Raw genomic sequence first — 57,671 nt, 5'->3', positions numbered from 1 at the left:
TCGCGCTACGTGATGGACCTATCGCATACAGTGCCTTTGAGGTCAGCGCCCTAATCAAAACCGCAGAACACTTGCCACGCGCAAATGCTCAAATAGGTTTTACCCCAGTGTCTGTAGATCGCCACGGCACCTCAATCACCCCTGACAAAGAACCTGGGGTGTTAGCCTGCAGCTATACTCTCAAACCAAAAAGCCGTGGTTACTTACAAATTACTTCCAGCGACCCCGACGCACCAATGTATATCCAGCCTAATTATTTACAACATCCAGATGATCAAAAGGACTCTATTGATTTATTTAGATTAACCAGAAAGCTATTTAAAGCGCCGCCACTGCAGACCTACAACGTCACTGAAATGTCACCGGGGCGGCAAGTTGAAAGTGATGAAGAAATAATAAATTACTACCTAGAGATGGGCAATTCTGCATTACATGCAACCGGCACTTGCCAAATGGGTCGCGATGAAAAGTCTGTACTGAATGAAAAGCTACAGGTACGCGGAATACAAAATTTAAGAGTTGTAGACTTATCAGTTTTCCCCGAAATGACGTCCGGAAATACCAATGCGCCAGCTATGGCTATTGGATGGCGGGCGGCAGATCTAATTCTAAGTAAATAAAAATAAACTATTATATAAGCAAGGTGAATTACTATGACTAACAAATATACATTTCATCATCTCCATATGAGAAATAATACCGTCGCAAGATTGCTTCCTGCAGCTATGCTCGCCATTTTCTGTCAAACATCTGCAAACGCCCAAGAAAAAGCGCCAGCAGAACGGCAAAGTCGCAACCGGATGCTAGAAGAGGTGGTGGTCACGGCCACCAAACGCGCCGAAAATTTACAGGATGTGCCGATTTCAATGGCCGCGTTTAGCGGCGATATGCTGGCAGCAATGGGGGTTGACGACCCAACCGACCTGCAAGCCATCACCCCAGGCCTCACCTACAATTCCGCCACCGGCTTCTCTATAGTATATTTACGTGGTGTCGGCTCCGACGCATATCTTATGGCAGACCCCAGTGTCGCCACCTACATCGACGGCGTTTACTACCCTTTCTCCAGTGGTCTTGCGCAGTCATTCGGACGTGTAGAGCGAATCGAAGTCCTAAAAGGCCCCCAAGGTACGCTGTTTGGCCGCAACACCACCGGTGGTGCCATAAGCATAACCACAGAAAAGCCAAATATAGAGGAGTTCTACGGTTCGATCGAAGCCAGCTACGGCAGCTTCGACACCAAAAAAGCCAGCGGGATTATTAACATCCCCATAACTGATCACTGGGCGACTACCCTTGCTGTTTTTCATAATCTGTCTGACAACTACTACACTTTTGATTCAGACTCTATTCAACAGGGTATCCCTGAAGAAGTGGCCAAAGGCTATCGCCTAAAAACCATGTTGGCCTATGAAAACTTCGATGTACTTCTAGCTACTGTTCGTGTCGATCAGTCTGGATTTAACACCGCCTTGGCTCCAAATACCAACCCCTCCGCTCTCACAGCATCGCTGGGTGGCGAAAAGCAAGCACGCAACCACACCGCATCCGTAAACGCGCCAATTAATTTCGATATTGACAGCACAGTTTACTTTGCAGAGACTAACTTCCGTTTTAATAAGTTTGACAGCAAGCTAATACTGAGCAAGCAATCCTTGCTCAACCCTGAATGCCTTACCGACTTCGACGGCACCAACGCGCCAATCATATCCTTTGGCTCACCAACATTTTCAGACGTTAAAACTGCCGAATTGCAATTTATTTCTAATGAAGACAGTTGGGGATCAAGTTGGCTTGAGTGGATAGGTGGGTTCTACTACATCGATAGCGTAGCCGGCTTAGATCCGAAATTCTCACTATTCGGCGGAGAACATGGCGACGTACTCGGCATACCCATTAGTGACGTACTAGCTTTACTTCCGACGCCATTATCAAATTTACTTAATTCCGTACCCCTTACCGGCGGCGTCAACTTAGGTCTTCATGGCTTGCTCTCAACTGAATCAACAGCCGCCTTCCTACAAACCACATTTAAACTAACGGATTGGGCAGAGTTAACACTGGGGGGACGATATCAAGAAGAAGAGCGTATCGTGCTGAAATCAAGTACACAAATACTCAGTGGAAATGACTCAGAAACAACTTTGCTTGACTGGGCCAATGACGGCGTTGGAGACACATCGGTGGAGTCCACCAACTTCTCGCCCAAGGTCGCTTTGAACTTCTATCCCAACGATGCGCTCATGATCTATTTGAGCTGGCAAGAGGGCTACAAAAGCGGAACATTCAACACTATTAATGTCACCGACGACATCGACTATGCAGAACCCGAAGATGTTGTAGCCTACGAGCTAGGCGCGAAGTATTCCAACAGCAATGGATTTACTCTTAACGGCGCCATATTCCAAACTGAAATTGAGAATATCCAAGTACAATTTACATCGCTACTAAACGGTGGCGCAGTCACCTTTGAAAATGCCGGCGCAGGCCGCATTCGCGGCATTGATTTTGATTCAAAGATATTGGTTTTCCCCAGTCTAGTAGACGACTTGGTTTTCTCCCTAAGCGGCGCTTATCTAGACGCTATTTATACCGACTATAAAAACGGCTCCGGATTCGACGAAGAAACTGGCATATTCGTCGGTGGACAAGACTTTACCGGAAATCGCATGGTGCGCACTCCCGAATACACCGCCACGATGGCAATAAGCAAAACATTTATGTTCAAACCGGGGCCGCTTGAAGTGACAGTTGATGGCTATTATAACTCTGGCTATCCCTATCAGGCGCAAAACACCTTATTTTTTGAAGAGGAATACTACTTAATTAATGCCCGCGCCAGCTTCTTGATCGAGGAATGGGATCTACGGATAACCGCCTCAGGAAAGAACCTAAATGACGCCGTTTACGCCTACTCACAATTCCCCAACGATTTTGGCCGCCTAGAAGCACTGGCACCACCGACTAACTACAGCCTTGCGCTGCAATGGAATTTCTAATTGAGTAGATAACTCGTTGGCAAACGTGACTACGTCCGTTTGCCAAAATAAGGACAAAAATAAATGTCTACCAGCAATTTTGAACTCTTTTGGATTACTGCGGCGCTACTCTTACTTAGCTACAGCATTTACGATTCACACCGCAGCGCTAAACTAAGTCGCCACTTATTATTTTTCATCTGTGGCGGCAGCTTATTTTGGCAAGAATTTTACGCCGATTGGGGGGTATTTTTAATCTGGAACACTGACTTCCACATGATGCCCTGGGGGAAAACCCTGTGGACTATCGAAAACAAACCCTGGTTCAACATTGCTGCCTACCCAGTCTTTATGTGGGCGGCGTTCACCTGTATTTCAGCATTTCTGAGCAGAGTAAAATGCGCTGATCGCCCCCTGCAATTACTTATTGTTTGCGCAATGGTCGCCGGGCCAACGCTATATGGTTTCAATGTCGTTACCGAGTACCTCGCCGTCGCTAAGGCTGGACTTTGGACTTACACCGACACCATCGGTCCAGCGCTGCGTACCGAAGCCGGTACTATGCCGCTACTTTACCCCGGTATTCCCTTTGCCATGTTTGCAGTTTTACTGGCTTTTTTACAGCACTACCGCAACGCCAAAGGTCAACTCCATATTGAGGAAGTTTTCAGCAAAAAGAATCTAAATGACCGGCCAATAGCAAAAATATTTTTCTGGATTCTAGTATGGAACAGCTGCTACTGGCTTGCCCTATGCACACCACTTATTTTGATTAGGAATTTCTCGTAAATTGTTAAGAATCGATTTTATGTAAAGCATATCTAATTAAGCAAAACAGGTAGCGGCCGTATTCGGCCGCTACCTCTTCCAGTTACCATATTTAACTGTCTTTACTTTTCGACCGGCGCAAGCGCATTAGGTCTTTTAAACCGCTAAATTTATCTCCCGCTTTTCTGCTATAAACAGTGCGAATAGCCGCACTAGCGGTTTCATAACTATTTGGGTTATTGGGTAGCATACTAAATGCAAACGGAAGCCGAATCCGTTCATCTAATACTGCCTTAGCGTGACACAGCGAGCGCAATCCATCGCGCCCACCGATGCGACCAAAGCCGGACTGCTTTACTCCGCCAAAAGGTAAGTCGCCAACGAAATAGGTCATTCCACCCAATTCATTTATAGAGCACATACCCGATTCTACGCGACGTGCAATCGAATTAGCCCGCGCCTTGCTACCGGAAAACACACTGTTTGAAAGTCCAAAAGGCGTGCTATTGGCAATTTCCACTGCTTCATCATCGCTATGAAAACGACATAACACCAAGACTGGCCCGAAAGTTTCTTCCTGCATTATTGGCATCGAGGGATCAACATCGGCAAGAATCGTTGGCGCATAATACTCACCCTGCTCGGTCAAAACACGCTTACCGCCAGTAACCAATCGCGCGCCTGCAGCTATCGAATCATTCACCAATTTTTCAACGAGCGCTAACTGAATAGGTGTATTCATAGCCCCCATATCCGGCCGAGCACCACCGAGCGGATTACTCTGCTGAAACGCGTTTACGGTCTCAGTCGCCAAGGATTCAAATTGTTTATAAATTTTGTCGTGAACCAATATACGCTCAGAAGCGATACAGTTTTGACCGCTGTTAAGAAAGGTTCCGGTAATAGCCGCATATAGCGCCTGATCGATATTGGCATCCTCACAGACAATAAACGCATCCTTGCCACCAAGTTCCATCGTTACTGGAATTATGCGCTCCGCACTCGCCTCTATGACTCGGCGCCCATTACCACACGAACCGATAAAAATAATGCCATCGACCGAGCGCACCAAGGCGTTGCCGGTTGCACCAAAACCTTGGACAATCTGAATAAGATCAATCGGCGCACCTGCCGCCTTCAAGGCATCGTGAAAAATCTTTACAAATTGCTGGCTAGACCAAGCCACCCACTCGCTTGGTTTCAACACGACAGCATTACCAGCGAACAATGCGGGAACCACGGGCATCATCATATTCTGAAAGGGATAATTCCACGGAATGATTCCGCCGATAACGCCTCTGGGATGGTATTCAATGCGGGCATTTTTATGCAGCATAAATCCAGATGAGACTTTCTCGTCACGAAGATAGCGCTCGCCATTTTTGACAGTCCAGCGAATTTTTTCACAGGCGGGTAGCACTTCACCCAGCAAGGCATTTTCACGAGTCTTGCCAGCATCCCTAGCCACCATCTCACAAATTTCATCGCTGTGTTCAAGAATATAATCTAGGATATTTTCAAGAACTTTGCGCCGCTGAGCAAAACTAGAGTGCTTCCATTCACTCTGCGCCTTGCGCGCCCGTGCCACGACCTCTTTAACATCATTCTCAGAATCTACTCGGACTTGACCTAGAACGGCACGCGTTGCTGGTTCAAAACAATCGATAACATCACTATTCGGATTTGGCCCAGTAATAGCGCTTAATTGAACTTCCATATTATTTCTCTTTAAATTTGAATGCCTTATTTACAAACCGGACTGCCTACTAAGCCTCAATCTTTATTACCTAAAATATAACTGATTAACCGTCATTTCTCAATCAATTACACAGTGATTTATAGATTAGAATAGGCTCGATTATCATCGTATACTCGTTGTATTTTCTTCATATAAAAACATGAAATCAGCAAACTCACCCCACAACAAGAAGAAAACATTTCTAACTTCACTTATTATATTAATAACGAATAAAAATCATTTTATATATATTCAAACATTCCGACATGCCGCGCTACAATTCTATAATCCGCCAATACAGCTCAAGATAACTGAATTCAGTTAAACTCAAATAACTTCCCAGCGCGCGCCACATCACAATTTACAAACAAGGCATTCTGGGCCTATTGATACATAATACAAAAACTGATAGTTTATTATTTATAAGTAGTTGACACCTACTCTAATAACATCTCAACTAATAATGGATAAAATAATATGAGCATTAAAAAGTTCGGCCTTGTCAGCACTACCCTGCTCGCTATTTCTATAAGCTCACATGCTCAGGTTCCTGTAATTGGCAACCTTCTGGCTGGCTTCGAAAATGGCACCCTATCTCTTGATTCGTTAGTGCTTAATACCTTTCCAGTTCAATTCCTTAGTAGCTCACCGCTCAGCTCTCTAAGCGCGCTTACAAGTTTGGGTAGCTCAGTATTGACCAACCCACAAACCTTATTAAACTTAGGCACCACAACTGGACTTCCTATACTTCAGGACCTTATCCCTCCGGTTGACATCCTCACCACAGATCCCACGGCGCTGCCAAACTATTTGTTAAGCGGCGGCACAATATTAGCGCCGGCTTTAGGCGCAACCTTACCCATTCCCGTACTTGTTATTCCGTTATAAATTCATCTGTGGGTAGTTTGCTACATAGCAAGCCACCCACAAATTTAAGACAACTCTTACATGGACACCGCGTCCAACAACTCCTGATAGGACTCTCGAATACATTCAGAGTAAAACGCCGGATCCGGCATAATTTTCCGACACGCAGTAACATTAACGGCCATCTCGCCGCAATAACTGCTGATGACATGAGTTAAGGATATATTCAGTAAAATCGGCCCACCGCCAAACATTTTCACCGCTTTTGCACCGGTAAAATACAAGGGAACTTGCGCACCTGGAACATTGGTAACAATGGTATTACACAGTAAATCGCGCCCCATTTTTTGAGATACCGACAACGCCGTTTTCGCCATATACGCCAGAATTTGCCCTGGCATCACTGTCGACAAACTGGCCAACTCTTTGGCACCAACTGCATTCAAATAGGCCTTGTTATCAAACATCGCGCTACAAATTGCCTGAAGCCGCTGTTGCGGGTTCTCAAGCTCAGTAAATAATTTTGTCGTCTGCGCGCTTATTTCATTCCCACCAGCGCTGCCAGCACTGCGAGTAGATACCGGCACACCGGCAACCAAGGAGCCATCGGGCAATTCATTTTTTGCAAGTAAATAGCGCCGCAGTCCTCCAGAAACAATAGCCAACGCGACGTCATTGACCGTGGCACCTTCAACCAGAGACCGAATTTTTTTAATATCACTCAATGGAAAAAAGCAGGCATCAAATACCCGATACGGTGATGGCGTTTGATTAAAGCGCGTGTGCGGCACCCGCAGCCCCGAACTACTGCGCTTTTCGATCGACTTGCCGGCACGCAGCGCGGGAAAAATTTTGCGCAACACCTCAAAAGTATGTGTTGGGCGAGTAAGCATTTTCTTGCCCGCACGATAAAGCAATGAATATTGACCTGGCGCAGACTCAGCCTGCCATGGCGGCGCAAGCCGACCACCTGTCGATTCTGGGCTTAAATCTTGCAATACCGACAATAATTCAGCACCAGAAACACCATCCATACAGGCGTGGTGAATTTTGTAAAGTACAGCAAAAGAACCTGGCGGAAGGCCTTCGATGTTATCCAAACCTTCAATAACAATTATTTCCCACGGCGGGCGGCTCAGATCTACTCGCTGGGCGATCAAGCGTGAGATTAATATACAGAACTGGCGCCAATCTCCCGGCTTGGGTAATGCGATGTGACGCACGTGAAACTCTAAATCGAAATGCTCATCATCGACCCAATATGGATCATCCAAACTCAACGGCGGAAATATTAGTTTGCGACGAAAACTCGGCGCCAAATGCAGTCGCGACTCTATATTGTCGAGAATAGCTTTAAATCGAACTACGCCGGTTTCCGTCGAGGAAGGCTCATAAATAATCAATGGGTTTAGTTGATTTGGCGCATTAGGCGATTCGATATATAACATCAAAGCGTCAATAGGGCTTAATTGCTGCATAGAAACTCCCTCATACAATATTTGAACGATAAGGCCCAACGTTGAATCGCGTTTAGTGCACCATTACAGCATTACCTTCATTTACAAATTCGGGCTCTTTAAATAATAGACACAGCGGAGTGATAATAAAAAAGCCAAGTGCCCCCAACCAACAAACATCGCCATGGGCAATCCCCCCAGACTGGATTTTTACCATTCCAGACAGCACTTCACTTGACACGCACGACATACAGAATTCAGCAATCTGTGTAGCGCTTGCACCTAGGTTTTCAAGACTTTGGTTATTCAGCCGATCCGCCAAGAAGAAATTATGCATATCACTACGATGGGTCCACACAGTGGCCGTAATCGCAGCGCCGGCGCTTATCCCAAAAACACGAAAAAAGCCCGACACACTGGTTCCCGATGTTAGCTGATCTGGCCTTACCGATTTGGTAACCACATCAAACAGCAATAAATAAAATAAGGTATTTACCACCCCAAATACAGCACGCGGCCAAAACTGCTGATCAAAAGAAGCCGTATAAGGAATGCTCCCAATCCAAACTAACACCACCCCATTAAGCAATGAAAATATTGCCATGGAGCTTCGAAGGGGCATTCGATGTAAAAATGCCCCCAGCACCAACGCAGCCAGTCCACCACCTATTCCGTATCCTGCGGAAGCCAAACCCGCTTGAGTCGCACTGTAAGAAGCTACCTGTTGTAGCCACAGTGGCGTCAGAATTACCACCACACAGGTAATTACAGTGCCAATGAAAATCATCGCAACCGCTAAGCTGTAATTTCTTTCTTTAAATAGCGAAAAATCGATAATTCGATGTCGCTCAAAGCGCTCCCAAAGTAAAAAGCAAACAGCGGCAACAACACCGCCCATAGCCAAATTTCGAATAAGTGCAGACTGAAACCAATCATGTTGCTGACCGTGATCCAGCATGAACTGCAGACAAGCAATCCCCACAGCTAAGAACAGTAAACCAACATAGTCCACCGGCACTTTTAAAACCCGAGATTCTCGGTCCTTTAATGCGAACCAGCTCGTACCAATTGAAATTAATCCTAGCGGGACATTAATAAAAAATATCCAACGCCATGAAAAATTATCGCTAATCCACCCTCCTAAGATGGGCCCAATAACCGGCGCGCCTAATACCGTCATTGACCAAACACCAAGGGCAATACCGCGAAGTCGTTCAGGGCAATTACTCAATAATAAGGACTGCGATAAGCCGAGCAAAGGCCCGGACACCAAGCCCTGCAAGAATCGAAATACGACCAACCCCATTAACGAACCAGCAAAGCCACACAGTGCCGACATCGTCGTAAAAAGCATGGTGGAGACAAGAAACACCCGCACCTCGCCAAAGCGACGAGTCAACCAGCCAGTTAACGGTTGCACCACGGCCGAACCCAATGCGTAAGCACTAATAACTAATAAACCTTCGTTAATACTAACGCCTAAACTTCCCGACACCGCCGGCACCGAGGTATTCACTATCGTGATATCTAGTACCTCCATAAACACGGCCAGCGTCACACCGATGCTCATTAGTAGTAAGGGCATACCCTCTAAGGGCGGGTAAGTAGGCTCTTCAGTCATTGGCGAACTCACCGCGCCAACTCTTCTGAAATAATTTTGTCCGCTTCCGCCTGCCCCTCTAGCAATGACCAGCGCGAAGTTTCTCGCAGCTCTGGCCCATGCAATGCACTGCCGAGGGGGCTACCACTGCGGTTTGAGGTATCTACTTTTACCGCTGCAGATAAACCAATCTTTAAGGGGTAAGCTTGTAATTGCTCGGGATCTAAATCGATTCTAACTGGTAGGCGCTGCACTACTTTCACCCAATTGCCCACTGCGTTTTGGGGCGGAAGCAAGGAAAATACCGCGCCTGTGCCGGCGCTAAAACCACTGATACGACCGGTATAAATGTGCTCATCACCATAAATATCAGTTATTACTTCAACTGGCTGATTTACTCTTAGTGTCGCCAACTGACTCTCTTTGAAGTTCGCCTCGATCCACATTGTATTTTGCGGAATAATCTGCAGCAGTGGTGTATTTGCAATCACACCCTGGCCAGGTTGGGCCGACATCATTACCACATCACCCGCAATAGGCGCGTAAATTTTAGTGCGCTGGTGCGCCAGCCATGCCTCAATGACCTTTGCACGCGCGGCGAGAACCGCTGGCGAAGCTTTAATATCTTCATGCCCCGCATACACTTGACTTGACAATGACCTTAGTTTGGCAGCGCGATGCTCCGCCTCCGCCAATTCTAAATCGACCCGAGATTGGTCAATCTGCTCCTGGGTCACTGACTTACCTAGCAATGGCTCTCGGCGCGTTAAATTCAATTCAGCCAACTTGCGACGCAACTTACTAATTTCGACCTGAACCTGATCGTAACTGGCATTGAAATTCTGCTGCTTGCTATTGCGCACCGCCTCGCGCAATGCAGCTTCCGCCAAAGCCAGAGCGATTTCAATATCAGCATCATCTAAACTCAGCAATAACTGTCCCGCCTCCACGCGCTGCATTTCTAAAATATTTAGCGAGGCGATTCTGCCGTGAATTTCAGAGGTAATTGCAACATGATAGCCTTCTACATATGCGTTTTTTGTCGATTCCGAAAGACTACCCACCTTAGTCCACCATATTGACCAAGCCAAATAGATGACAATTAATAACGCGGCGAAAACGCCGATAGACAACATTTGCTTGTAACGATCAGACAAACCATTTTTTTCCACAGCGTGGTTATTTTTATCTAAATTCACACCTAGCCATCCTATGCAAACTAATTCAATCTAAAATTAAACCGCGGACACATTCCGCAAGACGTTCAGGGCACTCCAACATCAGGTGATGATGGGCATCTTCAAAAACAATCAACGAGCGACAGCGCGATAACTGGGCAGTGGCTTGCGCGCGCTCAAGACTCACCACGCCACCCAAGCCAGCCAAAATAAAATCGCAAGGAATTGACAAATCCCTGAGTAATTCTTCATCGTCATCACTTGGATCTAATAGCGGCAATTTAGGATCGTAGGCCCACGACCACCCACCTTCAACCTTGCAAAGCGATGCCGCCGCCAGCGCTGCGCGCCGACGCTCAGGAATAGGCTGACGCGGGGAAGTCCGAAAACGTAAGATTGCCTCATCTTTGTTAACATAAACTCGCGTATTACCAATAGCAGCGCCAGCTGGAATATCGTAATCAGGGCCAACCATAAAAAAACTGTCAACTAAAACAAGCTGTCGAATACGCTCGGGGTATTCGCGGCATAAGCCAACTGTTTGATGACCACCCCAGCTATGGGCCACAGCAACATCTACCACTAAATCGAGCGCCTGTATAACCGCAATTAAATCGCGGATCCCCTGACGCTGATCGTAGCTATCTCGCCACGTACTCTGCCCCATTCCAGAAAACTCAGGCACAATAATACGATAATTCCCCGCAAAAGCAGTGACGACTTCGTCCCACCAATGGGCATTGGCTCGATAACCGTGCACAAATAACATAACGGGGCTATTCGGCTGCGCGGGTAACTCAAACACATTTAAAACCGCACCGTCGGCGGGGATGCGATGTCGCACCATATTACTGTCGATCACACGCATAATCCTTTACTGCGACCATGCTCACAAAACAAGTAGTGGCGCTTGGTTTGCCAGATGATCATTGTTAAGCGACTTAGACACATTAAAGACCGCGAAACACCGGTTTACGTCGCTCAAAAAATGCCTCAATCGCCTCACTAAAATCCTCACCCGTGGCGGTTGTGGCAAACGCCTCCGCCTCTGCATCTAGTTGCTGCGAGAGATTATTGTCATAACTTTGACGCATTAATTTCTTTATATTTGTCATCGCAGCAGGAGAGCTAGCGACAATACGCTCAGCCAATTTTTTAGCCTCGATCTCGTGCTGCCCTTTGTCGACATGACGATTAATTAAGCCCAGGCTCATGGCTTGTTCTGCACTAACATCATCAGATAACAACGCAATTTCCAAGGCTCTGCGCACACCAACAATTCTCGGCAAAGACCACGAGCCAGAGCAATCTGGACTATTGCCAACCTTGGCGTAGGCCATATTAAAGACCGTGCCCTGCTCTGCTACGGCCAGGTCGGCCGCCATTGCCAAGCTCATACCTGCGCCTGCTACAGCACCATGTAAACAGGCAATCACTATTTGCGGCAGGCCTGCCATTAAACTCACCGCGTCATGAATGGGGCCTATCAACGCTTCAGCGGCGGCGTGCTTATCACTCGCTTCTCGGAAATAATTTAGATCGCCGCCAGCCATAAACACCCGACCTTCGCCCCGCAAAATAACGGCGCGAACCTCGGTATTTTGAGCGAGCTCAGCAAAGATATCTCGCAGCGCAATCGCCATCTCTACATTGATGGCATTCAGCGCCTTGGGGCGATTCAAACAGACCTCGGCGATGGCGCCGTTAATCGTCAGCAGGGCCGTTGGAGCAACGTAATTCATATTCTTAGACCTCAGGAAAAGACTTCAAACAAGCCTGCCGCGCCCATGCCGCCGCCAATACACATTGACACCACCACATACTTCACACCGCGACGACGGCCTTCAATTAGGGCGTGACCGACCATGCGCGCACCACTCATGCCGTAAGGGTGGCCCATTGCAATCGCGCCGCCATTAACATTGAAGCGTGCGGGGTCAATGCCCAGCGCATCCCGGCAGTACAAACACTGCACAGCAAACGCTTCGTTCAATTCCCACAGCCCGATATCGTCTACGCTAAAACCATGACGCTCAAGCAATTTAGGAATCGCATAAATTGGACCAATACCCATTTCTTCTGGAGCATTGCCCATTACCGCCATACCCACGTAACGCCCCAGCGGCGCCAAACCGCGCCGATTGGCTTCAGCGGCTTCCATCACCACGCAGGCGGCGGCGCCGTCGGATAATTGGCTGGCATTGCCCGCCGTAACGCAACCGCCGTCAACAACCGGCTGCAATGATGCTAAGCCCGCCAAGGTGGTGCCGGGTCGGCAACCTTCATCGCGTTCGACAGTCACATCGCTATAGCTCACTTCACCGCTGCCTTTGTCTTTGAAGGCTTGATTCACCGTGACAGGAATAATCTCCTGATCAAAACGACCATCAAGCTGTGCCTGAGCCATGCGCAATTGCGAGTCCAGCGCGTAAGCATCTTGCACCTCGCGACTGACCTTATATTTTTTAGCGACAAACTCCGCAGTTTCGAGCATCGGCATATATGCGTGCTCATGAAATTTGAGAACCGCCGGGTCACGCTCGTCCCGCGCCCACTTAAAATAAGGGGCATTCATTGCGGTAATATTCTCTACGCCACCGGCAACTACCACGTCCATGCCATCGACGATGATTTGTCGCGACGCAATAGCAATCGCCATTAAACCCGATGAACACTGGCGATCAATGGTCTGCGAAGCTACCGTCACCGGCAGACCCGCTGCCAAGGTCGAGGCTCTGGCAACGTTTAAACCTTGGGTACCCGCAGTAAGCACACAGCCCAAGATTAAATCTTCTACCTCATCGCCAGCCAAACCCGCGCGAGCAACTGCCCCACGGATTGCCGCTGCGGCAATACTGGGCGACTTGGTGTTATTAAAAGCCCCTTTATAGGCTTTAGTAATGGGGGTTCGGGCTGTTGCCACTATCACCGCTTCGCGCACACTGCCTCCATAGCATTGACTGTATAGCTAAATATGAATAGCATAAACTAACATATAGTCATTTATTGTAGCAATAAATATTGGAGCGCAAGATCGAATATATCTGCAATTTAAACGCTTAATATAGCCGCGAAACCTACTACTACTACTCGGCTTATCATCTTTTTATAAATGAGATATCGTCCTTTTTACAAAGAGATTACACACCAAATAACACCGAGACCCATAATAACAATGACCAATGCCTCTAACATCACACCCAAACACCTAACGCTTCTAGGGAAAAACCAAATCAAGCTAAAGGCAGACAGCTTTGGTACAGATGACGCACCCACCATCCTCCTTTTGCATGGCGGTGGACAAACTCGGCAGTCGTGGCAGGACACAGCGCAAACCCTTGCCACACACGGATATCACGCTATTAGCATAGACCTGCGTGGTCACGGCGAATCCGACTGGGCAAGCGACGGTAACTACCAATTTGAGTCAATGCTCGACGACATTGCTGCCTGCTGTAAACAGCTTGCAGGCCCAGCAATTTTAGTTGGCGCCTCAATTGGCGGCGCATTATCGCTATTACTTGCAGCTCACACCCCAGAGCTGTGCCGCGCATTAGTATTAGTCGATGTCAGCCCAAGCATCGACATTAGTGGCGCGCAGGGTATTGTCGACTTTATGCGCGCCCATCCTGACGGCTTTGCAAACCTCGAAGAGGCCGAAATAAGTATTGCCAAATACAACCCAAACCGCGCTCAGCAAGCCAGTCAAGCGGGCCTCCGCCGAGTACTTCGCCAACGCACTGACGGCCGTTGGATATGGCATTGGGACCCACAATTTATAAGTGGTGACTGGCAAGGCAAAGTCGCCGAACTCAGCGCATTGATGCAGTCGGCCGCCCCAAAAATCAGCCAGCCCAGCTTATTAATTCGCGGCCAATTAAGCACCATTGTCAGTATGGCCAGCGTCGACGAACTTAAGCGCGACATCCCCCACCTCAAATTTGTCGATATCGCCGGCGCCGGCCATATGGTCGCGGGTCATCGCAACGACATAGCTAGCCAAGCACTACTTACATTTCTCGAGGAGATACCAAGCCAATGAAAGCAGATGCCATAGTGTTTATTCACGGTGGACAGCACGATGCGCGCTGCTGGGACCCAACACTGCTCGCGCTTAGAGAGCTGACCTCAACCCCCCTGCTCGCGGTTAATCTGCCGGGGCGCAATGGTGAACCTGGTAACTTAAGCTCGCTAACTATTGCTGAATGCGTTCACAGCGTACTCAAACAAATTCGCGAGGCAAGACTGCAGGGCAAGCTCATGTTAGTAGGCCACTCTATGGCAGGGATTAGTATGCCCGCGTTAGCCGCAGAGCTAACTGAGGCAAACCTGCACAGCATGGTGTTTATTAGCTGCTGCATACCTAAAGAGGGCTACAGCGTAGTTGAATCGCTAGATCCCCCGATGGCACCGATTGCGAAATTCGCGGCCAAATACCTGAAAACCTTCCCGCCGCTGCCAAAAGCATTTGCCAGCTGGGTATTTGGCAATGGCATGACTCGGCAACAAAAGCAGTTCTTAGTAACCACCCTGTGCCGAGAAACAACCACCATCACCCGCGAAAAGGTAAGCCGCATCAACATGCCACAATGCCCGCGACACTGGATATTGCTTGAGCGAGATCGCGCCATAAGCCCAAGCCGTCAGCGCGAATTCATCAACAATTTAGGGGGAGTCAGCAGCATTGAAAGCGTGGACGGCTGCCACGACATCATGATCGCTGAACCAAAACTACTCGCCGAGAGGCTAACACGTATTAGCAAGACCTGAAGAAGCAATAACCAACACACAATCAGTCAAAATGTAGAAAAAGAAAATCAATGAAATTCAGCTTATTGCTTTGCTATATAAGAATAAATAACCAATTATTAGTTTTAAAACTTACACATTATAAGTTATTATTGGCATCATACTGACAGTTCTGCGCTGCGACATTCCGCCGTGAATTATCCCGCGCCTCCAATCGAGACATGACACTATGAGCTCAGCAAGTAAACAGAGCACAGCCCAGCAACTCAATTACGAGGCCGTCATGAACTGGCCTTTCGAATCGCTAACTGAGGCCTACAACAAAGATGACTGTATTGCCTATGCACTAGGCATTGCCGCCGGTACCACCGCCAGCATTGAGGCCAATGAGCAGGTGTACATTGGCGGTGACCAGTTCAAAGCCTTACCAATGATGGCAATTGTGCTAAATGAAGGCAGCATGTGGACCATGAACCCCGAGACTGGCATAGATTGGCGCAAAACCCTGCACGCCGAGGAGTCCATCACCATCCACAAACCAATTACTACTGCCGCCACCCTCACCGCCAACTACCACGTAGAGGAAGTGTATGATCGCGGCCCAGGCAAAGGCGCTTTTATGTATGAACAAAGAGTGCTCAGCGACAAAGACAATAGCCCAGTTGCCACCATACGCATTGGCACATTCTTAACAGGTAACGGCGGCTTTGGTGGCGACGCCACCCACACTCCCGCGCCGGTTAAAGTCCCCACCGACCGCAAGCCAGACCAACAACTAGACTTGCTAACCCCCAGTCGCGACAACACTCGCTACCACCTTGGTGAGCAATTTGTTGGCGCGCTAAAAAATATTCCCGGCGCCGAGGGCAAACCACCTCTACGCGGTGTTTGCGCCTTTGGTGTTGCGGGTCGCGCACTGCTGCATATGGCCTGCGCAGACCAGGCAGAGCGCCTTAAGCATATGGGGCTGCGCTACAAGGCGCCGATATTTGCAGAAGAAACGCTACGCACCGAAATTTGGTATGACGAATCGCCGGGTAAAGCCTACTTCCGAGTTATTTGTATAGAACGCGACACCGTAGTAATGGACAATGGCATATTGGAATTTGAGGTGATTTAGAGAAACTCTGATTCTACCTGAAACAAAGCTAGCCCAGTCACTGGGCGCACGCTGCAGCGCCACACTAGGGAAGCTCTGGACAACCCGGCGATATTCCAGGCTTTGCCTTGGCATGCCTAGCAAGGCGAAGCTGTGAAGGAAGGCTGGTTGCCTTTCAATCAGTTTCAACGCAGCTAGGTGTGCTAAGGCAAAGCCCCTACGGGCGGGTCTTTGGGGCGCACTGGACGGTGTCGCCGACCTCGCCAAGGACAACCAGCCTTGGCCTTCGCTCGGCTCCTTGCCAGTACGCCCCAAAGACTCCGCTGGGCTATTACCGGGTTGTGCAGAGCTTCCCTAGATACTTACCGGAACAAAAGTTTATCAAACCCTGCATTGCAGAAACGAACCACTCTCAATGTAGCTTTACGCTCGCTGGCTAATGCACCTTAAGCTAAATGCAAGCCATGGGCTAAATCACAGGACAAGGCCATCTCTGGATTGGCATTGTCGACCGCTAGACTGGAGGAAAAGATGACCTCCAGCACAAACAATAAGTACTAAAAAGCCCTAATTACGAGCGCCTTGCAACAAGCCCTGCAAGTTCTCGCTCATCACCTTGCGTACATCCGATTTCGGTAACACCGCAAACTCACTAACATAATCCAGCGGCTGCGCCAGCCCCTCGGGATGCGGAAAGTCGCTACCAAACAAAATCCGCTCTACCGGAATCAATTCCGCCAGTTCACGAATATTGTCTTCGTAAAAGGGCACTACAAAAACGTGCTTGTGAAATTGCGCCACCGGATTCTGCTTAAAATATTTCGGCATTTGCCCGTACACCACCTGCAAACGGTGCAATAGCGCTGGTAACCAGTGGGCACCATTTTCAACTGACGCCACCCGAACATTCGGAAATCGCTCAAACACACCATGACAAATTAGGGCCGACAAGGTGTCACTAATAGCCCGACCCAAGGCATCCAGGCAAGCTTTAAAGGGGGTAGGCTCAAAGGGAATCCACTCTTTGCCACCACCCTCCCAGCGTCGGCTCATATCGTCGTAGCCAGAATCTGAGGCGTGCAGGCATACAAAAATACCCGCCTCGTTTACCCGCGCCCAGAATGGGTCGAATTCGCGATCACCCGGTGAACGGCCACCTAACTGCCCCGGCACCGGTGCAGGGCGAATACCGACAACCCTTGCCCCGCGCTGTAGCGCAACGTCTAACTCCTTCACAGCCAGATCGACATCTGACAAATTGATCATGGCCACAGGATACAGGCGCTCGCTGCGCGCAAAACCCCACTCATCCTCCACCCAGCTATTAAGCGACGAAAATAATGCGGCGATGGATTCTGGCTTGTGGCCCAGTCGCGCCTCAACGACCGATGCCAAGGTTGGAAACACTATCGAGGCATGAATGCCCTGCTGATCTAACTCTGCTAATTTACCTTTTCCTGTGCGCCACAACTCTGGCGGCGCTAAAGGCTTGCCACTGAGCTCACGCATACTTAAACCATCATGATTCTGACCACGATACCATTTCTCGTGGGCACCCGGCGCGGCGACTACCGCAAAATCAGGATTGGGTATATAGTCCGTAATCACTCCGGCAATCGCCAATTTCTTGCGGCCATTAATGTCAATAAACTGAAAATCTTTAGCAAATTTTTTCGGCAAGTGGCGAAGAAATGCCTCTTCACTTTCGTAGAGATGGCTGTCGGCATCCCACACCGGAAAGTCGAGATTATCGGCGGTCATTTTGGCCGCCGCGCTGTCGCTGCTATCTTTTATATCAAACTCACTATCGTATTATTTTCAAAGCGAAGAAATTCAGCTGGCCGCCCGCACTTCCATAAACCCATTGTCGATGGCCCGTACCTCGCGCCCTGCAACCGACACTCTAAAATAAATGCCCTCTGCTTCTCGCCACACTTCAGTACGCAGGGTTTCGCCGGGATAGACCGGCGCGCTAAAGCGGCAATCCATACTTAGCATTCGTGATGGCTCATTGTCGCAGCACAGTGTAATCAAGCTCGCGCAAGCAACCCCAAAGCTGGCAAGACCTTGCAGGATTGGCCGCTCAAACCCTGCTTTTTCCGCGATTTCTGGGTCGGCGTGCAAAGGATTCATATCGCCGTTTAAGCGGTACAACAAAGCCATCTGCGCCGAGGTCTGCTGCACGAGGGCGGCATCCGCAGGCCGTTCAGGGATTTGATGAGTAACTGGCTTGAGTTCTTGATTGCCGCCCATGCCACCATCGCCACGGCAAAATACCGTCTGCACCATGGTGCAATACAAGGTATCGTTATCTTGGTCCAGCAGTTGGCGCTCGAAGTAAACCAGTGCGCCTTTGCCCTCGCCCTTGTCGATCACATCGACAATACGGCTGCGGGCCACAATATTGGCCTCACTTGGCAAGGCTTGATGCATCGTCATCGACTGGCCAGCGTGAAGAATTTTCACCCAGTCTAAGCCGCTGTCCAGATCCCGCGCCCAAAAGCCGGGATGAGCGAGGGTCATCGATAAGCTCGGCAGCACTTTTAAGTTTTTCTCGTAAACAAAATCCAGCTCGGCCAGATTCATAGGGTCGCTTCCCAAACCCAAGCTCAGCGCATACAGCTGGCAGTCTTTCGCCGTGTAGTGCACGGTCTTTTCCGGCACCTTTAGGGCCAGTAATTTTTCATAGCTGGTCGCCATGTTATTTAGTTTCCTGTCAGTGAAGCTTGGCTCAGAAATTATTTGCCCTTAAAGCTCGGTTTGCGTTTTTCAAAAAACGCCTTAACCCCTTCCTGGTGATCTTCGCTAAGATACAGTGCGGGCTGGTAGTCCACCTCGGCGCGCAGGGCATCTTCCAGCGATCCAAAGCCCTTAGCATACGCAGCTTTAATCAGCGCGATGGGCATGGGCGCTGCACTGCAAAATGCCTCGGCGCGCTCAAAGGCCACCGCCAGCGCGCAAGTTTTGGCGGCGCCATGGTCAATTAGACCTAGGGTTTGCGCAGTCGATTGATCTAATACCTCAGCACTAAAAAATAATTGCTTGGCTTTAGGCACACCCACGCGCTGAGCCAAGGTCCACATAATCCCCATATCGGGAACCAGACCCACCTTATTGAACACTGCGCACATGGAGCTGCCTTCGGCGGCCACCACCACATCGCAGGCCAGCGCAAGTGACATACCCAAACCAAAGGCCACACCCTCAACAGCACACACCACTGGCTTGGGGCCAGCCGCAAGCAAACGCACAATATGGTGGGCGTGCTCGATACGCAGGCGGGAACCCAGAATGGGCCTATCGGCCTGCATGGCCGACACATCGCCGCCGGCACAAAAATGCTCACCACGGCCACTTAAGACAATGGCTCGGCAATCTTCGTCGGCATGGGCTTCGCGCAGCGCATCGGCCAATAGCGTGGTCATTTCACGACTAAGAGCATTGCGACGCTTGGGATTATTCAGCTCAATATGCGTAATGACACCCTGCTTGCGCAGAATAATGGGGCTGTCTGATGACGTGGATTCGCTCATGATCTTTCCCGATGTGAATTCTCATGCAAAAAAACGGCGAAACCATTGCCCAAGGCTAGACATGGTTCGCCGTTTTTAAGGCTTATTTATTTACCTTGAAAAACAGGCTTGCGACGCTCGCGGAAGGCGTTAATCGCCTCCTGATGATCTTCGGTCTGACCGGCAATATGCTCGTAGGCCATGCCCGCATCCATCATGCTATGGGCCAATTGCTTTAGGGGAATATTCACCACTTGCTTGGTCCAGCGAATCGATTGCATTGGCATGGCCAACAGGCGATCACAGTAGGCATCTACTGCTGCATCCAATTCTTCAGGCGCAACTGCCTTGTGAATCAAACCCATCTCTTGGGCTTCTTTACCCTTGATGACTTCGCCGGTAAACAGATAGTGCTTGGCGCGGGCATAGCCCATCAGCTGTGGCCAAATTACGCTGCCACCGTCACCGGCAATCAAGGCGACGTTATTGTGCGGGTCGCCAAACTTAGCCGCTTCTGTTGAGAAGGTGATGTCGGCCAAGAAAGACAAGGTGGTGCCCAAGCCAATCGCGTCGCCGTTAACCTTACAAATTACCGGCTTTTCGCAATCCAGCAAGGTGTACACAAAGCGCTTGGCCTCGCGAATGGTGCGGTGCATTAATTCAGGGTTGTCACGCAGCTTTTGCATATACTCCAAATCACCACCGGCAGTGAAGGCGCGACCCGCACCGGTCACCACAATAATTTCACTCTCCAAATCCTCGGCGGCGTCAAAGAACACCCGCGACAATTCTTTATGGCCAGTTTCGCTGAAGGCATTCAACTTCTCTGGGTTGTTCAAAATAATATTAAGCACCTTGCCGCGACGCTCAAACTTGAAGAATTCATAACGATCAAAAAAAGACATATTGCTCACTCCGTTGCGAGATTTTTATAGTGTTGACTCAGTGCCTAAGACCAATGTTGCTTCACTGGACAAGGTGCCACCATTGCCATGAGAGACGGCGAGATTGGCGTTGGCGACTTGCCGCAGCCCTGCTTCACCACGTAATTGCATGCAGTTTTCTATTATCGTGAACAAGCCGTACATACCCGGATGACAGCAGGACAAGCCGCCGCCATTGGTGTTGACTGGTAAACTCCCCCCCGGCGCAATAGCACCACCAGCAACAAAATTGCCACCCTCGCCCTTGGGACAAAAGCCTAAGTCTTCGAGGAATAAAATGGTGTTGATCGAAAACGCATCGTAAACATTGACCACGTCCATATCGACGGGTTTATAGCCCGACAATGCGAAGGCGCGCTGACCCGACTCTGCCGCGGGGGTCACCGTGAGGTTTTCCATTTGGTCAACATTGGAGTGCCACACTGCGGCCGCGCCGCCCAATAAATACACCGGCTTTTTCACTAAATCTTTAGCGCGGTCGGCGCGGGTCATGACAATGGCCGCACCGCCGTCGGTAATCAGGCAGCAATCAGTTTTACGCAGCGGATCAGACACCATTCGTGAGCTGATGCAATCTTCAATCGTCAACTCACCCTTGCCAAACATAAAGGCATCGGGGTTTAAGTTTGCCCAAGCCCGAGCGGCCACCGCGACCTCGGCCAAATGGGTTTCGGTGGTGCCAAATTCATACATATGCCGCGCCGCTGCCAGCGCATAAGACGACAGCGGATTCATTGGCCGGTAGGGCTTTTCATAGGGCGAGGCTTGACGCATCGACACCAGACCGCCCGCACCAGTGCGTTGATTACTGCCGTAGCAAATCAAGGCAGTATCGATATAACCCATCTCCAGCAAGATCGCGGCATTAATGGCGTGGGAGAAAAACGCCGAGCCACCCGTGCGATTATTGTCGGTAAAGCGCGGGCGAATGCCGAGGTATTCCGCCGCCGCCAAGCCCGACAAGGCGTCGTCACCAGTGCACACAAACAAACCGTCAACATCACTTAATTTTAAATTGGCATCAGCCAGTGCCAAGTGGGCAGAGCGCGCCACCAAGTCCATGGCTTTATAGCCGTGGGCCTCGCCCATGCCAAAGGTGGCAGCACCGACAATCGCGGATTTCCCTCGGGGAAATTTTTCCATACTACTTCTCCTAAAACTTTTTTATCCGCGTGAACGCGCCAGACCCAAGGCTTGCTCGGCGACCAGGCTGCGCTGAACTTCGCTGGTGCCGCCGTAAATGGTGGTGCCAATAGACTGCCGATAACCAACTTCAAGATGACCAAGGCCGTCGCGCTGCTGAACCACACTGTAAGGCGCGCACATATCCATTAAATCGTCGGCGTCGCGCTGATAGTATTCGGTGGCAAACAACTTCGCCATCGGCCCCCAGTAGCGATTGTGAATACGTTCTGACATACACCATATGGCGCGATAACACAGCAAGGTAGAGACTTCTAAATGCACTTTAGCGCGCGCCAAGCGGCTGGCCGTTTGATTATCTGCCAATAGAGGCTGACCATCACGCTCGGCGGCAAGCGCCCACTTCTCGGCGGCGTGGAATGCGGTGACATGACCGTGGCGATATTGATCTGCGGAGCCGTGCTCCATCTCTAAGGTAGAGGCCATGACTTTAAGGCCGCCATCCACCTCGCCAACCAAATATTTGGCGGGCAACTTCACATCACTAAAATACACAATATTTGTGCGTTCATCTTGCAGCGTGTGCACGGCATGGACTTCAATACCGGGTAAATCCATCGGCACCAAAAACACACTCAAGCCCTTGTGCTTGGGTTTATCGGTATTGGTTCTGGCCAATAAAAAGCAGTAGTCGGCGAGATTGGCGGCGGTGGTAAAAATCTTCTGGCCGTTAATCAACCAATCGCCATTTTCCTGGGCTTCAGCGACAGTTTTTGCGGCAAACACATCACAGCCGCAGGACGGCTCAGTAAAGCCCATGCAGGCCAATGATTCACCGGAGCCGAAGCGTCCCAAGGACTCAGCCTTGGCCTCCTCGGTGCCAAATAGCATAACGATCTGCGCCACCTGATTGGTAATGGGGGCAGTCACATGCTCCCAACCCTCGGCCTCGATCACTGCGACCATCGCCGCTTGCTCATAAGCACTTTTACCAAGACCACCGTATTCCGCAGGCCAATGGGGAAACAACATACCTTCTTTGGCGGCGAGTTTATTAAACTCAGGGTGAAACCCATCCACCGAATGGTGGGCGTGGGCGCGCAACTCCGGGGTCATATGCTTGGCAAAAAACGCGCGGGTTTGTTCGGCAAAGGCGTCGGCGTCGGCGCCCAAGCTGTAATCCTGATGATTTTCACCGGCATCGACAAGTTTGGTCACTGGCGCAGCGGCGCGCTGCGCTGGCCACAAGCGGTCGGCAACAGCTATTAACACACGCTGCGCGTCTCCAGCACAGGCTGGCCAGGCTTTGGCGCGACGATAATACATTTGAATATCGTATTCCAAAGACACACCGTAGCCACCAAAGGTGCGCAGCGCCTTGGCCATGGCCTTAGAGCTGATTTCTGCCGCCCACCAAAAGGCCATAGCCACACTTGCAGCGGCATCACCGCGCCCTGTTGCCAGCGCCCACACGGCTTTGCGGGTCAGCAGTTGTGCGCCCTCAGCTTGCGAAATAGCATCAGCCAAGGGATGTGAAATACCCTGAAAGCTGGAAATCGGCACACCAAATGCCTTGCGCTCATTGGCGTACTCCGCCGCAAGGCGTAAACCTTGCTCGGCCAAACCACTGAGCGCGGCGGCGCATAACACCCGCCACTCATCGCAGGCGGCGGTAAATTCGGCCATTGCCTCGGCACCTTCGGCCACGATGTAATCACTTAAGTTTACCGCTTCATTTAACAATGCCAGCGCGCCACTACCTAAATTGGCAACAGGGCTAAATTGCGCTTTGCCCAGCAAATACACCGCATTGCTATCGGCGAGCAGAACATAATCGGCCACAGCGGCGCCATTAATCGGCATTTGGCGATTACAAAACGATTGGGGCAAAAAGGTGATCAATGCGCCTTCGGCAAGTTCTGTTAGCGCTGCTGAAACGACATCACCGCCAAATTGCGCCAGTAAACGCGACGCAGCCATGTGTTCAAACAAGGGCACTGAGGCGAGGTGTCGCCCCGCCTGCTCGGCGACCAGCACTGCGTCTAACAAACTGCTGCCTAAGCCACCAGCCTCTTCCGGCAAACGCATTAAATTTAAACCCATATCTTGTAACTGCTGCCATAGGCTGGGATCGAAACCAGTGGTTTCGGCGGCACGCACGCGCTCACCACTAGACTCAGCGGCAAACAAGCGGGCCACTGATTCCTGCAACATGTTTTGTTCATCAGTTAAATACAAGTTCATTGGTTTTATCGGTCTCTATGCAAGCATTGCAATAGATAATAAACTAACATATATTCAGTTTTCAAGTGGCAGTTTTACGCAGCTGCAATAAAAACCCAACACCAGACAGATAACAAAGAGAGATAATTGTGAGAAACCACGTGCCTTTTACACTTGCTGACACGCTGGAAGACAATGCTCAGCGCTTTTCCGATCAAGCCGCCTACTTAATGGGCGGCAATAGCATTACGCACCGTCAGCTTCTAGAGCGCGCCAAGCGCATTGCCTCTGCCGCCGAAAACAGCGGCCTGCAACGCCAAGACCGCGTTGGTGTATTGTCGATGAACAATCTCGCTTACGGCGAGCTGATGGCCGCCTGCCAGTGGAGCGGATTGATCTTATCCACGGTTAACTTCCGCCTTGCCGGGCCTGAAATTGCCCACATCATCAATGATAGCACCCCTAGCATACTGTTCTTTGAAGCCCAGTACAGCGAGCTGCTTGCTGGTCTTCGCGAACAATTACCCAGCATAAAAACCTATGTCTGCATCGACGGCCACGTTGACTGGGCCAGTGACTACGAAGCCTTTATCGCCACCGGCCAACCCGAAGGTTCAAGCTTTCGCGCCCGCGAAGAAGATATCGCGGCACTGATCTACACCAGTGGCACCACCGGCAAACCCAAGGGTTGCATACTCGGCCAGCGGGAAATGCGCCTCGGCGCGCAGACCATGTCGGTGGAAACCCGCTCGGGGCCAAACGACCGTATTTTATTGGTCATGCCGCTGTTCCACATCGGCGCCATGGCGATGGGCATGGGCATTCACTTTCGCGGCGGCACAGTGGTACTCCACCGCCAATTTGACCCCGCAACGCTACTTAAAGCAGTCAATGACGACGGCGTTAGCATCCTTCATTTGGCACCAACATTAGTGCAGATGGTGCTCGACCACCCTAACTTACAAGATTGCGATTTCAGCAAGCTCCACACCATTGTCTATTCCGCAGCCGCCATGCCCCTGCCCCTGCTCAAGCGCGGCATGGACTTACTCGGCCCCATCTTTATTAATCTCTACGGCCAAACCGAGGTCTTTAGCTCGGGACTGCTGCGCGAGCAACACCGCCCTGACGGCAGTGAGCAGGAAAAGCGCTGGCTGACCTCAGTAGGCCAACCCTTTCCCGGCACCCGGGTTCGCATAGAAGATGACAATGGCAATATTTGCCCGCCCGAAGTCGCCGGTGAAATTGTGGTGCAATCCACCGCCATGGCGCGGGGCTACTGGAATAATCACAAGGCCACTCTGGAGACCTTCCGAGATGGCTGGTGCTATACCGGCGACGTTGGTTTATTTGACGAAGACGGCATGCTGTATCTGGTTGACCGCAAAAAGGATGTGATTATCTCCGGCGGTGAAAACATCTACTCCCGCGAAGTGGAAGACGCCATTCTCAGCCATAAGGCCATTAGCGAGTGTGCGGTTATCGGTTTGGCAGACGAAAAATGGGGCGAGTCGGTTTGCGCCGTTGTCGTAATGCGCGAGGGTGAGCGCCTGACCGAGGCCGACGTCATAAGCCATTGCCAAACCATGATCGCCAGCTACAAAAAGCCGCGCACGGTGATTTTTGCCGACAGCATTCCCAAAATGCCCACGGGCAAAATCGACAAAGTAAGCCTGCGTAAACTCTACTGCTAGGAACAGCGAGGCGATGAAAGCACTCGATTTATTAGGGCAAAGCGCGCTGCTCATCAATGAGTGTCAACGCGGCCTGCTCGAGGCGGAGCACAGTGTGCTTCCCGCCATTACCGAGCACGCCACGGCGCGGCAAATAGTGCCCAAAATCGCCGCACTCGCTGCAGCATTTCGGGAGCGTGGCCTACCGGTAATTTACATTAACGTAGAACACCGCGCCGACTTCGCTGGGGTCAGTATCAATAATCCCGCCGTGGCCTATATTCGCCACAAAAAGGGGCTTGTTGAGGGTAGCCCGCAAGTGGAAGTCGTCGCCGACCTTACCCCCCACGCAAGCGATCATATTGTGCGCCGATATTCTGGCATGACCGCTTTTTACGGCAATCAGCTGGAGTCTTTACTTCACAATTTAAATTGCAAATGTTTGGTGCTAGCTGGGGTATCAACTAATGCGGCTATACCAGGTATGTTGCTCGGCGGCCTTGATCGTGGCTATCAGGTCGTCATTCCTGAAGACGCTATCGCTGGCTCCAGTCAAGAAGCCCATGACGCTATTCTTCATCACATGCTGGCGCCACTGGCTACCGTTACCAATAGCACTGAACTTACCCACTTGCTATAAGTAACAAAACATTAAAGTTTAGACACCCAATTGACATATCGTCAGTTTTTTAAAAGAATATATCTACAGCGTTGAATTAATACCTACACAAGTACCATTACCCTAATAACAGGATCAACTCATGAGCGCCAAACAACTAATTGAACAACTCCCCGCCGCCTTCCTCCCTGAGGTAGCTGGCAATGCCGACGCTGTTTTTCAATTTGATATTAGCGAGCCCTGCTATCTCAGTATTAAAAACGGTGCCTGTAAATTCAGTGCTGGGCATGCCACCAACCCCAGTCTGACCTTAAGCGCTGACGACGACGTCATGAAAAAAGTACTGACCGGAGAAACCAACGGCATGGTCGCGGTCATGACCGGTAAAATGAAAACCCGCGGCAACTTAAAGCTCGGTCAAAGTATGACCACCTTTTTTGATATGGACGCCTTAACGGGTGGAGGTAGCGAGACAAAACCGAGCTGGCTGAAACGGACCTTAGGTAAACTGCTATCCGGTACCGCCGTCAAGCCAAGTACACCATCAGCCTCTAATACTAACGTTAAACACGCTGCAGATTCTGGTTGCCCCTTCCATCAGAACGCTAGCGAAAAAGATGGCTTCGTTGACCGGCTACTCTATATGGAGACGCCAGTTGATCCGCCAGGTGATGCCCGTAATCCTTACCCAGAGTGGGCTGCTCGCCGCAAGAAAAACCGAGTTGAAATTGAAACAGACCGCTATGGCGAAAATGCTGGCACCCTTGTATACCTTTATGGCCACGCCGAAGTAGCTGAGTGCTTACGCAACAATGAGGATTTCTCAAACGCCATCATGCAGAACATGTTTGGTAGCGTGATGGGAGATCATATTCTGGTTGGTATGGACGAACCCGCCCACGCCACCTACCGTAATCTAGTGGCGCCAGCACTGCGCCCCAAACTCCTCACCAAATGGGAGGAAAGTTTAATTCAGGTAGTTGTAGATGAACTTATCATCAATCTGAAAGCAAAAGGCAATAAAGCCGATTTAGTCGCAGACTTTACCTTTGCTTACCCTGCTCGTGTCGTCGGTCAAGTTATTGGCCTGCCACAAGAGAACTTTGAACAATTTCAACAATGGGCGGTAGGCATTTTAGAGGGCGCTGCAGACCCAGACAAAGCCGCAGAATGCGCGAAAGAAGTCCGTGTCTATTTGGCACCATTTATCGAAGCACGGCGCAGCGACCCACGTGAAGATATGATTAGCGAGCTGGTTCACGCTGAGATCGATGGCAAAAAATTAAATGACGAAGAAATTTATTCCTTTTTACTGCTGCTCTTACCAGCCGGTATCGAAACCACCTATCGCGCGCTAGGTAGCACTCTCTTCCACTTACTGTCCAACCCCGAGCAACTCAATGCTGTTCGCAATGATCGCAGCTTAGTCAACAAAGCATTAGAAGAAACCTTGCGTGTAGATTCACCTGTCCAGCTTACACCACGTATTGCGCTGCGTGAAAGTAAAATAGGTAGCACCATTATTCCAGCCAATGCAGTGGTACTGCCCCTGCTAGGCGCTGCCAACCACGACCCAGAATTCATTGACGATAGTGATCGCTTCAACATCCACCGCTCACCACTTCGCCACATTACATTTGGCAATGGCGTACACACCTGTATTGGCTTGCATTTAGCACGCTTAGAAATCAAAATTGCGCTAAACAAGCTGTTCGATGCTTTACCAGGCCTGCGTTTTGACGATGATGAACTTGTTAAGCAAGATGCTCATATTCGCGGTAAAAGTTTTCGTAGCCCCACTGCACTACCGGTAATCTGGGACACAACTGATGCCAAAACAACCGGCCAAGATTAACGCCGCCAACAATACACCTACTCCTCCAAAAAGAGGCCGTCGACGTAAGGATGATACCCCCACACCCAACCGCGCCGATTTAATTAGCGCAGTTTTGACCATAGAAAAGCGTGATGGTCCTGGCAGCTTGTCTATGCGCAAGCTCGCCAGTGAAGTGGGTGTTTCCGCACGCCTCCTGTACACCATGGTAAAAAATAAAGAAGAGCTTTACGATCTGGCAGTTAACTCCACACTCGCCAACTGGCAAGTGCCGTCGCCCTCGCTATCTTGGCAGAAGCGTTTCTCTACGCTCACGAAGACCGGGTTAGAACTCTGCATGACCTACCCTGAGCTAGCCCGTCATGCCTTGCGCTTTAGCCTAGAAAATAAATATCCAGAAAATGCCTACCGCCTAATAGATGAAATTAGCGCCTACTTTAAAGAGGCGGGATTAAGCAATAGCGAAGCTCGACAAGTACAAATGCTATTCAATGCGCTGCTGCTTGGCGCACTGGATTTGACGCGGAATTATCAGAGTGACCAGCAAGCCAAGCTAATTAAAGAATTTTACAAAGCACTGGACATTGCGCTCTCTCATATTCTGAAGGGAATACGCCTAAAGTGAAGATAATTACTACAATTACGTAATAGCGGAATAACGGAATAACGGAATAACGGAATAACGAACTAGTGCAACTGAAAACGCCGTACTTAACACCGTTACATGCAAAATAATCGCTATACTGTCCATCCACCATCTACATTCAGCACCTGGCCTGTAATAAATTTAGCCCGCTTTGAAGCGAGAAATAAAACGGCTTCGGCTATATCATCTGCTTCACCCAGCCTACCTAATGGCGTAGTTTGAATGGCACCGGATACAAAATTTTGCGGCACGTCACCTGATTCCAAGCCGGCCTGTGTAATACCTGCATCAATAACACCGGTACCAATTACGTTCGCCCGCACACCGTAGCGTCCCTCTTCCCTTGCGAGCCCCTTTACCAGTGCCGCAATACCTGCCTTAGGGACTACCGATAAAGCATCTTTAATCGGCCATTTCTCAAGACCACAGCTGCAACATGCAACGTATGAACCTTGCAACTCACGAATATAAGGCAAGCTACTTTGTACAAGATTAAAAAATCCCATAACATCGCTTTGCAAATGAAAATTCATCCTATCCGATTCAATAGCTCCGATATAACGAAGATAAAGAGGCGCACCTGCCGAATAGACAAGTGTATGAATTCCGCCTCCGGCCGCAGCTACCGATTCAACGACGTGACTGATGCTTGCACTGTCCATCAAATCCATTTGATAAGCAGAGACAGCGACGCCGCTATCATTGTGTTCCGCTAGCAATGAGTCAGCGGCAGCAGTATTACTATGATAGGTAAATGCAACCGCAGAACCATTCGCGATCAACCTACTAACAATGGCACGCCCCAAGCCACCGGTTCCACCAACAACTAACGCTGTTCCCGACGCTGGAAACTGACTTTCCTGATTATTTAACATGTAAATTTCCTAACTCACTGCACGGAGATACCGCAAAAATACTGCCGAGGTATTAGGCGCTTAGACTCCAACATCACCACGCCCTTATCAGCAATGGCTTAATCACGCGCTCCTGCCAATAAGCCTCGTAGATTTGACGACATTATTTTTTCGACCGCTGCCGAATCGAGTTTAGAAAATTCCTTGTAGTAATCGAGGGGATGCTGCAAACCTTCGGGATGTGGAAAATCACTGCCGAACAAAATACGCTCCACTGGTAACAGCGATGCCAGTTCGCTCATATTGTCTTCATAGAAAGGTACTACATAGACGTGCTTATGAAATTGCTCTACCGGATGCTTGGCGAAATAGCCTGGCATTTGCCCGTAAACCATCTCTAAGCGATGTAATAAGGTGCGCACCCAATGCGCGCCATTTTCCACCGACGCAACCCTCACGTTTGGAAAACGTTCAAACACGCCGTGACAAATTAGCGCCGACAAACTATCGCTAATTGCCCGTCCCAAGGCGTCTAAACACGCTTTGAATGGGGTGGGTTCAAATGGTATCCACTCCTTACCACCGCCTTCCCAGCGCCGGCTCAAATCGTCATAGCCAGAATCTGAGGCATGTAAGCACACGAAAATGCCAGCTTCATTCACCCGTGCCCAGAATGGGTCAAACTCGCGGTCTCCTGGCGAACGGCCTCCCAGTATTCCAGGTACAGGCGCGGGACGGATACCTACCACTCTCGCCCCACGCTCCAACGCGACTTCCAATTCTTTAACGGCAAGCGTTACATCTGACAGATTAATCATGGCGACTGGGTATAAACGGTCACTTCTTGAAAAGCCCCACTCATCTTCTATCCAACTGTTCAATGACGAAAACAAGCTCGCAATTGCCTCTGGCTTGTGCCCTAGTCTAGCCTCTACAACCGATGCCAAGGTTGGAAAAACCATAGATGCATGGACACCCTGTTCATCTAATTCAAGCAATTTTCCTCGTCCGGTACGCCACTGTTCTGGTGGTGAAAGAGGCTTACCGCTTAACTCGCGCATTGATAAACCCTCTGTATTCTGACCGCGATACCACTTTTCATGCGCACCAGGCGACGCAACTACGGCAAAATCGGGATTAGGAATATAGTCAGTAATCACACCAGAAATTGCTAACTTCTTGCGACCATTGATATCGATAAACTGAAACTCTTTAGCAAATTTTTTCGGTAAATGTCTAAGAAATGCATCCTCCGGCTCGTAGAGGTGACTGTCGGCATCGTATACGGGAAAATTAATAGTTGCGTTTATTATACTCATTACTGCGATCTCCTGATCTCGCTTAATCTATAGTGAAATAATCGTTATAACTTGATAGGTGTCTTAAGTGTTCAGAGGGCGTACCTAAAATATGGGAACACACGGTAAGCGCTCTAAAGTAATGACCAATTACAAACTCCTCGGTCAAACCAATAGCTCCATGCAGTTGCACGCCTTGCGCAGCCACAAAAGCAGCATTTTTGCTTACTAAATACTTCGCCTCAGATACGGCAATAACGCTATCGTCGTCACCACACTTAGTCATAGCAATGCCGCGATGAATAATTGCCCTAGACTCCTCTATCGCTATTTTCATATCAGCAATTCGATGTTGCAGACTCTGAAACTTACCGATAGCCGTATTGAATTGCTTACGCAGTTTTAAATACTCTACGGTTTTATCAATCACTGCGGCCATCATTCCAATGGCCGACGAACACAAACCGAGTACCGCCACGCGCTCAGCGTACTGTGTTGCTGCAATCAACTCTGATCCAGTGGCGATCAGACTCTCTGCCGGCACCAGCACTTCACTCAAGGCAAATTTTGCAGCCTTCGACTCATCCAGTAATGTCAGGGGCTTTAAGTTCAGGCCCGCTGAGTCAATTGGGACAAGAAACATAGCCCGCTCAGCGGAATTCCCATCGATGATATTCGCCGTCACCAATAGATGAGATAACGCATTAAGACCATAAACATGACCACCACTACCAGTGATCGAAAATTCTGTAGCGCTAACTTTTTTTGCGGATGCCGTTTCATTTTGCTTAACTACGCCACTCAATATAGGCGATGCCACGACGCTTCCGTCAAGAATATCTCCCAATAACGCAGATGCGGAGGATGTACACAATGACGATAGCAAGGCGGTTGGCGCCATCGCCAAAGCCCAATAAGGTTCTAGCGGCATTGCTCGACCAAGCTCTTCTGCGATCAAGCAGCTTTCGATGATGCCACCACCAAATCCGCCGCAGCTTTCTTCTAAGCCAGCGGCCATCCACCCCTGACTGACCATGTATTCCAGCGCTTGCCGATTGACTTCACCACTAGCGGCGTAATTAAGGCGATTTGCAAAGCTGTATTCTTTTTCTACATAGCGACGCACGCTATCGCGCAATAACGTTTGTTCTTCATTTAATAAAAAATTCATTCACGCCTCCACGCTAGCACGTCAAAATTTTCCCAACATGGCACTAGCGATAATGTTTCTTTGAATTTCATTACTCCCACCGTATATGGTAGTTGCACGTCTATACAAATAATCCGCCGCCACACCGTGAGCTAACTCAGGCTCCTGAGGATAGCCGTCCTCTAGTTTTGTCGTATATTTAGGGAAATATACCGCGCCGTAGCTGCCTAGAGCCTCTAATGTCAACGCACCCATTTCCTGCTGCATCTCTGAGCCTTTAACATGTAAAATTGATCCTGCCTCCCAAGCCGATATACTTTCCCCGGCACTCGCCTCATGCTCACTCATGGCCCTTAAGGTCATATATTCAAGGGCATTCAAGCGCGCACTGAGATCGCAAATTTTTTCCTTAAAGGAATAACTATCTAGCAGCGGAGGCTGGCCATCAACAGACTGTGATGCAACTTTAATTAAGCGTCTCAGCAACGCTTTATTTCTTGGAATTTCGGCGCTCCATGAACGCTCGTTCTCAAGAAGAAATTTTGCGTAGCTCCAACCCTTTCCAAGCTCACCAACTAAGCCACTGGCGGGAACCACAACATCCTCAAAGAAAAATTCATTTAAAGTATGGCCTTTTTCAATAGAGTAAATTGGGCGCATAGTAATACCAGGTGAATCTGCTTTAACAAGAAAAAATGAGATCCCCGTCTGCGGCTTTACCGTCTTATCCGTTACCGCTAACAAAAACAGCCAATCAGCAAACTGGCCTAGTGTTGTCCAAATCTTATGGCCATTAATAATATAATTGCTGCCGTCAAACTCAGCGCTGGTTTTAAGCGACGCTAAATCCGAACCAGCATTCGGCTCAGAAAAGCATTGCCCCCACCAGCTTTCAGCATTTTTTATTTTCGGCAAATGCATCTGCTTTTGTTCTGACGAGCCATAGGTATAAATAACCGGTGCCACCAGTGACAGACCAACAATAGGCTTTTGCGGCGCTCCGGCGCGCATACATTCCTCTTCAAAAACCAACTGTTTTGCCGCCCCCCAGCCCGTGCCGCCGTACTCTACCGGCCAGTTGATAGCTGACCAGCCTTTTTTCTCAAGAATTTGCATCCATAAAATTACGTCTGCTTTTTCTTCATGGTAGGCACGTAAGCCGCGCTGAGCCACCTCGACTGGAAGATTATCAGCAATAAACTGACGCACCTCTTGCCGAAACTCTACGATGGATTGATCGCTAGTTAAGTTCATGACACCCTCGAAATAAAACGTCCTTAAAATAATTCTTTAACATCTGACAGTATAACTTTTAAGGTCGGCGTACGCGGCAGGCTATCAACAATCTTCCATTTCGCCGGTATTTGATAAGATAACAAGCGGTCTCTCGCATGCTTTTCAAGCGCTACAATTGTTAATTCAAACCCCTTAGCCAACTCGACGGCTGCGGCGGGAATTTGTCCTAATTTTTCGTCTTCAATGCCGACTACCGCAGCGTCCAGTACGGCTGGGTGTTCACGCAATGATTCAACAATCTGCTCTGGCAAAATTTTGAATCCGCCACGAATAATTGCGCCATCCCCCCGACCTTTTATGAATACAAAGCCATCCTCGTCTAATAGGGCGAGATCGGTGGTTCTTATCCACGCTTCGCCCAAACTATCTACTTGCGCTTCTAGCCAACCAGTCTCTCCTGCTGGTAACACTACGTCGCTATCCACATCTATGATGCGAACTTGTACACCCGCAATGGGTTTACCGGCACTACCCAATTTTGTAAGCCCGAAGTCTTTACGCAGCTGGAATGTCCAACTAATAATAGTGCCGCAGAACTCCGTTGCGCCGTAGGCCCACAATAGTGGAATACCATAGCGCTCTTCAAAGCGGGTCTGCAATTCTGGCTCCAGTGGCCCTGCCCCGCCCGACACCACCTGAATGCTTTTCAATTTCTCTTTTGGCACATCAGCATCAAGCAGCGTTCTCAAGATAGTTGGCTGAACAAATAATATTTTTGGCTGGTATTGCTCAACTGCTGCCAGCCAGTCATCCAGTTTAAATTTTTCTAAGAGGGCGATGGGACGCTGCAACGCGCTCGCCGTGACCAATTGGCATAATCCACCTATGGTGCCAAATGGCCAACTCACAATATCGGCGGATTTTGCCACTTCAGGGCCAACCGCTAAGATACTGTCTAACGCACGCTGAATAACCGAAAATGGCATGACGGTACGTTTAGGCGCGCCAGTAGTACCGCTGCTCAGCACTTCAAACCCCAAACTTTCTGGCGAACGACGGTGGGCAACATTTTTGCAATACACACCAACTGCTCGACAAGACTCGTCTCGATTCACTGGCAGCACAATACCAAGAGCGCCACTGTTCTTTACTACTGCAGTGATGTGATCACTCCAATCCTGCTGATCTCCAATCACAACCCCTAAATTTAATTGCTCGATGTCTTTGGCCATGGCAACAGCAGATTGGTAGGCATGAACCATTGTTACCGCTCGATTTTGAGCGATCATGCCCAGAATAACCGCAGCCTGTTGTGGCCGATTACGCGCGATAAGGCCAATACTTATGTCGCCGCCAACATTGTGCTGAGCGAGAAATCGTTCAAGCTCGTCGACAATGACAGCAAAGTCTGACCAACACCACGCCTGCCCCTTGTAGCTAAGCAGAGGTGCTGTATTGTCGGCCCTCAGTAAAGTCGTTAACTTATTTTTAACATCGCTCATATAATTCTCTAACTCTTCGTGATGTGCTCAAACAGAGACTCTGAAGTTAACTGACGCTGATACTCTGCAAGAAACCTTCCTGCATCTGCACCATTGATAACGCGATGGTCGTAACTGAGGGATAGCGGCAACATATACCTGATACTTGCCTGCTTATCTGCAGAAAAACATTGTTTGTACTCCGCCCGTGACACACCAATAATCGCAACTTCTGGCGCATTAATAATCGGTGTAAAGCCAGTACCACCCAGATCGCCCAGCGAGCTTAGGGTAATGCCGCCACCAGACATTTCTTCCATCGTCAGACCTCGACTGCGAGCCTTAATCGACAATCTCGAAATTTCCTCAGAAATGTCGACAATGCTCGACGAATCGCACTGCCTAACAACACCGACCACCAAGCCCTTTTCCGTATCAATGGCGATACCAATATTGTAATAGTGCTTTAAAATAACGTTCTTTCCAGAGTCATCCAGAGACGAATTAAATATTGGGTACACCTTTAAGGTAGCGACCAAGGCTTTTATAAGCAGCGGCAACATAGTTACTTTCTGCTCTGGAAATACGCTATTCCACTCCCTTCTTTTTTCATCCAGTGTAGAAATGTCAACACAGTCGTGGTGACAAACATGAGGAATAAGTAAGGCATTTCTGCTTAAAAATTTTCCACCTATAACTTGGTTCGCGGACAGGGATTTTAGAGACACCTCTCCATACTGGGAGTAATCAATACTGGGGAGTGATGGCAATGCGACAAAATGGTCGTTCATCAAACCAGCTCTCCGAGCACGGCACCAACCTCATACATCTCGTCTGCTGGCGCAATTATTTTTAAAACGCCAGCGCCTGGCGACGGAATATCCTGAACCGATTTATCGCTTTCGAGGGCAAACAGTAAATCCCCCTCAGCGACACTCTCACCATCGTCAACAAGCCACTGCGCGAGTTTTCCTTCGCTCATAGAAAAGCCAATTTTTGGCATGAGGATTTTCATCGCCATATTATTCTCCTTGAAACCGTCTATATTTACTTGAGAGCCAGTCTAATTTCGTTCTCTAGATCCGCTTCGCTAGTCATAAAGGCCAACTCTAAGGGTCTTGAATAAGGTACCGGACACGATGGTGCACCCACCCTTCTTACGGGCGCAACAAGATCTCCCCAAAGCTCTTGCTGCACCACTGCTGCGATTTCAGCACCAACGCCAAACGCTTTAACTGCCTCGTGATTTATGACTAAACGCCCAGTGCGCTTAACTGACTCTAATACCGTTGCTTTGTCCCAAGGGCTGATGGTACGCAGGTCAACGACTTCCAGTTCGATACCTTCCGCGCTAAACTTTTCTGCTACCGCTAACGCAACCCCGACCTGCGGGCCATAACAAACCACCGTCACATGCTTGCCCGCCCTAACAATATTTGCCTTGCCTAAGGGTATTCTCGAATTTTTCTCCGGCGCAGCACCTTTTTGCGCGTAGGCGATAAAATTCTCAATAAATATGCAGGGATCATTATCAAAGATACATGACTGTAATAAGCCATAGGCCTCGGCCGGACTTGAATAAGTAACCACCTTTATTCCAGCGGTGTGAGCAAACCACGCCTCTAAATAATCTGCATGCTGGCCGGCAGTTGACAATCCCGCCCCTGTCGCCATTCTTATCGTCAAAGGCACTTGGGTCTGTCCACCCGACATGAACCTCAGTTTGGCGGCATGATTGACGATCATATCCATCGCGACCGTCGCAAAATTCATCATCATTATTTCAACAACAGGCCGCATGCCTGCCATTGCAGCGCCAATGCCCGCGCCGACAATAGCTTGTTCAGAAATCGGGGTGGAACGCACTCGGCTATCACCAAAGCGAGTCGACAGGCCTCGGGTAACACCCGCAACGCCACCCTCTTCTGGATCAGCGACATCCTCCCCCAATAAAATGATGCCATCTTCGATAGTCATGGCGTCCGCCAGCGCCGAGTTGATCGCTTCTACGGTGGTAATTTGAGTATTTAACGATTCCATTATTTTATTCCTCAGTGTTGAGCTGCCGCGAGCACGTCTATGTCTAATTCGTCCAGTTCCGGCCACGGTGCCGATAAGGCGCTCGCAATCGCCTCTTTTACTTGCTTGTCAAAACCCTCCTCTAAATCCGTCAATGATTTCTCAGAGGCATAAGCCTGTTCAATAAGCCAAGCTCTAAACCTGGGAATCGGGTCATCGGCCATAGCCTTAGACTTCTCCTCCTTGTCCATATAGCCGTCCTGATCACCGAAGACATGACCGTAAAACCGAAAAGTCATTGCTTCGATTAACGTAGGCCCCTCACCATTTCGGGCTCTATCAATTGCTGTTTTAGCGGCGTTATACATTGCAATAGGGTCATTGCCGTCAACATGAATACCCGGCATGCCGTAAGCAGAAGCTCGGTCTGAAATCTTCGCCACCGAGGTCGCTTTTTCAAATTTAGTATGTTCTCCATAACGATTGTTCTGGCACACAAAGACAACCGGAAGCTTCCAGATTGAGGCCATATTTAATGCTTCGTGAAAAGCGCCAATATTCGAGGCAGCGTCACCAAAATAGGCGACACACACTTTCTTTTCATTCTTGATTTGATAAGACAGCGCCAAGCCATTGGCAATGGGAAGACTGGAACCAACAATTCCTGTGGTTAGCATACAGCCCGTCTCTGGATGGGTAATATGCATGGGGCCGCCTTTGCCCTTGCAGGTTCCTGTAGATTTGCCGGCGTACTCCCCCCATAATTTTTCTAGGGGAATACCTTTGCAAACCATATCGTGCATACCACGATAGATAGTGCATATTGAATCGGTATCATTGAGATTAACTGATATCGCCGCAGGAATGATTTCTTGCCCGCGAGGCGAATAATAGATCATCGGCAAACTGCCATTCATGATCACGCGGCGGGCATTCTCGTCATTTATTTTTGCAAGCGCACTTTTCTTATACATCTCAAGCAGTATTTCTTGATTCGGAATATCTCGATTTGCCATGATATAATGCCTCTTTTTTTCATTTATTTACTTGGAACTCGATACTTTCTATGCCCACAGAGCCGGAACTATCAGACACTCAGAAAAACATTATTAACGAAGCTGAGAAACTATTTGCCAACCGAGGCTATTACGGAGTCTCGTTACGAGACATTTCTGGTAGCTGCGGTATTTCTCTCAATCTTATTCGTTATCACTTTGGCTCTAAAGACGATTTATTTCGTTTTGCAATACTGCGCAGAACAAAAACAATGAATCGTATAATGCTGGCCTCGCTAAACAAAAAAATACATGACTTGCAAAGCGCCCCGTCTATTTACTCCGTTGTATCTGCCTACGTCACCGCCTTTGATGTTTTAAATTCAAAAAAACATAAATGGCGAAATTATTTAAAACTACTTGTTCACTGCGACAGCCTTACCGACAAACCCGAATTAATTAAAGGGCTGCGAGAGGCGTACCAGACAGTTTTTGAAAGTTATGTCTCCGCCTTTGAAAGTTGTGGGCTGAACAAAAAAAATGCAAATTTGGCTGTGTATTTTATGCATACCGTTGTCGGCCAATCCGCAGTTGAAGTTTATTCAATATCCCACCTTTCAAATAACGTATGCGACCCCAACAACGACCCTACACACACTGAACAAAAAATTCGTTTTATCGCCAATGGTCTATTAACACTTACCAATTAAATCACCCGCCACATGCGTGCTTGGCGGCCCGTCTTCCGGAATAAATACAATCCGCAATCGATGTGCCGCTGATGTAAAATCCGGCAGGGATGCCTACAGCACAACGCCCAACGGCGTATAAACCCGCAATACGCTCACCACTATTTTGTAAAACGCCACCCGATTGCTCGTCAACTTTTAATCCCCCCATAGGAATAGATGGACAGGGGAACAACTTATTTTTTGTGGATAAGTTCAAGGCGTAATACGGTCCAGCTCCAAACTTTTGCAAATACGCACTCGATTTTTCAAACGGATCGACACCATTAGTCACAATCTCATTGTAGGTCGCTACGGTATTACCAAGACCGACCTCGTCAATATCGCACTTTAGGGCCAAACCGCTTAAGGTCGCAGACTTCTTTAAGTTAACGAGCAAATTCAACAGTAAGGGCGCACCAAAACTCAGCCAATTGTCATTCAATTTCGGCATTGCCTCGCGGTAGGCATTTTTGATCGCAGATTTATCGACGATAAGCCACGCGCAGTCATTCTCTTGCTCCACCAACAATCTGCCGAGGTGCCCTAAATACACATCTTCCGCTACAAATCTCTGCCCTGCCTTGTTTACAACAATGCCGCTTACAAAGCTTAGCGGTGGCGATAACGAACGCCATGCGGAGACTTTATCCATGTGCGACACAATACCGCCGACACTTTGCCCAAGGCGTATACCACTACCGTCACAGCCGACCGTGCCAATGGGAATGGCATCAATATAATGTGCTGCATATTGATTCACCATCGCTCTGTTAAACGCAAAACTACCAGTAGCAAGAATAACGCCGCGCTGCGCACTGATGCGGCATACAACACCTTCAGTGGCCTCTAACTCGGCTATGCGCCGTAAAGTTCCGAAGGCCAGCGCTGGTATAAATCGTTGGTAGCGATTGATCTTGGCAATCAGCTTTTGATGGGTACGAGCCGCTTTACTCCCCGCCGGTATAGCCAAAGCCTCAACGCCAACAACCGCACCGCTCTTATCGACAATTAAACGTGTCACCCTCACCTGGCGCTTAATAACTACACCACGCTCTGTTGCACTCTTTATTAATTTTTCAGCGAGTACTGATCCGGTAAAACCCTTGCCGCTCACCCGGTGCCCCCTCGGCGCCGGCGTCGAAAGCACTGCATTGCTTTTGGCGCGCTCATTACCAGAGTAGTACAAGTCGCAACCAGCACGAGGGTAGGATCTTTTGCAGGTATCTACGCGGCTTCCAAACTCCACTCCGTGAGATTCTAGCCATTGCAGATTTTCTGCGCTGCGAGCGCAAAAATCGCGTAAAGTTGTATCGCTTACTGCTCCCGATATTTCCTTATGCAAATAGGCATACATTTGCTCTGGCGTATCCTCAAATCCCGCCGCTCGCAAATGCTCCGTAGCACCGCCGTAGTAAATACCGCCGCTGAGTGCGGTAGCGCCCCCACCGTCAAAGCGCTCTAGCACGGTAACTCGCTTACCCTGAGCACATGCTTCTAATGCCGCACTGGCACCTGCGGCACCAAGCCCAACCACAAGAACATCGGTATCTTCACTCCAAAACCCTAGGTCATCGGAGGCCAGTAGCGGCTCATTAACAACATAAGAAGCCGAATCAATAAACTCGCTTACCGGCAATTTAAGCGCACTATTCATACTACTTTTCAGCACTCAAATATGAGTCGATCACACTGTGAAAGTGTATTATTTGCTGCTCTTGCACTGGGTTGGGCCTAAGTATATCGATGCCATCCGAGTGCATACCCTTCTGAACTTCTTCCATGTTTTTAACGTCTTGCAGTAACAACATCGGAATATCATCTGAATTAGCTCGCCAGTTCTCGTACCGCTCCTTTTCAACTTTAGGTGCCTTACCTTTACCCCAAGCGATAATCGCACAGAGATCCAGCGTACAATAATTGGGATCGCTATCATGTGGCCGAGCGCGCATCACCAACGTACCGTCATAACCAAATACCAAACTCATGTTTGGAAAAACATTCCAATCCACACCAATTTTGGCCGCTGTTTCCGGATCGACCAACGGGAAAAAAGCACCTTCGGCTTGAGCAGCCTCATACATGCTGGTCACCGCTGCCATCATAATTTCCATGTGGTCCAGCCCTGCAGGCAAACCCTCTATCGCTTTAATCCCAGCATCCATTGAGCGCTTAGATTGCTGTCCATTTCTGGTTTTATCTGCAACCTGATCAAAGGTTTTGAAGAAGTTAATGATGGCCGAACGGTAGTCCTCAGGCATGTCGCGACCAGTGCGACGAGAAGGCGAACCCGGTGGACGCTCCCAGGTATAGACATGGTGGCCGTGAATTCCCTGAGACTGGCTGAAGTTACTTTCATCGACATAAGGCAGAAATTGCGGGTGAACCCCCATAACATGGTAGCTCTCCATAAAGGCCTCTTGCGCCACCTTCCAATTGCAATTCAGCACAACAGTCTTATGCCAGCAATACTGCATATTCTCGAAGCCTAGGACATTCAAATACTCGGGAACGGGCTTAATAAAATCTTCAAATGGCTGACAGCCTTCATCAAGATTAATAAATATAAACCCACCCCAAAAGCCAACGTGCACCTCCTTCAGTTTGAGATCCGCGTCTTGCATGTGCTCGCAACCCTGCCAATCCTCTCTGTCTAGGACTCGCTTAATACTGCCGTCTAAATTCCATTGCCACGAATGAAATGGGCAACTCACATGGGAAAGGTGTGCGCTATCTTGAAGTAGCTGGCGGCCACGATGCGGACAAACATTATGAAAAGCCTTAACACTCATATCCTTTTGGCGTATCAGCAGAACAGACTGGCCAACAATATCAAATGTCACTACGTCGCCAGCATTTGGCAGTTCTTCTTCACGGCACGCCCATAGCCACGCTCTTTTCCAAAGTAATTGCTGCTCTTTCTCTGCAAAATCTTTCGAAGTATATCTATCGGTAGCAATGGTGAATTGATCGCTCACATTTGCGTTTATTTTATTATCCATCGTCATATTCATTTTGAATTCCTCTCGACTTTTTTGGCCCAGCGATAAAAAGAAAACACCGAACCAGATATTTATTAAAAATTATTCGTTAGGTCAGTTAGTAAAAAGTTAAATTTAAGAATCTCGCCGACTACAACCACTGCTTACCTCCGGCCAACCCAGACATCCTTAAAAGGAATATTTTGCAGGGCGCAACAAGCTATACAGTCGTACAATTGAAATTCATACTATCCACCACGTTATAGCTTGTCAACAATAAGTAACTATGTGTAAGTTTTTTATTTAGGGCTACGCACTGATTCATATAAGTAGTGAATTGTAGAAACTACTTGGCCTATCAAGCAAAACTGCAACACACCCTTCTTTGACTACAGCCCAAACAGCGAATAGGTTTCTAGATCGTCGATGGCAGCTCCGAATCTGCGCATGGTTTCCAAGATGACCTCTTTTGGCTGCCAGCCATCCTGGGTAACCGCCCAGCAGATAAACCCCCATACCGGCCAGTGGCGATACTCCAGCCATGCATCGTCGAAACTCATGCCATGATCGACACCATGAGCGCTTAACGCGCTGAGATAATGCTTTAGCAAATCTCGTTCATGTTTGCGCCTATCCTCTACACTTAAGCTACAGCCAATAACATAAAAGACCTCTCTTATCGGACGTCCTCTTCGCACCAACTGCCAGTCCAACCAAGCCATGCGACCATCCACCCAATAGCTGTTACCCAGATGAGTATCGCCATGGATCAGGCACCGAGGTGCCGTTGAGTTCGCTTCTCGCTGCACGAGCGCATCGACCACTTTTGCAATTTTATCAGCGTCGTTCGCCTGAGCAGACAGCGTAGCCGCACGCTCTGGTGGCGCCAGCAAACGCGCCATACCCTCTGCGCCGCCCTGAAAATTTACAAACTCAGCATCCAAGGTACCTTCACCCTGAGCCAAGGGCAGCCAGTCCATTTTCATTAAATCTTCGCTACCCCACCAACGCGCATGTAAGGCGGCAAAGTCCTCCAACGCTAGCATCAACTGATCAACAGACAATGTATTAAGATTACTTCCGAAGGTGACATTTTTTTGTACAAGATCCTCCATTAAAATAATGCCTTGACCACTGACAGAGTCATAATCGGAGTAATACGCAACTGGCGCCAACATATCGATATGCGGCCTAATACGCTGATAAAACATGGCCTCTATCGCCCACAAGCCCGCCACCATCGTAAAATCTGCGTGTTCAGTCCAGTTTGCCTTTACACACAAATACTCGGGAATCCCAGCTGCAATCGCCGCCTCATTGCGCTCAATTCGTACGCGAATCCGACTAGAGGTGCCCTCAAACACATTGACTATTTCAACGTTGTGGATTTTTACGCCGACTGAATGCTGGGCGAGCGCCCAAGTCATCCACTCTGGGGTAACTTCATTGATATTTTTAGGTATGGAATACGTGCTCATTTTTATCTCCGCTTAGTCCAATCCAGGCCAGGCCTGGGTAATTTCCCCCGCCGGCTCGATATCCAGCATGGTCGCCAGATATTGCATTCCGGTATTATTGTTCAACATCCACTCAGATTCTGGCGGTAAACGTTTGGCAGCCTGCAACATACGCGACAACCTGAGCACAATAACCGCCAGACGATAGGCATTAAAAACTAAATAAAACTTCATATTTTGCGCTTTTCGACCCATACGATCTTCCCACCCAGCAATAAGCTCGGCCGGCGATATAACCCCTTCTAAATGCGGAATCCCCAAGCTCAATGTTGTTGTTCGATCCATACAAGACCACCACGCTAAATCCAATTCGGCGCCACCCAAAGAAGCCATTTCCCAATCAAATACCGCTACGCAATCTTGTTCTTTAAACATCATATTGCCCATGCGCGCATCACCCCAAGAAAAGCCCGTGGGTGTATGGTCTGGGTAATTCGCCTTTAGCCATTGCTCTGACTTAACGATAAGCTCAGGTAAACCCTCTGGCATTGCCCATCGCCCGTATTCCAAGTAATAATTAAATTCTTGATCAAAACCGCTGGAGCCACGTGCCGGACGATTCAAAATATTTACCGTATTTACATCTACTTTATGCAAATTCACCAAGGTATCTAGTGCGCTGCTACACGTCGCTTTCCGCTGTTCTACAGTTTGATCAGCCACCCAACCGCTCAGATGAAATGGCGGATTATCTGCGGGCACTTTGCCCGCTATACACTCCATAACGTAAAACGGCTGGCCTAGCAAACTGGCGTCAGCTTCAAAACCAAACAATTCCGGTACCGGAAGTATCGTCTCTGCACGAAGAGCATTAGCCACTTCATACTGCGATTTTAAACTGGCGTTCATATACAGGCCGTTGGGAGTATCTACCTTCACTACATAGCGCCGATCTACGCCAGCGATCACGGCATCAACCATCAAGGTTTCGCTGGAAACACCGCTACCATCTGGCATTGTTACGCGATTAACCTGCACACCGTCCTCAGAATGCAATCTAGCGCTAAGCCATTGTTCAACAACTCGCTTGGCCTGATCTAAATCCCGTTGTTGAGATTGCGTTGGCACGCCAATGTTAGGACTTCTCTCGGCACTCATACCTGCCTCCTACATTTGAATTTTTTAAACAATTTACATATTCAAGCGAAGCGATTTGATCGCTCCGCCAGACCGTAGCTGACTTCGCCATTCCATGTCCAACGCGCGAACGACGGTGCTAATATCAAGCGCTGATTTCCAGCATCAGCGCCAAACGCCATACCCCAATCTTCAAGGGCGGTGGCAAATATAGAGCGGATAATTCCACCGCCAATCACGTGCTCCCCCAACTCGGAGCGCAAGCAAATTTCAAAATGCTCGTCACCTTGGCGAACCTCAGTTATTTTTATAGGGGGACTTATGATATCGGCATGATAGAGCCTACCTTGTTCAACGATATAACCAACAGACAGACTCACAGCGCCATTCGGTGCCCACATCGCCATCAAACCAAAAGCTCGCCCACTGGGAAACAGCGCAGTAAAAAGATTGTGACCACCATACTGATCCATGGCATGTCCCCGCTGCCCTCGGGAATGATCGCGCACACCCCGCCCATCAAACTCTGTGCGAACGCCAGCAACGGTAATGTCGCCGTGGCAGCTGAATAATTGCTGATAATGCTGACTCGCCCAAGACTGATCTCGCATGCTGCCACGACCATGCGCAGCCATCGCAGTTTCATGGGTGTCCCATACTGGTGCCACACACGCAATATCAAACTGGAATTTAAGCCGTCTCTTAACGCCATCCCTAACTCTGCCAGACATCATTTCTTGATTAGAAGAGTGCACCGCAACGCCGTCGAACGTCACCCGCCATCGCTTAAATGGCTCAAGACATTCAAAGCGCAATGAGCCGCTCGCTGGTCTGAGCTCAGGTGGCGTTCGATGGTAGGAACTCATCCATAGCAGCCCGTCATCGCCAGGCAGAGAGATTAAAACTTGGTCTTCCCACAAACCGAAATCATCGGGGCAAGTACCTAGATGCAACCACAAACCAATATCTGCCGCTGCGTCATATGCAGAAAGCATATAGTTCTCTGCATAACGGTACTGAGGGGCCGACTCATGTAACGCAAATTCTCGAGAGGAATCGAGTGTGGCAAAATTATTATTCATACGATCATCCACTACAGCTAGAGATTATATTTACATTTCCCAAGCTACCGAAACGCTATAGCTCTTGGGTGGCGCTAAGGCCTCTAATCTGCCGAAATCATTAGGGAACTGCGAATAAGCATGTATGGTATCGGCGAGATTTTTTCCAGACAGCGTAAACCTTAAGTCTATGTCCTCTAATAAATAGCTAATTCGCGCATTAACCAGATAATATTCGGCCTCTTTAAACGGATCGCCCTGAGCCAAGTAGGAATAGCCAGAGTTATAATACCCATCAACCGTCAACTCCAAGGGCCCGGCCTCCGTATTAAACATCTTGCTTAAAGCGACTGTTCCTGAGAATTCTGGCGTTCTCACTACGGGCTTGCCCGTAAAGTCTTGTCCTTCTTCATACAAACCCGTTGACTCGTTAAAACCTGTGCCATCTTTATAATCTGTATAAACGCCGTCCAAATACGCGCCGCCAAAGGCTAAAATCAAATCATCAAGCAGAGCGGGAAACAGCATGATGGTTGCGTCGACCTCAGCCCCTCGAATACGCGCCGAGCCCGCATTCTCTAGCCGCACCGTCCCCCCTGCTAAGAGCGACACAACCTGAACCTGAATGTCATCCACAGTGGTTTCAAATATCGCTGTATTCACTCTTAGATTTCCACCAGAACTCGTATACTTCAAACCTAGCTCACAAGCAGTAACGTCTTCAGGGCCGGCGTAATCAATGTCACTGTTAATATTGAAGGTATTAAACGTCCCGCTTTTGTACGCTTTTTGTGCAGACACATAGACCATCGTGTCGTCGAGTGGGTAAAAATTAAATGATATTTTAGGTGAGAAATTCGTCGAATCTGCCGTCGTTGGTGTTGCGCCTCCACTTGCCCAATCTATGGCGGTAGTATAAGAGCCGTCGCCATTAGTCAAACCAAAACTAGACTGCAACACGTGGCGACTTTCTTGCTGATATCTAGCTCCCAGAGACATTTCCGACCACTCATTAAACGTGAATGTGGTTTGCGCAAATGCCGCGCTAGACTCCGTCGCCAGCCCCCCCCCTCCAAATGAAGACTAAGCCCACCAGCAAGCGGAACCGGCCCCAAAATCTCTGTAAGGCCTGGCACCAAATCAATAATGTCATCTATGGGCACACTTAAACCAAACAGCCCAGCCTGCCCCGTCTCTCCACCCAGCAATGCCAACTCAGCCGATACACCTGCAACGCTATCGATATAGTACAAACCTGCAACCCACTGCAACCAACCCGCACCCCAGCTATTTTCATTAGAGAGTAATTGCAGTTCAGCCGTCTTCACATCCGAATAAACTGGCGCGCCAAAATACGCGATGGGGGCATTGCTTCCGTCGAAATCCGTCTTCCCTAAGTTATTTATGTACTGATCACTGACCAATAGCTTTATATCTAAAGCGTCGAGATAGGCGTTAAACTCAGCAAAATACACTTCGCTATCAATATCAAAATTGATAGGTGCATTCACCGACACCGAATAATCTCGAGCTTGCTGCTCAGCCCCTAACAATACCGCAAGGTCTGATGGCCCAGTATTTGGTGCTAATGCAGTATTAAATCCACTTTGTTCAACCCCAACTGCCGCCAACATAAGATCAAACTTATCAGCAAAACTCGCCTTTATTTTAAAGCGATATCCCTTCGCGACTTCATCAGGCGAATGCTGTTTAATGGATTCTTCATCGAAACGCATATACTGCTCTGCAGTATCTGAAAATACCGCCAAAGTCGCAGCGAGGTTGCTAGTAAATGGGATATTGATATTTGCTCTTGCCTTTTGAAAATCGGCTCCATTTTCTTCGTAATGTCCGTAGGTATAACTTACCGATCCATGCATTTCATCAAAACTTGGCGTTTCAGTGGTAATACTGATTGCGCCACCAGTGGTATTTCGCCCAAACAAGGTGCCCTGCGGGCCTTTAAGTACTTCAATGCGCTCTACTTTGCCAAAGGATTGTGCCAAACCACTGGCGAAGGGGTAGTAAATACCATCTATATAAGTTGCAACGCTCGGATCGGCCATCAAAAAGGCATCGGAGCCCACACCTCGCAAATAAACAATGGCAAAACCTGTCGCAGAACCATAAGTCAAGCCAGGGGTCACTGCCTGCAAATCGCTTGGGTCGTCAACACCCATTGCCTCTAACATATCACCACTCAAAGCTAGCACAGAGACCGGCACATCCTGCGCATTCTCTTCCCGCTTCTGAGCCGTAACCACAACCTCTTCCAGCAAGCGGTTTTTGCGTTTAGCCTCAACGCCGTCCTCAGAGAGCACACCACCGCTGTGTAAAGATGCCACTAATGCCATTAGCGATGGCCAACATACTCTCGCTAATGCGCGGCAATTAACTGTGCTCACCGAATTATTCCCTCCACCTATCATTTATTTTTATTCATAGCTAAGGAGCTGAGCTCATCAGCTGTACCTACCTGCCTGATCATTTTCGTCAGATCGGATATCTACCGCTATACAGTCGTACAACTCGATCTAATCCTATCTACCCAGCCATTACCTTGTCAATACATAAATGATGATGTGTAAGTTTTAATGCACAGCAAAACTACTACGCAGGTAAAAGATATGCGGCCCCAGTGATCACATCCAAACAATAGCGAGCGGTTAAGCCCCAGCGCTAGTAATACGTAAGCAAAGACTTAATACATTCCCGCGGCCCGCGCGCGAAACAGTCTAGATAAAATTGTTTTGTTTACAATTATTGATACACAAGGAACTATATGTAACGAAAATTAATTTCAGAAAAAATGTAAAGCCAAGGCTAATATGGAGATTTGTCACTTAAGGCATCAAGCAATGTTTCATGCAAATCATATTTCGGCAGAAAACCTGTAGACCTAAGCTTGCTATCGTCAAACAAGGTATTTGAACTCAATGTTTCGACCATAAAGCGGGTGAGCGGCGGCGAACTGCCATAAGGAAACAAGAACTCCATCACCCCGCCAAGACCTAGCGCTAATCCTCGCGGGATATTGAGCACTCGACTCTTGCGACCCAGTATATTATCGATTTCAGCTTTTAAATCTAGCCAACTAATATCATAGGCCTTCATCAAGTAAATTTCTGGCCCGACAATGGGTAAATCAAGCAGGTGGACAAATGCTCTACCCACATCACGAGCGTCGGCATTCGAATATCGCCACCCGCCGCCGCCAATCACGGGAAATTTACCTTTTTCTAACAGTGGTAATATGGCGGGCAGCGCAGAAGTATCTCGCTTACCCAAGGTGTTAGACGGCCTTAAGACTATCAACTCCATAGCCGACGTTTTGGCCAGATCCAGCAATACTCGCTCCCTTCGCGCGGCAATTCTGCTGTAACTGTATTTGGGGCTTGGCGAATACTGCTCATCTATTGCATGAGGGGGCCTATCGAATCCGTAAAGCATTACTGTACTGAGTTGCATAAAGCGCTTGGCGCCAGCACCAGCTGCGGCTTTAAATATTTGCGTAGTAAGATCAATTTCGACTTTAGAACGCTGCAGATCACTCAAATGCATTCGCGTATCTGCCGTGCAATTAAGCACACAACTGCCTTCGTCAATATGCGCGCTTAAGTCACCATTTACAAAATCAACAACATGAATATCTGCTGCAATAGATTGTAAAAAGTAGGTATCACTCTGTGGGCGAACAATACATTTTACCGCATGCCCCGCGATCATTAGCTGCTCCGCAGCGTGGCTGCCCAAATAACCCGTTGCGCCAAAAACAACAACATCCATCTACCTTTCCTATCAGTAGGCTGTAAGTAATTATGATACTGGCCAGCGCAGCGGCAATTGCACTATTCCATTTACCTGTCCCGCTACAGTCGTCGCCTTTTTTCCCGGCGCTATCGCGAAATCAGGTATGCGAGTTAGCCACTCCTCCAAAAACATTGTTAGCTCCATCCTTGCTAGTGTTGACCCAACACAGCGATGGATCCCCAAGCCAAAGGCGGCATGACTAGCCGCAATATTTGGTCGCGTAAAATCAACTTTAAGCGGCTCGTCCGTCGCCCTGTCATCTACGCCAAACATACTGTTGGGAACTTGAATCATGTCGCCTTTTTTCAAAAAGACCCCGCCCAGCTCAGTATCTTGAGCCACGCTCCTAGAGAGATTGACAATACCGTGCAGGCGCAGTATTTCATCAATTGCCTTAGGAATAAGCTTGGGATTAGCTATTAATTGTTGACGATGCTCAGGATTTTCTGCAAGAAACTTGGCCATAAACCCCAATATCGCTGCAACGGTATCAAGGCCGCCAAACAGCACGGTCGTTAACATACCTTGAATCTCATCGTGACTTAGCGGCTTACCATCAATCTTTGCATTCACAATATCGCTAATTAAATCATCGCCAGGCTTGGCGCGACGCTCACGAATCCAATATTCGAGATAATTAATGACATGCAAAAATGCCATCATAAGTTGCAATGAACTTTTAGATCGTACTGCGACCTCCGTCCATTCCAATAATTTCTCTCGGTCATCATGGGGTAGGTCAACAAGCTGTAAAAATACAGCTATAGGTAGCCGCTTGGCAAAATCCTCTACAAACTCACACTCACCTTTTGCACGAAAACTTTCAATCATCTCAATGGTGAGCGCACGAACCCCGTCACGCATTTCGGTAACGGCTTTTGGTGTAACTCGCTTCGCAATAATCGCTCGGTATGGCCCGTGCTCTGACGGCTTTGCCTCAAGTGGAAGCAAACGTATTGGTTTTGCACCTTTAGGGAGAATAATCTCGTCGCTAGAAAAAACATCTGGCGTCTTCATTACGGTAGAAATATATTCGGCTCGGGTAACAACCCAATGACCGCCATTTTGAGGCGTCCAAAATATATCCGGCTTATCAAATAGCTTTCGCCACCCCGCATGTATATCCGTTTCGCTACAATCGATAGCCGTGAAATTAAAATCGACCGCCAAATTCTCCGGCACATGGGATGGACGAGACGCCTTACTTCCACCACCGACAGTTGCCAAAGTCTGTGCGGCACCTTTTAGAACAAGACTAGTCATCCAGCGCCAAGATTCTATATTTTGAATATAACGGTTGCTCTTAATTTTTTCTACAGAACTCATTATGCTCATATTGCACCTATACACTATTATTTTTTATCGAGATTTTGGTGTTAGCTCTTTTAGCTTTTTAAGAACCATACTTGCCGCAAGCTTAGGACTTAATCTTGAAATCACATCGAGTGCCCATGCGTCGTTTCCTACCATGATTCGATACTTTCCCTTTTCTATTCCATCAACAATAATCGATGCAGCCTTTTTGGGAGGAAGCATTTTAAAAGATGCATCTTCTGGGGTTATTGGCTGGGTATCACCTGCTCCTGAATTTTTTACAATATCGGTATCAATAGCGCCGGGAAATATAACTGAAACCCCCACCGCCGTACCGGCTAGCTCAGAGCGCAGCCCTTCGGTAAATAATTTCACTGCTGCCTTAGCTGCGCCGTAAATGGTTTGACCAGGAACAGGCACAAAACCGCCCATGCTAGATACATTAGCAATGTACGCTTGGGGCCTGAGAAGTAAATGCGGAAGAAACGCCCTCGTCACATTTACCGTGCCAAGAAAATTGACGTTAACCACACGGTCTATCGCTTCGTTTTCAAGGTCACTAAGATAAAGAAATGGTTGAACAATGCCTGCATTATTGATAACTCCATCTATCGCGCCGTGATGCGCGACAACCGCATCTGGAATAGCTGCCACCTGCTCCCTATTTGTTATGTCTGCAACATGGGTAGATAATTTTTCTTTGTATTCATGCGCCAGCATACAAGTAGCCTCAAGTGCCGCATCATTAACGTCGACTAAAGCAACATGCGCCCCGCGACCGAGAAGATCTAGTGCGAGCAGTCTACCAATACCGTTACCTGCCCCCGTCACTACAAACACCTTGCCAAACACTTTCATAGTTCCATCTCAATTATTTTAGTTTTTCAGTGATCTCAACCGCATCACCAGATATTCAAATAAATGTATCATCCAGAAAGTAACACCGATCATTTATGCTATACAAACGTACAAACAAGATTAAATTTTAATCCTTATTTTTATATGGCAACCAATGCAAAAATCCAAAAATTATCGTCAGAAAAATACTTAACCCCAAGCTTCCTGGGTATTTTTTTACGTATTTAAAGAATAAGCCTAGCTCCGCGATGTGCACCAGCAATATCGCAGCAATAAAGTACATATAATACGTCGTCCACTCCCCGAGTAGCTCGGGCATAAAAGCACACAGCAATGCCATTGAATACAGGACAACAATCGCCGCAATTAGCACCCTTCTCATTCCTTAATTCCACTCCGTAGAAATAAATCAAAAATAAGCGGTGCAATATCGGCACCGAACTCAGTATTAGCACTCAATTTATATGTTTTGACACACCGCAACTATAAGCATTACTCAACAGCGTGCCAAACCTTATACAGATGTACTATCTTCTCACACTATCACCTAGACAATTATTATGTCAACAATAAATGACAAGTCGTAAGTTAATGCATCAGCCAATCAGCAAAACGCCCTGGTCACGACGTGACACTAATGCGAAACCAAACCAGCGAAAGCGAGAATAAGCCAAATATACAGTTCATTGTGATGATCCATGCCACCGCCCTGCGCAGCTCTTTACCCTGACCAACAACAGATTTATGGGCGCCGGTAATATGCTCCAACATGTGTAAACCATTTTTGTCCTTCCAAGTAAGCACCAGCGCTTCAACAACACCGTATACTGCAAAGGGCACTACTGGAAAAATCAGTGGATACGTCCCGCGCGTTGAATGCAGCGCAGGACCAAAGACTTCGTAGTAAGTCCACCACCCGACGACCGCTGAAAAGCCTTCAACCATCAAGTTCCATATATAGAAAAATGGCGCGGCAATGAGCAGTACCACAAGCAGCCTACTCCACTCAGGCTTGACAGCGCGTAATTTATCCACTAAAAACCAGATCAACGAATAGATCGCTAGGAAGTACCAACCGTAGGCGAAAGGCATAAACAAAGGCTTATTCGGCGTCGTAAAAGGCAACTCAAGAGGGAACAGGGCGAAACTCGGCGAATACACCAAAAATGCCCCCCAATCAGCGGGAAACTCCAGCCAAAACATTGAAGTCGCGCCAATAAAAATCAACGTATATCTACTTAAGCTGCCTGTCTGTTTGTAGGCACGGTAAAAGTAAACCGCAATCATCAACCAGACCACCACCGAGCCAATTTCAAATACCCAGGGCATCCAAGGAGTCGCCACCGCGCCATCTGCGTCGTGACCAATATGCAACCATAATTCGTCCATCTTCTTATCCTTATTCTAATGTAGCATCCAGCACATAACTTACTATTAGTCAGCTATATTATCAACACCGTAGAATTAAATAACGTTCACTTTATTATCAATCATTACGACACGCTGCCGATACCTCCAACCACAATATCGCAACGATAAGAGTATCGCGGCTGCAGTGTAATAATTTCCTTTTCCTAAATACAAAAAAGGCGCACTTATTACTAAGTGCGCCAAAGGGATAATTAACTGCCTAGGCATAAGGTAATTACCACCCCACTAGCTAGGCTTTAGTCATGACATTAGAAGCTGTATTTTGCCGCCAACCCCCAGTAGGCCTGAGCACCACGAGAGGTAAACTGGAAGTAGCCACCCACGGGATCTGCCTGCCCCTTGCTGAGCGCGTAGTATTCGTCGGTTACGTTTTTGCCAAATATCGATATTTCGTAGCGCTCTTGCTTGTCGCGAATACCCATACTGACATTCAGCAAGCCATATTCGTCCTGCTCCAAACGCGGATCACGGGCCAGATCTGTCGCCGTCTCCGATTGCCACACATAACTCACATTACCAAAAGCATTAAAAGGCAAGTCAGCAAGTGGCTGGTCATAATTCGCCGACAAGGTGTATTTCAGCTCTGGCGCCTGCGGCGGGCGTTCGCCGCTTAAATCCTGCTCGCCATTCACACAACCCTGTGCGACGGTTTGCCCAACGTAGCAGTCCATATCGAACTCTTGAAACTCGACGTCAGTGTACGCTACACCCAACGTTAGCATCAGCAAATCAGTCGCAAGCCAGCTAGTATTCAACTCGATACCTTGACTGCGGATCTTACCAACATTGACTGGTGCTGTTAGCGTGCTACCAGGAATACGCTTGGTCGACTGAATATCATCAACTTCCATATAATAAATAGCACCGTGAACCTGTGCCGTGCGATCTAACAAATCACTTTTAAAACCAATCTCAAATGAATCTGCGATTGACGGATCTAAATAAGTATTTGTCGGCGTTGATGAACGCGTATAGTTAACACCTATACCAATAAAGCCGCGAGAATAACTAGCATAAACATTGCTGTCTTCAGAAACATCCCACTTTGCGCCAACACGGCCAGACCAATCTGCACTATGGCCATCAGATGTAAAATCAATAGTGTTATTAACGTATGCCGTCGTTAAGTCGATATCGCAAACATTGTTCGTACAGCTGAAATCTCGGGCGACATAACTAAGCTGCTGATGCTTAAGTGTTGCCTCCTCATCGGTCCAACGCACACCAGCAAATAGCTGAACAACGTCATTAAGATCCCAAGTTACATCGCTGAACACGGCCCAAGATTGTTGACTATAATCATTTGTATACGGATCCGACTGAATAATTGGCGTTGGCAAAGGCGGCGCACCACGAATCCACAGCGGTACATCTGTTTTACCGTCTTCCTGGTAGTCCTGCAGATAGAGACCAGTGACCACGCTAAGATCAGAAGCTTGATATTCAAAACGCAACTCCTGAGTGAAATATTCTAGTTCGTTGAGAATTCCAGAATCCCCTAACGGTGAGAGATTGGTTCCGTCGAGATACACGCCAAACATACCGAAAGTACTACCACCTACCAGCGCAGTAGCGGTGGTGCTATCCAAATTACCCATTGATGCTGGTGAAGAATCAATGTCCTGATTAAAGGTTTGATCTGAAAGGCGCAGGGCACTGATCGACTTCAGCGTCCACTCTTCATTTAGCTGCCAAGTCACATCGGCAACAAGGCCCTTTTGAGTATAATCTAAAAAATGTTCGGTATTAGCGTTTACTGTAAATGGATCGTCGAGCACTTGCTGGCCCTTGGCAGCATCGCCATTACCCAATGCCACTAAACGTGCTTGCGCACCCGGATATAGCGTATCTAAACCAAAGGTAACCAGCGGATTGCCGCCAGTTTTGGTATCGACAAAATCACCGCTTAGCAACACACTCAAATTATCGCTTAGATCAAAGTTTAACTTGACCATTAGGCCACGACTTTCTTCACCACCGGCGTCACCCTGCCTAGCGTCAAGGTTCTTAATGTGCCCATCGCGATCTTTAAAAAAGACATTTAAACGGCCTTGAACACGATCAGACAGCGCACCGTTAATCATGGCTTTGGTACTTAACTCATTGTCATCGGTCGCGGCAACTTCAATCTCGGCGGCAAACTCTTCAGATGGACCCTTACGCACTATATTCAGCGCGCCACCAATTGAGTTACGACCAAACAAGGTTCCCTGCGGGCCGGCAATAACTTCGATACGTTCAATATCGCCAAGGTCCGAACTAAACTCTGTTGATCTCGCCAGAGCCACACCATCGACTACAGTCGACACACTCGGCTGCACACCACCCTCGGTAGAGAACGACCCCAAACCGCGCATAGAAATCGAATTCGAGAAATTACCAGCGGTGCCATTACTGAAAGTAAAGCTGGGGGAAATGAGCTTTAAGTCTGCCAAAGACTCAAAACGCTCACTTTCAAGCTTATCAGACGTCAAAGCTTGAATAGACAAAGGAACTTCAGAAACACTTTGCGCTCTTTTTTGGGCGGTAACAATCACCTCTTCGATTGTATTGCTACGTACGCGCTGCGCTTCCTGAGCAGCTGCTGTAGCCGATACCCCTGCGATACACAAAGCGAGTATTGTTTTCCTCATTAGTTTTCCGTCACCACTAGTTTTTATATATGTCATTTTATTACCTACTTTAGTTGCCGACCCATTTAAAACTTACTGTATGTCAGTTATTATAATCATATATCGAGACGGACTACAACATTATAAGTAGTTCTACCTAGCGATCTTTATATGGTCAACTTTATTGTGACCAAGACACACTAAAAGACAGAAGGGAACGCCACCAAACCATTTTTTCAAAACCATAACTAACTACCACACAGCAATTATAATAACCACTATAACTGGAAACACCAGGAGCATGACTTGAATTACCCACTACTATTTAAGCCCTTACAAATTCGCAACCTGTGCATTCCGAACCGCACCGTCATGCCTCCAATGTCTACTCAGCTCGGCACCCCAAGCGGAGAGGTCAGCGATGCCCAAATTGCTTTTTATCAAGCCCGCGCAGCCGGCGGCACCGGTATGATTATTGTCGAATTTTGCTGCGTGAACCAAAGTTCAGGGCAGTCTGAACCCAATCAGCTTGCGCTCGAAAGCGATACCCACATACACGGCCATAAGCGCTTAGTTAACGCCATAAAATCTGAAGGAAGTGTCGCCTGCCTACAGTTACAACACGGCGGTGCTGCAGCCAAACGTAGCCTGCTAAAAACCCCTACAACGATTGGGCCCAGTAACATCTTCTCCCGTAAGGCTCCCAATCAATTAATCTGCAAAGGTATGAGTCATACCGAAATAGAGGCTATGATCGAGTGCTTTGGCCACAGCGCCGAACTCGGTATTAAAGCCGGTTACCAAGCCGTTGAGCTCCACGGCGCCCATGGCTATTTACTCACCCAATTCATGTCACCACGCAGCAATAAGCGCGACGATGTTTGGGGCGGCAACGAAACCGGGCGGCTGGAATTCCCCCGCCGTGTTATTCACCGAGTGAGACAGGCCATTGGCAATCGGCCACTAATCTACCGGCTCTCTGCCGATGAGTTTTGCGAAGGTGGGCTTACCATTGAAGACATGGAACGAATTTGTCCCATGCTGGTTGACGCAGGTATTGACGCCATTCATGTATCTACTGGCGTCGGCCCAGAGAGCTTCGACAAAGTACTAGACCCCATGTCTGCCCCTGACGGCTGGCGCCTACCCTATTCTCGCCGCATTCGCCAAGTGTGCAATGTGCCGATTATTACCGTGGGCCAAATCCGCCACCCAGACACCGCCGAGCAAGCGTTGCGCGATGGCGATGCTGATCTAATCGCGCTGGGCCGCACCCTGCTAGCCGACCCGGAGTGGAGCAACAAGGCCAGAGCGGGTAATGCCGATGCGATTATTCCCTGCACCTCGTGCAATTTTTGCGTGGCCAATGGCTTTGCAGAGAACAGCATTCGCTGCGCGAATAATCCCGCCACTGGCCGAGAGCTAGACGGCGAAATCCCACAACTGATGGCACCAGCCCGCGCCATAGTGCTCGGTAGCGGTCCTGCAGGTATAACTGCCGCCTTGAGCTTAGCCGCCGCCGGCGCCCACACCAGCCTATTGGAGTGCCAAAATCAACTCGGTGGCGGCTTGATTGTCTCCGCCGCCCCGCCCTTTAAAGATAAATTGGAGCGCTATCGCCAGTATCTGATTCGACAATTACAGGCAAGCACAGTAAATGTCGAACTCGGGGCTAACACCAGCGAACAAGATATTGCTGCACGTCAGCCTGATATTGTGGTATTTGCAACCGGCAGCCGCTCGCGACCACACAATTTTAATGGCCTGGACATCCATAATAGCTGCGACGCCTTCGACCTGCTCAACACCCTGCCAAGTCATCCCCTCCCCGCACCAGACGCAGGCCCAATTTTGGTATTGGGCGGCGGTGAGACCGGCTGCGAAACCTGTGAAGCACTTATAGCGCAAGGCTACAAAGTAATATTGTCAAGCCGATCCCCCGCCCGCCAACTCGCGCGTTCGGCAGAAATGATCTACCGCAACGACCTGCTCCAGCGCTTACTGGCTAGCCCTCAGTTAGAGCTGATCTGCAATAGCGAACTCGATAATGTACATGGGGGAATCGCGCAGCTGCGGGCGAGCGACGAAGTGCTTAACAGAGCGATTTCTTACTGCGTACTCGCTCAGGGGAGAGATCGTGAACACAGGCTGCACGACGCACTTTCTACTCCCTCCACCGGCAGTAATTTTGAGTGTGCACTGATTGGCGACGCCCACACCA

Annotated in this window: 48 protein-coding genes (1 of these 48 running past the window's edge); 13 read left to right on the top strand and 35 right to left on the bottom strand. The window is 48.7% G+C overall.

What is annotated here, in order from left to right; all coding sequences use genetic code 11:
- The 3 genes from AB4876_RS16685 to AB4876_RS16675 form a co-directional block, all read left to right on the top strand.
- Nucleotides 1–620: the final stretch of a GMC family oxidoreductase gene (locus AB4876_RS16685; protein ID WP_368382874.1), read on the top strand. The gene continues 961 nt to the left of window position 1, outside the view; the window shows 620 of its 1,581 coding nt (coding positions 962–1,581); the start codon falls outside the window, past its left edge; the stop codon is at nucleotides 618–620.
- A gap of 33 nt (nucleotides 621–653) precedes the next feature.
- Nucleotides 654–2,999: a TonB-dependent receptor gene (locus tag AB4876_RS16680; RefSeq protein ID WP_368382873.1), complete on the top strand. Its 2,346-nt coding sequence runs from the start codon at nucleotides 654–656 to the stop codon at nucleotides 2,997–2,999.
- 63 nt (nucleotides 3,000–3,062) lie between these two features.
- Nucleotides 3,063–3,767: a spirocyclase AveC family protein gene (locus AB4876_RS16675; RefSeq protein WP_368382872.1), complete on the top strand. Its 705-nt coding sequence runs from the start codon at nucleotides 3,063–3,065 to the stop codon at nucleotides 3,765–3,767.
- A gap of 91 nt (nucleotides 3,768–3,858) precedes the next feature.
- On the opposite strand, the gene AB4876_RS16670 is transcribed toward AB4876_RS16675, so the two are convergent.
- A complete protein-coding gene (locus AB4876_RS16670) occupies nucleotides 3,859–5,463 on the bottom strand; it encodes an aldehyde dehydrogenase family protein (RefSeq protein ID WP_368382871.1) in 1,605 nt (534 codons plus the stop codon).
- A gap of 498 nt (nucleotides 5,464–5,961) precedes the next feature.
- On the opposite strand from AB4876_RS16670, the gene AB4876_RS16665 reads away from it, so the two are divergent.
- The gene (locus AB4876_RS16665) at nucleotides 5,962–6,372 is read left to right on the top strand and encodes a hypothetical protein (protein ID WP_123182080.1); all 411 of its coding nucleotides are present in this window, start codon (nucleotides 5,962–5,964) and stop codon (nucleotides 6,370–6,372) included.
- Nucleotides 6,373–6,428: 56 nt separating this feature from the next.
- Here the strand turns inward: AB4876_RS16665 and AB4876_RS16660 are convergent, their stop codons facing one another.
- From AB4876_RS16660 to AB4876_RS16635, 6 genes are all read right to left on the bottom strand, one after another.
- Nucleotides 6,429–7,829: a WS/DGAT/MGAT family O-acyltransferase gene (locus tag AB4876_RS16660; protein ID WP_103682543.1), complete on the bottom strand. Its 1,401-nt coding sequence runs from the start codon at nucleotides 7,827–7,829 to the stop codon at nucleotides 6,429–6,431.
- 52 nt (nucleotides 7,830–7,881) lie between these two features.
- Entirely contained in the window at nucleotides 7,882–9,429 is a 1,548-nt protein-coding gene (locus AB4876_RS16655) for a DHA2 family efflux MFS transporter permease subunit (RefSeq protein WP_368382870.1), read from the bottom strand.
- A gap of 8 nt (nucleotides 9,430–9,437) precedes the next feature.
- On the bottom strand, nucleotides 9,438–10,607 hold the full coding sequence (locus AB4876_RS16650) for an HlyD family secretion protein (protein ID WP_368382869.1): 1,170 nt from the start codon (nucleotides 10,605–10,607) through the stop codon (nucleotides 9,438–9,440).
- 25 nt (nucleotides 10,608–10,632) lie between these two features.
- A complete protein-coding gene (locus AB4876_RS16645; protein WP_368382868.1) occupies nucleotides 10,633–11,448 on the bottom strand; it encodes an alpha/beta fold hydrolase in 816 nt (271 codons plus the stop codon).
- A gap of 88 nt (nucleotides 11,449–11,536) precedes the next feature.
- Nucleotides 11,537–12,328, bottom strand: a complete 792-nt coding sequence (locus AB4876_RS16640; RefSeq protein ID WP_368382867.1) for an enoyl-CoA hydratase/isomerase family protein — start codon at nucleotides 12,326–12,328, stop codon at nucleotides 11,537–11,539.
- 11 nt (nucleotides 12,329–12,339) lie between these two features.
- Nucleotides 12,340–13,527, bottom strand: coding sequence for an acetyl-CoA C-acyltransferase (locus AB4876_RS16635; RefSeq protein WP_368382866.1), 1,188 nt, complete (start codon nucleotides 13,525–13,527; stop codon nucleotides 12,340–12,342).
- 234 nt (nucleotides 13,528–13,761) lie between these two features.
- On the opposite strand from AB4876_RS16635, the gene AB4876_RS16630 reads away from it, so the two are divergent.
- The 3 genes from AB4876_RS16630 to AB4876_RS16620 all read left to right on the top strand — a co-directional run bounded on the left by AB4876_RS16630 (nucleotide 13,762) and on the right by AB4876_RS16620 (nucleotide 16,455).
- Entirely contained in the window at nucleotides 13,762–14,628 is an 867-nt protein-coding gene (locus AB4876_RS16630) for an alpha/beta fold hydrolase (RefSeq protein WP_368382865.1), read from the top strand.
- Nucleotides 14,625–15,356 carry an alpha/beta fold hydrolase gene (locus AB4876_RS16625; protein WP_368382864.1) on the top strand — a complete coding sequence of 244 codons (732 nt, stop codon included), beginning with the start codon at nucleotides 14,625–14,627 and terminating at the stop codon, nucleotides 15,354–15,356. Before AB4876_RS16630 ends, AB4876_RS16625 begins: the two co-directional genes overlap by 4 nt.
- Before the next feature lie 208 nt (nucleotides 15,357–15,564).
- Nucleotides 15,565–16,455: an FAS1-like dehydratase domain-containing protein gene (locus AB4876_RS16620; RefSeq protein ID WP_368382863.1), complete on the top strand. Its 891-nt coding sequence runs from the start codon at nucleotides 15,565–15,567 to the stop codon at nucleotides 16,453–16,455.
- Nucleotides 16,456–17,001: 546 nt separating this feature from the next.
- Here the strand turns inward: AB4876_RS16620 and AB4876_RS16615 are convergent.
- The 6 genes from AB4876_RS16615 to AB4876_RS16590 form a co-directional block, all read right to left on the bottom strand.
- The gene (locus tag AB4876_RS16615) at nucleotides 17,002–18,195 is read right to left on the bottom strand and encodes an amidohydrolase family protein (protein WP_368382862.1); all 1,194 of its coding nucleotides are present in this window, start codon (nucleotides 18,193–18,195) and stop codon (nucleotides 17,002–17,004) included.
- Between the two features lie 72 nt (nucleotides 18,196–18,267).
- On the bottom strand, nucleotides 18,268–19,134 hold the full coding sequence (locus tag AB4876_RS16610; RefSeq protein WP_368382861.1) for a MaoC/PaaZ C-terminal domain-containing protein: 867 nt from the start codon (nucleotides 19,132–19,134) through the stop codon (nucleotides 18,268–18,270).
- 38 nt (nucleotides 19,135–19,172) lie between these two features.
- Nucleotides 19,173–19,967 (bottom strand): enoyl-CoA hydratase/isomerase family protein, encoded by a 795-nt coding sequence (locus tag AB4876_RS16605; RefSeq protein WP_368382860.1) that lies wholly within the window; start codon nucleotides 19,965–19,967, stop codon nucleotides 19,173–19,175.
- A gap of 86 nt (nucleotides 19,968–20,053) precedes the next feature.
- Nucleotides 20,054–20,851, bottom strand: a complete 798-nt coding sequence (locus AB4876_RS16600; protein WP_123182068.1) for an enoyl-CoA hydratase/isomerase family protein — start codon at nucleotides 20,849–20,851, stop codon at nucleotides 20,054–20,056.
- Between the two features lie 24 nt (nucleotides 20,852–20,875).
- Entirely contained in the window at nucleotides 20,876–22,033 is a 1,158-nt protein-coding gene (locus tag AB4876_RS16595; protein WP_368382859.1) for a thiolase family protein, read from the bottom strand.
- 21 nt (nucleotides 22,034–22,054) lie between these two features.
- Nucleotides 22,055–24,277, bottom strand: a complete 2,223-nt coding sequence (locus AB4876_RS16590) for an acyl-CoA dehydrogenase family protein (RefSeq protein WP_368382858.1) — start codon at nucleotides 24,275–24,277, stop codon at nucleotides 22,055–22,057.
- A gap of 140 nt (nucleotides 24,278–24,417) precedes the next feature.
- On the opposite strand from AB4876_RS16590, the gene AB4876_RS16585 reads away from it, so the two are divergent.
- From AB4876_RS16585 to AB4876_RS16570, 4 genes are all read left to right on the top strand, one after another.
- Nucleotides 24,418–25,950 carry a long-chain-fatty-acid--CoA ligase gene (locus tag AB4876_RS16585; protein ID WP_368382857.1) on the top strand — a complete coding sequence of 511 codons (1,533 nt, stop codon included), beginning with the start codon at nucleotides 24,418–24,420 and terminating at the stop codon, nucleotides 25,948–25,950.
- A gap of 13 nt (nucleotides 25,951–25,963) precedes the next feature.
- Nucleotides 25,964–26,569: a cysteine hydrolase family protein gene (locus AB4876_RS16580; RefSeq protein ID WP_368382856.1), complete on the top strand. Its 606-nt coding sequence runs from the start codon at nucleotides 25,964–25,966 to the stop codon at nucleotides 26,567–26,569.
- A 121-nt stretch (nucleotides 26,570–26,690) separates the two neighbouring features.
- Nucleotides 26,691–28,403: a cytochrome P450 gene (locus AB4876_RS16575; protein WP_368382855.1), complete on the top strand. Its 1,713-nt coding sequence runs from the start codon at nucleotides 26,691–26,693 to the stop codon at nucleotides 28,401–28,403.
- Entirely contained in the window at nucleotides 28,378–29,007 is a 630-nt protein-coding gene (locus tag AB4876_RS16570; protein WP_368382854.1) for a TetR/AcrR family transcriptional regulator, read from the top strand. The genes AB4876_RS16575 and AB4876_RS16570 overlap by 26 nt, the downstream gene beginning before the upstream one ends.
- A 113-nt stretch (nucleotides 29,008–29,120) precedes the next feature.
- On the opposite strand, the gene AB4876_RS16565 is transcribed toward AB4876_RS16570, so the two are convergent.
- From AB4876_RS16565 to AB4876_RS16525, 9 genes are all read right to left on the bottom strand, one after another.
- Nucleotides 29,121–29,903 (bottom strand): SDR family NAD(P)-dependent oxidoreductase, encoded by a 783-nt coding sequence (locus AB4876_RS16565; protein WP_368382853.1) that lies wholly within the window; start codon nucleotides 29,901–29,903, stop codon nucleotides 29,121–29,123.
- A 98-nt stretch (nucleotides 29,904–30,001) separates the two neighbouring features.
- Nucleotides 30,002–31,201 carry an amidohydrolase family protein gene (locus AB4876_RS16560; RefSeq protein WP_368382852.1) on the bottom strand — a complete coding sequence of 400 codons (1,200 nt, stop codon included), beginning with the start codon at nucleotides 31,199–31,201 and terminating at the stop codon, nucleotides 30,002–30,004.
- Nucleotides 31,202–31,223: 22 nt separating this feature from the next.
- The gene (locus tag AB4876_RS16555) at nucleotides 31,224–32,351 is read right to left on the bottom strand and encodes an acyl-CoA dehydrogenase family protein (RefSeq protein WP_368382851.1); all 1,128 of its coding nucleotides are present in this window, start codon (nucleotides 32,349–32,351) and stop codon (nucleotides 31,224–31,226) included.
- A 21-nt stretch (nucleotides 32,352–32,372) separates the two neighbouring features.
- On the bottom strand, nucleotides 32,373–33,584 hold the full coding sequence (locus AB4876_RS16550) for an acyl-CoA dehydrogenase family protein (protein WP_368382850.1): 1,212 nt from the start codon (nucleotides 33,582–33,584) through the stop codon (nucleotides 32,373–32,375).
- A gap of 23 nt (nucleotides 33,585–33,607) precedes the next feature.
- Nucleotides 33,608–35,068, bottom strand: a complete 1,461-nt coding sequence (locus AB4876_RS16545; protein ID WP_296436043.1) for an ANL family adenylate-forming protein — start codon at nucleotides 35,066–35,068, stop codon at nucleotides 33,608–33,610.
- Nucleotides 35,069–35,076: 8 nt separating this feature from the next.
- The gene (locus AB4876_RS16540) at nucleotides 35,077–35,838 is read right to left on the bottom strand and encodes a 2-oxo acid dehydrogenase subunit E2 (RefSeq protein ID WP_296436042.1); all 762 of its coding nucleotides are present in this window, start codon (nucleotides 35,836–35,838) and stop codon (nucleotides 35,077–35,079) included.
- Complete coding sequence (locus tag AB4876_RS16535) at nucleotides 35,838–36,068, bottom strand: lipoyl domain-containing protein (RefSeq protein WP_296436041.1); 231 nt, start codon at nucleotides 36,066–36,068, stop codon at nucleotides 35,838–35,840. The genes AB4876_RS16540 and AB4876_RS16535 overlap by 1 nt, the downstream gene beginning before the upstream one ends.
- A gap of 26 nt (nucleotides 36,069–36,094) precedes the next feature.
- A complete protein-coding gene (locus tag AB4876_RS16530; RefSeq protein ID WP_296436040.1) occupies nucleotides 36,095–37,087 on the bottom strand; it encodes an alpha-ketoacid dehydrogenase subunit beta in 993 nt (330 codons plus the stop codon).
- 11 nt (nucleotides 37,088–37,098) lie between these two features.
- Entirely contained in the window at nucleotides 37,099–38,082 is a 984-nt protein-coding gene (locus tag AB4876_RS16525; protein WP_368382849.1) for a thiamine pyrophosphate-dependent dehydrogenase E1 component subunit alpha, read from the bottom strand.
- Between the two features lie 50 nt (nucleotides 38,083–38,132).
- Between AB4876_RS16525 and AB4876_RS16520 the strand changes: the two genes are divergently transcribed.
- Nucleotides 38,133–38,771, top strand: a complete 639-nt coding sequence (locus AB4876_RS16520; protein WP_296436038.1) for a TetR/AcrR family transcriptional regulator — start codon at nucleotides 38,133–38,135, stop codon at nucleotides 38,769–38,771.
- A gap of 1 nt (nucleotide 38,772) precedes the next feature.
- Here the strand turns inward: AB4876_RS16520 and AB4876_RS16515 are convergent, their stop codons facing one another.
- From AB4876_RS16515 to AB4876_RS16455, 13 genes are all read right to left on the bottom strand, one after another.
- Nucleotides 38,773–40,446, bottom strand: coding sequence for an FAD-binding protein (locus AB4876_RS16515; protein WP_296436037.1), 1,674 nt, complete (start codon nucleotides 40,444–40,446; stop codon nucleotides 38,773–38,775).
- 1 nt (nucleotide 40,447) lies between these two features.
- Nucleotides 40,448–41,803: an aromatic ring-hydroxylating oxygenase subunit alpha gene (locus AB4876_RS16510; protein ID WP_296436036.1), complete on the bottom strand. Its 1,356-nt coding sequence runs from the start codon at nucleotides 41,801–41,803 to the stop codon at nucleotides 40,448–40,450.
- A 356-nt stretch (nucleotides 41,804–42,159) separates the two neighbouring features.
- Nucleotides 42,160–43,248 carry a phosphotransferase gene (locus tag AB4876_RS16505; RefSeq protein WP_368382848.1) on the bottom strand — a complete coding sequence of 363 codons (1,089 nt, stop codon included), beginning with the start codon at nucleotides 43,246–43,248 and terminating at the stop codon, nucleotides 42,160–42,162.
- A gap of 12 nt (nucleotides 43,249–43,260) precedes the next feature.
- On the bottom strand, nucleotides 43,261–44,385 hold the full coding sequence (locus tag AB4876_RS16500) for a phosphotransferase family protein (RefSeq protein ID WP_368382847.1): 1,125 nt from the start codon (nucleotides 44,383–44,385) through the stop codon (nucleotides 43,261–43,263).
- 41 nt (nucleotides 44,386–44,426) lie between these two features.
- Nucleotides 44,427–45,446, bottom strand: a complete 1,020-nt coding sequence (locus AB4876_RS16495) for a DUF7064 domain-containing protein (protein WP_368382846.1) — start codon at nucleotides 45,444–45,446, stop codon at nucleotides 44,427–44,429.
- Nucleotides 45,447–45,476: 30 nt separating this feature from the next.
- Nucleotides 45,477–46,424, bottom strand: a complete 948-nt coding sequence (locus AB4876_RS16490; RefSeq protein ID WP_296436032.1) for a TonB-dependent receptor domain-containing protein — start codon at nucleotides 46,422–46,424, stop codon at nucleotides 45,477–45,479.
- Nucleotides 46,361–47,779 (bottom strand): TonB-dependent receptor, encoded by a 1,419-nt coding sequence (locus tag AB4876_RS16485; protein WP_368382845.1) that lies wholly within the window; start codon nucleotides 47,777–47,779, stop codon nucleotides 46,361–46,363. Before AB4876_RS16485 ends, AB4876_RS16490 begins: the two co-directional genes overlap by 64 nt.
- 469 nt (nucleotides 47,780–48,248) lie before the next feature.
- Nucleotides 48,249–49,211 (bottom strand): NAD-dependent epimerase/dehydratase family protein, encoded by a 963-nt coding sequence (locus AB4876_RS16480; RefSeq protein WP_296436030.1) that lies wholly within the window; start codon nucleotides 49,209–49,211, stop codon nucleotides 48,249–48,251.
- Nucleotides 49,212–49,241: 30 nt separating this feature from the next.
- The gene (locus AB4876_RS16475) at nucleotides 49,242–50,561 is read right to left on the bottom strand and encodes a cytochrome P450 (RefSeq protein ID WP_368382844.1); all 1,320 of its coding nucleotides are present in this window, start codon (nucleotides 50,559–50,561) and stop codon (nucleotides 49,242–49,244) included.
- A 33-nt stretch (nucleotides 50,562–50,594) separates the two neighbouring features.
- On the bottom strand, nucleotides 50,595–51,407 hold the full coding sequence (locus AB4876_RS16470) for an SDR family NAD(P)-dependent oxidoreductase (RefSeq protein ID WP_368382843.1): 813 nt from the start codon (nucleotides 51,405–51,407) through the stop codon (nucleotides 50,595–50,597).
- 127 nt (nucleotides 51,408–51,534) lie between these two features.
- Nucleotides 51,535–51,789 (bottom strand): hypothetical protein, encoded by a 255-nt coding sequence (locus AB4876_RS16465; RefSeq protein ID WP_296436027.1) that lies wholly within the window; start codon nucleotides 51,787–51,789, stop codon nucleotides 51,535–51,537.
- A 239-nt stretch (nucleotides 51,790–52,028) separates the two neighbouring features.
- Nucleotides 52,029–52,796, bottom strand: coding sequence for a hypothetical protein (locus AB4876_RS16460; RefSeq protein WP_368382842.1), 768 nt, complete (start codon nucleotides 52,794–52,796; stop codon nucleotides 52,029–52,031).
- Between the two features lie 290 nt (nucleotides 52,797–53,086).
- Complete coding sequence (locus AB4876_RS16455; RefSeq protein ID WP_368382841.1) at nucleotides 53,087–55,471, bottom strand: TonB-dependent receptor; 2,385 nt, start codon at nucleotides 55,469–55,471, stop codon at nucleotides 53,087–53,089.
- A gap of 285 nt (nucleotides 55,472–55,756) precedes the next feature.
- Between AB4876_RS16455 and AB4876_RS16450 the strand changes: the two genes are divergently transcribed.
- Nucleotides 55,757–57,671 (top strand): oxidoreductase (locus AB4876_RS16450; protein ID WP_368382840.1); only part of this gene is annotated, 1,915 nt, incomplete at its 3' end.

The organism is Zhongshania guokunii (genome assembly GCF_040892635.1).
Taxonomy (GTDB): domain Bacteria; phylum Pseudomonadota; class Gammaproteobacteria; order Pseudomonadales; family Spongiibacteraceae; genus Spongiibacter; species Spongiibacter guokunii.
Note: the sequence above shows the minus strand (reverse complement) of the source record. Positions and strands in the feature narration are given on the sequence as shown.

Coding starts and splice junctions, on each gene's coding strand:
- AB4876_RS16570 (WP_368382854.1), top strand. CDS start 28,378: ATGCCAAAACAACCGGCCAAGATTAACGCCGCCAACAATACACCTACT.
- AB4876_RS16675 (WP_368382872.1), top strand. CDS start 3,063: ATGTCTACCAGCAATTTTGAACTCTTTTGGATTACTGCGGCGCTACTC.
- AB4876_RS16550 (WP_368382850.1), bottom strand. CDS start 33,584: ATGAACTTAACTAGCGATCAATCCATCGTAGAGTTTCGGCAAGAGGTG.
- AB4876_RS16475 (WP_368382844.1), bottom strand. CDS start 50,561: ATGAGTTCTGTAGAAAAAATTAAGAGCAACCGTTATATTCAAAATATA.
- AB4876_RS16490 (WP_296436032.1), bottom strand. CDS start 46,424: ATGTCTCTGGGAGCTAGATATCAGCAAGAAAGTCGCCACGTGTTGCAG.
- AB4876_RS16670 (WP_368382871.1), bottom strand. CDS start 5,463: ATGGAAGTTCAATTAAGCGCTATTACTGGGCCAAATCCGAATAGTGAT.
- AB4876_RS16480 (WP_296436030.1), bottom strand. CDS start 49,211: ATGGATGTTGTTGTTTTTGGCGCAACGGGTTATTTGGGCAGCCACGCT.
- AB4876_RS16525 (WP_368382849.1), bottom strand. CDS start 38,082: ATGGCAAATCGAGATATTCCGAATCAAGAAATACTGCTTGAGATGTAT.
- AB4876_RS16610 (WP_368382861.1), bottom strand. CDS start 19,134: ATGGCGACCAGCTATGAAAAATTACTGGCCCTAAAGGTGCCGGAAAAG.
- AB4876_RS16465 (WP_296436027.1), bottom strand. CDS start 51,789: ATGAGAAGGGTGCTAATTGCGGCGATTGTTGTCCTGTATTCAATGGCA.
- AB4876_RS16640 (WP_368382867.1), bottom strand. CDS start 12,328: ATGAATTACGTTGCTCCAACGGCCCTGCTGACGATTAACGGCGCCATC.
- AB4876_RS16500 (WP_368382847.1), bottom strand. CDS start 44,385: ATGAGTGCCGAGAGAAGTCCTAACATTGGCGTGCCAACGCAATCTCAA.
- AB4876_RS16665 (WP_123182080.1), top strand. CDS start 5,962: ATGAGCATTAAAAAGTTCGGCCTTGTCAGCACTACCCTGCTCGCTATT.
- AB4876_RS16600 (WP_123182068.1), bottom strand. CDS start 20,851: ATGTCTTTTTTTGATCGTTATGAATTCTTCAAGTTTGAGCGTCGCGGC.
- AB4876_RS16560 (WP_368382852.1), bottom strand. CDS start 31,201: ATGAGTATAATAAACGCAACTATTAATTTTCCCGTATACGATGCCGAC.
- AB4876_RS16495 (WP_368382846.1), bottom strand. CDS start 45,446: ATGAATAATAATTTTGCCACACTCGATTCCTCTCGAGAATTTGCGTTA.
- AB4876_RS16615 (WP_368382862.1), bottom strand. CDS start 18,195: ATGACCGCCGATAATCTCGACTTTCCGGTGTGGGATGCCGACAGCCAT.
- AB4876_RS16455 (WP_368382841.1), bottom strand. CDS start 55,471: ATGAGGAAAACAATACTCGCTTTGTGTATCGCAGGGGTATCGGCTACA.
- AB4876_RS16630 (WP_368382865.1), top strand. CDS start 13,762: ATGACCAATGCCTCTAACATCACACCCAAACACCTAACGCTTCTAGGG.
- AB4876_RS16590 (WP_368382858.1), bottom strand. CDS start 24,277: ATGAACTTGTATTTAACTGATGAACAAAACATGTTGCAGGAATCAGTG.
- AB4876_RS16660 (WP_103682543.1), bottom strand. CDS start 7,829: ATGCAGCAATTAAGCCCTATTGACGCTTTGATGTTATATATCGAATCG.
- AB4876_RS16470 (WP_368382843.1), bottom strand. CDS start 51,407: ATGAAAGTGTTTGGCAAGGTGTTTGTAGTGACGGGGGCAGGTAACGGT.
- AB4876_RS16595 (WP_368382859.1), bottom strand. CDS start 22,033: ATGGAAAAATTTCCCCGAGGGAAATCCGCGATTGTCGGTGCTGCCACC.
- AB4876_RS16510 (WP_296436036.1), bottom strand. CDS start 41,803: ATGAATATGACGATGGATAATAAAATAAACGCAAATGTGAGCGATCAA.
- AB4876_RS16680 (WP_368382873.1), top strand. CDS start 654: ATGACTAACAAATATACATTTCATCATCTCCATATGAGAAATAATACC.
- AB4876_RS16545 (WP_296436043.1), bottom strand. CDS start 35,068: ATGAGCGATGTTAAAAATAAGTTAACGACTTTACTGAGGGCCGACAAT.
- AB4876_RS16575 (WP_368382855.1), top strand. CDS start 26,691: ATGAGCGCCAAACAACTAATTGAACAACTCCCCGCCGCCTTCCTCCCT.
- AB4876_RS16520 (WP_296436038.1), top strand. CDS start 38,133: ATGCCCACAGAGCCGGAACTATCAGACACTCAGAAAAACATTATTAAC.
- AB4876_RS16505 (WP_368382848.1), bottom strand. CDS start 43,248: ATGAGCACGTATTCCATACCTAAAAATATCAATGAAGTTACCCCAGAG.
- AB4876_RS16605 (WP_368382860.1), bottom strand. CDS start 19,967: ATGAGCGAATCCACGTCATCAGACAGCCCCATTATTCTGCGCAAGCAG.
- AB4876_RS16540 (WP_296436042.1), bottom strand. CDS start 35,838: ATGAACGACCATTTTGTCGCATTGCCATCACTCCCCAGTATTGATTAC.
- AB4876_RS16535 (WP_296436041.1), bottom strand. CDS start 36,068: ATGGCGATGAAAATCCTCATGCCAAAAATTGGCTTTTCTATGAGCGAA.
- AB4876_RS16530 (WP_296436040.1), bottom strand. CDS start 37,087: ATGGAATCGTTAAATACTCAAATTACCACCGTAGAAGCGATCAACTCG.
- AB4876_RS16620 (WP_368382863.1), top strand. CDS start 15,565: ATGAGCTCAGCAAGTAAACAGAGCACAGCCCAGCAACTCAATTACGAG.
- AB4876_RS16625 (WP_368382864.1), top strand. CDS start 14,625: ATGAAAGCAGATGCCATAGTGTTTATTCACGGTGGACAGCACGATGCG.
- AB4876_RS16460 (WP_368382842.1), bottom strand. CDS start 52,796: ATGGACGAATTATGGTTGCATATTGGTCACGACGCAGATGGCGCGGTG.
- AB4876_RS16515 (WP_296436037.1), bottom strand. CDS start 40,446: ATGAATAGTGCGCTTAAATTGCCGGTAAGCGAGTTTATTGATTCGGCT.
- AB4876_RS16485 (WP_368382845.1), bottom strand. CDS start 47,779: ATGGCATTAGTGGCATCTTTACACAGCGGTGGTGTGCTCTCTGAGGAC.
- AB4876_RS16555 (WP_368382851.1), bottom strand. CDS start 32,351: ATGAATTTTTTATTAAATGAAGAACAAACGTTATTGCGCGATAGCGTG.
- AB4876_RS16565 (WP_368382853.1), bottom strand. CDS start 29,903: ATGTTAAATAATCAGGAAAGTCAGTTTCCAGCGTCGGGAACAGCGTTA.
- AB4876_RS16655 (WP_368382870.1), bottom strand. CDS start 9,429: ATGACTGAAGAGCCTACTTACCCGCCCTTAGAGGGTATGCCCTTACTA.
- AB4876_RS16580 (WP_368382856.1), top strand. CDS start 25,964: ATGAAAGCACTCGATTTATTAGGGCAAAGCGCGCTGCTCATCAATGAG.